The organism is Pseudomonas sp. NPDC078700 (assembly GCF_044542375.1).
Classification (GTDB): Bacteria; Pseudomonadota; Gammaproteobacteria; order Pseudomonadales; family Pseudomonadaceae; genus Aquipseudomonas.
The window spans coordinates 921,316-978,986 of the sequence record NZ_JBITUI010000002.1 but is presented as its reverse complement, the minus strand read 5'-3'; the positions used below and the strand labels follow the sequence as shown (position 1 = coordinate 978,986).

49 protein-coding genes (2 of these 49 only partly in view) are annotated in these 57,671 nt (G+C 54.6%); 28 read left to right on the top strand and 21 right to left on the bottom strand.

Annotated elements, in window-relative coordinates; translation table 11 throughout:
- Positions 1-228, top strand: the 3' end of a protein-coding gene (gene gluQRS, locus ACIGCM_RS10265; protein WP_397501936.1) for a tRNA glutamyl-Q(34) synthetase GluQRS. The gene continues 660 nt to the left of window position 1, outside the view; 228 of the gene's 888 nt are visible here — the last part of the coding sequence; its start codon lies off the left edge, out of view; the stop codon is at positions 226-228.
- A gap of 55 nt (positions 229-283) precedes the next feature.
- Positions 284-817: a hypothetical protein gene (locus ACIGCM_RS10260; RefSeq protein WP_397501935.1), complete on the top strand. Its 534-nt coding sequence runs from the start codon at positions 284-286 to the stop codon at positions 815-817.
- A gap of 40 nt (positions 818-857) precedes the next feature.
- On the opposite strand, the gene ACIGCM_RS10255 is transcribed toward ACIGCM_RS10260, so the two are convergent.
- The 8 genes from ACIGCM_RS10255 to ACIGCM_RS10220 all read right to left on the bottom strand — a co-directional run bounded on the left by ACIGCM_RS10255 (position 858) and on the right by ACIGCM_RS10220 (position 10,087).
- Positions 858-2,027 carry an iron-containing alcohol dehydrogenase gene (locus ACIGCM_RS10255; protein ID WP_397501934.1) on the bottom strand — a complete coding sequence of 390 codons (1,170 nt, stop codon included), beginning with the start codon at positions 2,025-2,027 and terminating at the stop codon, positions 858-860.
- A 7-nt stretch (positions 2,028-2,034) separates the two neighbouring features.
- Positions 2,035-3,423 carry an aldehyde dehydrogenase family protein gene (locus ACIGCM_RS10250; RefSeq protein ID WP_397501933.1) on the bottom strand — a complete coding sequence of 463 codons (1,389 nt, stop codon included), beginning with the start codon at positions 3,421-3,423 and terminating at the stop codon, positions 2,035-2,037.
- A 66-nt stretch (positions 3,424-3,489) separates the two neighbouring features.
- Entirely contained in the window at positions 3,490-4,863 is a 1,374-nt protein-coding gene (locus tag ACIGCM_RS10245) for a glutamine synthetase family protein (protein WP_397501932.1), read from the bottom strand.
- A gap of 149 nt (positions 4,864-5,012) precedes the next feature.
- On the bottom strand, positions 5,013-6,062 hold the full coding sequence (gene dctP / locus ACIGCM_RS10240; RefSeq protein WP_397501931.1) for a TRAP transporter substrate-binding protein DctP: 1,050 nt from the start codon (positions 6,060-6,062) through the stop codon (positions 5,013-5,015).
- 162 nt (positions 6,063-6,224) lie between these two features.
- Positions 6,225-7,550 carry a TRAP transporter large permease subunit gene (locus tag ACIGCM_RS10235; protein WP_397501930.1) on the bottom strand — a complete coding sequence of 442 codons (1,326 nt, stop codon included), beginning with the start codon at positions 7,548-7,550 and terminating at the stop codon, positions 6,225-6,227.
- On the bottom strand, positions 7,550-8,056 hold the full coding sequence (locus tag ACIGCM_RS10230; protein ID WP_397501929.1) for a TRAP transporter small permease subunit: 507 nt from the start codon (positions 8,054-8,056) through the stop codon (positions 7,550-7,552). The genes ACIGCM_RS10235 and ACIGCM_RS10230 overlap by 1 nt, the downstream gene beginning before the upstream one ends.
- 147 nt (positions 8,057-8,203) lie before the next feature.
- The gene (locus ACIGCM_RS10225; protein WP_397501928.1) at positions 8,204-9,148 is read right to left on the bottom strand and encodes an alpha/beta fold hydrolase; all 945 of its coding nucleotides are present in this window, start codon (positions 9,146-9,148) and stop codon (positions 8,204-8,206) included.
- Between the two features lie 48 nt (positions 9,149-9,196).
- Positions 9,197-10,087 (bottom strand): esterase/lipase family protein, encoded by an 891-nt coding sequence (locus tag ACIGCM_RS10220; RefSeq protein ID WP_397501927.1) that lies wholly within the window; start codon positions 10,085-10,087, stop codon positions 9,197-9,199.
- A 229-nt stretch (positions 10,088-10,316) separates the two neighbouring features.
- Between ACIGCM_RS10220 and ACIGCM_RS10215 the strand changes: the two genes are divergently transcribed.
- Positions 10,317-10,547: a hypothetical protein gene (locus ACIGCM_RS10215; RefSeq protein WP_397501926.1), complete on the top strand. Its 231-nt coding sequence runs from the start codon at positions 10,317-10,319 to the stop codon at positions 10,545-10,547.
- Positions 10,548-10,565: 18 nt separating this feature from the next.
- Here the strand turns inward: ACIGCM_RS10215 and ACIGCM_RS10210 are convergent, their stop codons facing one another.
- On the bottom strand, positions 10,566-11,462 hold the full coding sequence (locus tag ACIGCM_RS10210) for an AEC family transporter (protein WP_397501925.1): 897 nt from the start codon (positions 11,460-11,462) through the stop codon (positions 10,566-10,568).
- A gap of 186 nt (positions 11,463-11,648) precedes the next feature.
- Here ACIGCM_RS10210 and osmE point away from each other — a divergent pair, with 186 nt between their 5' ends.
- From osmE to ACIGCM_RS10165, 9 genes are all read left to right on the top strand, one after another.
- Positions 11,649-12,014 (top strand): osmotically-inducible lipoprotein OsmE, encoded by a 366-nt coding sequence (osmE, locus tag ACIGCM_RS10205; RefSeq protein WP_397501924.1) that lies wholly within the window; start codon positions 11,649-11,651, stop codon positions 12,012-12,014.
- 146 nt (positions 12,015-12,160) lie between these two features.
- Positions 12,161-12,829, top strand: a complete 669-nt coding sequence (locus ACIGCM_RS10200) for a TetR family transcriptional regulator (RefSeq protein WP_397501923.1) — start codon at positions 12,161-12,163, stop codon at positions 12,827-12,829.
- A 141-nt stretch (positions 12,830-12,970) separates the two neighbouring features.
- Positions 12,971-13,471, top strand: coding sequence for an urease accessory protein UreE (ureE, locus tag ACIGCM_RS10195; RefSeq protein ID WP_397501922.1), 501 nt, complete (start codon positions 12,971-12,973; stop codon positions 13,469-13,471).
- Positions 13,468-14,142 carry an urease accessory protein UreF gene (locus ACIGCM_RS10190; RefSeq protein WP_397501921.1) on the top strand — a complete coding sequence of 225 codons (675 nt, stop codon included), beginning with the start codon at positions 13,468-13,470 and terminating at the stop codon, positions 14,140-14,142. The genes ureE and ACIGCM_RS10190 overlap by 4 nt, the downstream gene beginning before the upstream one ends.
- A gap of 12 nt (positions 14,143-14,154) precedes the next feature.
- Positions 14,155-14,769, top strand: a complete 615-nt coding sequence (gene ureG / locus ACIGCM_RS10185; protein WP_397501920.1) for an urease accessory protein UreG — start codon at positions 14,155-14,157, stop codon at positions 14,767-14,769.
- A 26-nt stretch (positions 14,770-14,795) separates the two neighbouring features.
- Positions 14,796-15,368 carry a HupE/UreJ family protein gene (locus ACIGCM_RS10180; RefSeq protein ID WP_397501919.1) on the top strand — a complete coding sequence of 191 codons (573 nt, stop codon included), beginning with the start codon at positions 14,796-14,798 and terminating at the stop codon, positions 15,366-15,368.
- Between the two features lie 139 nt (positions 15,369-15,507).
- Positions 15,508-16,419, top strand: coding sequence for a glycerophosphodiester phosphodiesterase (locus tag ACIGCM_RS10175; protein WP_397501918.1), 912 nt, complete (start codon positions 15,508-15,510; stop codon positions 16,417-16,419).
- Between the two features lie 1,435 nt (positions 16,420-17,854).
- Positions 17,855-18,442 carry a TIGR00730 family Rossman fold protein gene (locus ACIGCM_RS10170; RefSeq protein ID WP_397501917.1) on the top strand — a complete coding sequence of 196 codons (588 nt, stop codon included), beginning with the start codon at positions 17,855-17,857 and terminating at the stop codon, positions 18,440-18,442.
- 378 nt (positions 18,443-18,820) lie between these two features.
- On the top strand, positions 18,821-19,768 hold the full coding sequence (locus ACIGCM_RS10165; protein WP_397501916.1) for a DUF808 domain-containing protein: 948 nt from the start codon (positions 18,821-18,823) through the stop codon (positions 19,766-19,768).
- A gap of 132 nt (positions 19,769-19,900) precedes the next feature.
- Here ACIGCM_RS10165 and ACIGCM_RS10160 read toward each other — a convergent pair whose 3' ends face one another.
- The 4 genes from ACIGCM_RS10160 to ACIGCM_RS10145 form a co-directional block, all read right to left on the bottom strand.
- Positions 19,901-20,749 carry a mechanosensitive ion channel family protein gene (locus tag ACIGCM_RS10160; protein WP_397501915.1) on the bottom strand — a complete coding sequence of 283 codons (849 nt, stop codon included), beginning with the start codon at positions 20,747-20,749 and terminating at the stop codon, positions 19,901-19,903.
- A 79-nt stretch (positions 20,750-20,828) separates the two neighbouring features.
- Positions 20,829-21,782: a transglutaminase domain-containing protein gene (locus ACIGCM_RS10155; protein WP_397501914.1), complete on the bottom strand. Its 954-nt coding sequence runs from the start codon at positions 21,780-21,782 to the stop codon at positions 20,829-20,831.
- The gene (locus tag ACIGCM_RS10150; RefSeq protein WP_397501913.1) at positions 21,779-24,277 is read right to left on the bottom strand and encodes a circularly permuted type 2 ATP-grasp protein; all 2,499 of its coding nucleotides are present in this window, start codon (positions 24,275-24,277) and stop codon (positions 21,779-21,781) included. The genes ACIGCM_RS10155 and ACIGCM_RS10150 overlap by 4 nt, the downstream gene beginning before the upstream one ends.
- Before the next feature lie 119 nt (positions 24,278-24,396).
- A complete protein-coding gene (locus ACIGCM_RS10145; protein WP_397501912.1) occupies positions 24,397-27,705 on the bottom strand; it encodes a DUF2126 domain-containing protein in 3,309 nt (1,102 codons plus the stop codon).
- Positions 27,706-28,056: 351 nt separating this feature from the next.
- Between ACIGCM_RS10145 and ACIGCM_RS10140 the strand changes: the two genes are divergently transcribed.
- The 16 genes from ACIGCM_RS10140 to ACIGCM_RS10065 all read left to right on the top strand — a co-directional run bounded on the left by ACIGCM_RS10140 (position 28,057) and on the right by ACIGCM_RS10065 (position 50,131).
- Positions 28,057-28,233, top strand: a complete 177-nt coding sequence (locus ACIGCM_RS10140) for a hypothetical protein (RefSeq protein ID WP_003244646.1) — start codon at positions 28,057-28,059, stop codon at positions 28,231-28,233.
- Entirely contained in the window at positions 28,217-31,171 is a 2,955-nt protein-coding gene (locus tag ACIGCM_RS10135; protein WP_397501911.1) for a sensor histidine kinase, read from the top strand. Before ACIGCM_RS10140 ends, ACIGCM_RS10135 begins: the two co-directional genes overlap by 17 nt.
- A gap of 34 nt (positions 31,172-31,205) precedes the next feature.
- Positions 31,206-32,636 carry a sigma-54-dependent transcriptional regulator gene (locus ACIGCM_RS10130; RefSeq protein WP_397501910.1) on the top strand — a complete coding sequence of 477 codons (1,431 nt, stop codon included), beginning with the start codon at positions 31,206-31,208 and terminating at the stop codon, positions 32,634-32,636.
- A gap of 682 nt (positions 32,637-33,318) precedes the next feature.
- Positions 33,319-34,725, top strand: a complete 1,407-nt coding sequence (locus tag ACIGCM_RS10125; protein WP_397501909.1) for a polynucleotide adenylyltransferase PcnB — start codon at positions 33,319-33,321, stop codon at positions 34,723-34,725.
- Positions 34,726-34,920: 195 nt separating this feature from the next.
- A complete protein-coding gene (gene folK, locus ACIGCM_RS10120) occupies positions 34,921-35,412 on the top strand; it encodes a 2-amino-4-hydroxy-6-hydroxymethyldihydropteridine diphosphokinase (protein ID WP_397501908.1) in 492 nt (163 codons plus the stop codon).
- A gap of 276 nt (positions 35,413-35,688) precedes the next feature.
- Positions 35,689-36,489 (top strand): 3-methyl-2-oxobutanoate hydroxymethyltransferase, encoded by an 801-nt coding sequence (panB, locus tag ACIGCM_RS10115; protein WP_397501907.1) that lies wholly within the window; start codon positions 35,689-35,691, stop codon positions 36,487-36,489.
- Entirely contained in the window at positions 36,486-37,346 is an 861-nt protein-coding gene (panC, locus tag ACIGCM_RS10110) for a pantoate--beta-alanine ligase (protein WP_397501906.1), read from the top strand. Before panB ends, panC begins: the two co-directional genes overlap by 4 nt.
- 251 nt (positions 37,347-37,597) lie before the next feature.
- Positions 37,598-39,262: a glucose-6-phosphate isomerase gene (gene pgi / locus ACIGCM_RS10105; protein ID WP_397501905.1), complete on the top strand. Its 1,665-nt coding sequence runs from the start codon at positions 37,598-37,600 to the stop codon at positions 39,260-39,262.
- 159 nt (positions 39,263-39,421) lie between these two features.
- Positions 39,422-41,359, top strand: a complete 1,938-nt coding sequence (gene acs / locus ACIGCM_RS10100; protein WP_397501904.1) for an acetate--CoA ligase — start codon at positions 39,422-39,424, stop codon at positions 41,357-41,359.
- Positions 41,360-41,482: 123 nt separating this feature from the next.
- Positions 41,483-42,355 (top strand): oxygenase MpaB family protein, encoded by an 873-nt coding sequence (locus ACIGCM_RS10095; RefSeq protein ID WP_397501903.1) that lies wholly within the window; start codon positions 41,483-41,485, stop codon positions 42,353-42,355.
- Between the two features lie 167 nt (positions 42,356-42,522).
- Positions 42,523-43,704 carry an acetyl-CoA C-acetyltransferase gene (locus tag ACIGCM_RS10090; RefSeq protein ID WP_397501902.1) on the top strand — a complete coding sequence of 394 codons (1,182 nt, stop codon included), beginning with the start codon at positions 42,523-42,525 and terminating at the stop codon, positions 43,702-43,704.
- A 90-nt stretch (positions 43,705-43,794) separates the two neighbouring features.
- The gene (locus tag ACIGCM_RS10085) at positions 43,795-44,811 is read left to right on the top strand and encodes a class I SAM-dependent rRNA methyltransferase (RefSeq protein ID WP_397501901.1); all 1,017 of its coding nucleotides are present in this window, start codon (positions 43,795-43,797) and stop codon (positions 44,809-44,811) included.
- A gap of 89 nt (positions 44,812-44,900) precedes the next feature.
- Entirely contained in the window at positions 44,901-48,014 is a 3,114-nt protein-coding gene (locus ACIGCM_RS10080; RefSeq protein ID WP_397501900.1) for a DUF748 domain-containing protein, read from the top strand.
- Positions 48,014-48,304, top strand: coding sequence for a DUF2845 domain-containing protein (locus tag ACIGCM_RS10075; protein WP_397501899.1), 291 nt, complete (start codon positions 48,014-48,016; stop codon positions 48,302-48,304). The genes ACIGCM_RS10080 and ACIGCM_RS10075 overlap by 1 nt, the downstream gene beginning before the upstream one ends.
- On the top strand, positions 48,301-48,615 hold the full coding sequence (locus tag ACIGCM_RS10070; protein ID WP_397501898.1) for a DUF2845 domain-containing protein: 315 nt from the start codon (positions 48,301-48,303) through the stop codon (positions 48,613-48,615). The genes ACIGCM_RS10075 and ACIGCM_RS10070 overlap by 4 nt, the downstream gene beginning before the upstream one ends.
- A 58-nt stretch (positions 48,616-48,673) precedes the next feature.
- Positions 48,674-50,131, top strand: a complete 1,458-nt coding sequence (locus ACIGCM_RS10065) for a rhomboid family intramembrane serine protease (protein WP_397501897.1) — start codon at positions 48,674-48,676, stop codon at positions 50,129-50,131.
- 77 nt (positions 50,132-50,208) lie between these two features.
- On the opposite strand, the gene ACIGCM_RS10060 is transcribed toward ACIGCM_RS10065, so the two are convergent.
- The 8 genes from ACIGCM_RS10060 to infB all read right to left on the bottom strand — a co-directional run.
- Positions 50,209-50,406, bottom strand: a complete 198-nt coding sequence (locus tag ACIGCM_RS10060) for a CsbD family protein (protein WP_397501896.1) — start codon at positions 50,404-50,406, stop codon at positions 50,209-50,211.
- Between the two features lie 132 nt (positions 50,407-50,538).
- Positions 50,539-50,910, bottom strand: a complete 372-nt coding sequence (locus ACIGCM_RS10055; protein ID WP_397501895.1) for a BON domain-containing protein — start codon at positions 50,908-50,910, stop codon at positions 50,539-50,541.
- Between the two features lie 205 nt (positions 50,911-51,115).
- Positions 51,116-52,534, bottom strand: a complete 1,419-nt coding sequence (locus ACIGCM_RS10050; RefSeq protein ID WP_397501894.1) for a tetratricopeptide repeat protein — start codon at positions 52,532-52,534, stop codon at positions 51,116-51,118.
- Positions 52,535-52,877: 343 nt separating this feature from the next.
- On the bottom strand, positions 52,878-54,983 hold the full coding sequence (pnp, locus tag ACIGCM_RS10045) for a polyribonucleotide nucleotidyltransferase (protein WP_397501893.1): 2,106 nt from the start codon (positions 54,981-54,983) through the stop codon (positions 52,878-52,880).
- 267 nt (positions 54,984-55,250) lie between these two features.
- Positions 55,251-55,520: a 30S ribosomal protein S15 gene (gene rpsO / locus ACIGCM_RS10040; RefSeq protein WP_010487557.1), complete on the bottom strand. Its 270-nt coding sequence runs from the start codon at positions 55,518-55,520 to the stop codon at positions 55,251-55,253.
- 222 nt (positions 55,521-55,742) lie between these two features.
- Positions 55,743-56,660, bottom strand: a complete 918-nt coding sequence (gene truB, locus ACIGCM_RS10035; RefSeq protein WP_397501892.1) for a tRNA pseudouridine(55) synthase TruB — start codon at positions 56,658-56,660, stop codon at positions 55,743-55,745.
- Between the two features lie 4 nt (positions 56,661-56,664).
- On the bottom strand, positions 56,665-57,066 hold the full coding sequence (rbfA, locus tag ACIGCM_RS10030) for a 30S ribosome-binding factor RbfA (RefSeq protein ID WP_397501891.1): 402 nt from the start codon (positions 57,064-57,066) through the stop codon (positions 56,665-56,667).
- A gap of 109 nt (positions 57,067-57,175) precedes the next feature.
- Positions 57,176-57,671, bottom strand: the 3' end of a protein-coding gene (gene infB, locus ACIGCM_RS10025) for a translation initiation factor IF-2 (protein ID WP_397501890.1). The gene runs 2,012 nt beyond the window's last position; only the last 496 of its 2,508 coding nucleotides appear in the window; the start codon falls outside the window, past its right edge — the gene reads right to left on this strand; the stop codon is at positions 57,176-57,178.

Here is a 57,671-nt window from a genome sequence, read left to right as displayed (position 1 = left end):
ATTATTCAACCTGATGGGCACAAACTGGGTAAATCCTACCGTTCAGCGCCACTACAAGCCGAGCAAGCGACATCGCAATTGCTTCGCGCTTTGCGTGCCTTGGGCCAAGCCACACCAGCAGATGCCGTTGACTCACGCCCCGATGAGTTACTCAAGTGGGCCATCGAGCACTGGAACAGCAATCTGATTCCACGCACCCTAACCCTTGCCGAAGCCCAGTTGCGCTAGACCGCTAAGGTATACTCCCCTTCGCCATTTCTCAGATCCCTACACAGGTTGCCAAATGAAAGCCCAGCTCGAAGAATTGATCAGTAAAATTAGCTCGGGCTGCATGCTCCCAGAAGAAGTGGCCAAAATCGCTGATGAAGCAGCACAGGCTTATGCCGACCCGCAGGCTTTCCTCGTCGCCAACCCGGACATTAACTATGACGACAGCTTTCCCATCCCTTTAGGCGAATGGGTGGTGGTTGGCAGCTTGCCGGAAACCGTGCTTTTTCAGGCCGACAGCTATGACGTGCTGTTCCAGCAGATTGTCGACTCGTTCGGGCCGCAAGTCAGCTTTGTGCTCAAACCTAAGCAATTGGTAAAAGTTGAGCCGCTAAAAGCGCTTAACCGCATCCAGGTACAACTCAGCAGCCTGAGCCCTGAAACCCAGGGTTATGTGTTGCTAGATTTGAGCGAACCGCTGGATGACGAACTGCAAGCGGTGTTGGTTTACAGCAGCGACCTGGAGCGCGTCATGGCCCTGGCGGTTGAAGCGGGCATCTACGCAGCTCCAGCCTACGAAGCGCTGAAAGCCGCACAAGCCGAAGAGTAAGCAGCGACTGCATAGGCGCAGCCGCTTAGGCAACGTACAGCTAGAGCTTTCCGCCTAACGCACGGAGAAATAACTGGCTGTACTGCGCAGCGCTGAACGCAATAGGGTTAGTGCCTGCTGAAGCGTCGGCCTGAGCCATATTCCCGACGCGTTCAATCTGCATATCGTCGATCCCAATCTCGACCAGACTGTGTGGAATACCCACCTCCTCCCGCAGCGCCAACACCCAGTCGAGCACCCCGTTAAAACTCAGATCCGACAAGTTCAGATAACGCGCCAGCTTGTCCATCTGATCTGTGATTTTGCTCTTATTGGCTTGCAGTACGTAGGGCATCAATACGGCGTTGAGCAAACCATGATGCGCGTCATACAGCGCACCGAGTGGATGCGCCAAGGCATGCATGGCACCCAGCCCACGTTGAAATGCCGTCGCGCCCATGCTTGATGCCACCAGCATTTGCAGGCGCGCCTCGACATCTTCGCCCTGGGCCACCGCACGCGGTAAGAACTGCTGGATCATACGCATGCCTTCAAGCGCGATGCCCTCGGCCATAGGGTGAAACAGCGGCGAGCAATAGGCTTCAAGATTATGCGACAGCGCATCCATACCGGTCGCCGCAGTGATTCTAGGGGGCAACCCAAGCGTTAACTCCGGGTCGAGAATCACCACTGCTGGCAGCATCCGCGCATGGAATATGATGCGTTTGATGTGCGCATCGGCGTCAGTAATCACCGATGCCCGCCCGACTTCGCTACCCGTGCCTGCAGTCGTGGGCACAGCAACCACCGGGGCCATGCCCGCCACATTGACTCGATTGCAGTTGTCGCCAATGTCTTCGAAGTCCCAAAGCGGCCGATCTTGCCCAACCATCAGGGCAATGGCTTTACCGGCATCCAGCGCGGAGCCTCCACCGAAGGCAATCACGCCATCATGCCCACCGGCTTTGAACGCGGCGACGCCAGCCATGACATTGCCCCCCGTCGGGTTACCTTTAATCGCCGAGAACACATTCGCCTTAAGCCCGCTATCACGGCATTGAGCAAGCGCAGCGTCAATCATCGGCAGCGCGGCAAGCCCGGGGTCGGTCACCAGTAAAGGAGCCTGCATGCCCAGACCACTACAGGCTTGCGCTAATTCCGCGATACGCCCAACACCCACACGCATTGCGGTTGGGTAATTCCAGTTCATCCGGTACTGATCAAGATTCATTTCAACCTCACAACTGGGTTTTGAAATGGAAGGATTTCGGACGGGTCAATTGCTCAAAGCCGACACTGGACAACGTACAACCGCGCCCAGAGTTTTTCACCCCAGTCCACGCCAGCGCGGGGTCGAGATAGTCACACCGGTTGAGAAATACCGTGCCTGCTTGCAGTTGATCAGCCAGCGCCATCGCGGCTTCAGCATCGCGACTAAAAATCGCTGCGGTCAGGCCAAACTCACTGTCGTTCATCAGCGCGAGGGCTTCTTCATCATCGCGGACTTTTTGTACCCCCACCACCGGGCCAAAGGACTCTTCAGTCATGACCCGCATGCTGTGATCAACATCTGTTAGCAGTTGCGGGGCCATGTAGGCCGAACCGCGTTGATCCATCTCGAAATCCACAGGGTCAATATGGGCAGTGGCACCTTGGCGTGTAGCCTCTTCGATTTGCCCACGAACAAAATCGGCGGCCTGGGGTTTGACCAAAGGCCCCAAAGTGGTGTCCGGATCATCCGAGCGACCCAGCTTGTAGGTGTTGACGAGCGCCACCGCTTGTTTGACAAAATCTTCGTACACCGCCTCATGCACATAGATGCGTTCGATACCGCAACAGGATTGGCCGGAATTGAAAAATGCTCCATCAATGGTGGTTTCGACCGCATGGGTTACGTCCGCATCTTCGCGAACATAGGCAGGGTCTTTGCCGCCAAGCTCCAAACCAGTACTGATAAAGCGCCCCGCTGCCGCTCGCTCAACCATTGCCCCACCCGGCACAGAACCGGTAAATGCGACATGCTGCACGGCAGGTGCCGCAATCAGTTTTTCAGTGTCCTCGTGGCTTAGGTGCAGGTACTGGAAAACGCCATTGGGCAGCCCGGCCTCACGGAACGCCGCGACCATGCGCTCAGAGCAGAGCGGAGTCTGCGCCGAGTGCTTGAGCAATACCGTATTGCCAGCCAATAGCGCCGGTACAACGGCATTGACCGAAGTAAGATAAGGGTAATTCCACGGGGCAATAACCAGCGCAACACCCAGTGGCTCGCGACGGATAAATCGGGTAAAGCCTGTTTTCTCAGGTAACTGAATATCAGCCAAAGCCTGTTCGGCAATATCGGCCATGTAAGTTGCACGTTCGACAAAACCTTTGATTTCACCCGCCGCGTAGCGAATAGGACGCCCCATCATCCAGCTCAATTCTTGCGCCAACAGGCCTTCTTTGGCACTGAAACCCTCGATGGCTTTACGGACAATGGCAATGCGTTCACTTAAGGCCGTCTGCTTCCAGAGTTGGTGAGCTTTTTGCGCATGGGCCAGCGCGCGTTCTATTTCATGAGAGGATGCTAATTCACGCTCGACGTAGACCGAGCCGTCAATCGGTGAAATACACTTCAACGTTGCCATAAAACACTCCAAACATTTCCCGAGCCTGACCGCCTTGGGGCAGGCGCAAATGTGCTCGCAACAGGGCTAGATAATTTCAAAGTAGCGCTCCAGCTCCCAATCGCTGACGTGTCGACGGTACTCGCGTTCTTCCCACTCACGGCTTGCGGCAAAGTGCTCGACAAATGCATCGCCAAACATTTCCCGGGCAGCCGTGGAGGCTTTCAAGCGCTGCGCGGCGTCCCATAACGTGCGGGGTAGAGCCAAATGCTCAGGGTGCTTTTGCTCATAGGCGTTACCCTCGACAGGGTCCGTCGGTTGCCACTTTTGCATCACCCCATACAAGCCCGATGCCAGGGCCACGGACAATGCCAAATACGGATTGGCATCTGCTGCACCAAGGCGGTATTCCTGGCGCTGTGATTTGTCGCTGCCGGGAATCACGCGCAAGGCAGCCGTACGATTTTCGACGCCCCAAGTGGCATCGGTCGGTGCCCAGAAACCAGGGATCATCCGTCGATAGCTATTAAGGGTGGGTGCAACCATGCACAAGAACTCGGGCATCAAGCGTTGTTGCCCCGCCAGAAACTGGCGTTGCACTTCGCTCATGTTGTGAGCTTGGCTGGAGTCAAAAAATGCCGACTGCCCATCACCCCGATTACGCAGCGACACATGAATATGGCCGCTTTGCCCCGGATACTTACCAGACCACTTGGCCATGAAGGTCGCCATCAAGCCGTTACGTTGCGCCAAGACTTTCATAAAGGTTTTGAACAGCGCGCCTTTGTCGGCAGCGTCGGCGGCGTGATCATAAGCAATCGCGGCTTCCAGCACGCCCGGCCCGGTTTCGGTGTGCAGGCCTTCGATGGGAAAATCCATGATCTCGGACATTTCCAGGATCTGCTGATATAGCTCGGCATGCACTGAGTTGCGAATCATCGAGTAACCGAACCAATCCGGTGTAAACGGCTTGAGGTTGCGATAGCCCTTCTCGCGCACCGACTCGGGCGTTTCATCGAACATGAAAAACTCATATTCAAGCGACGCGAATGGATCAAAGCCCATGTCTTGGCAGCGCTTAATCACCTTACGCAAAGTACCGCGTGGACAAACGGCTTCGGCTTGCTTGTCGAACTCAGCAAGAAACAACAGCATGCCATTTTCAAAAGGAATATCGCGGCAGGTATTGGGCAGGATTCGCACCGGCGCATCGGGGTAACCGCTGTGCCAACCGGTGTAGCTGGCGTTGTCGTAGAGCTGGTCTTTGACATCCCACCCGAGCACAACATCGCAAAATGCAAAACCATGCTCCAGCGACGAATAAAACTTACTACGGCTCATGTACTTACCGCGCATGACACCGTCGTTATCGAACAAACCGACTTTAATGTGACTAAGGTTTCGCTCCTCGATAATGCGCTTGGCATCCTCGATGGTCTTCACATCCCGCGGATTGAGCATGACGCCCCCTGTTTAATTGTTATGGCCGACATCCAGTGTCAGCTTGGCGAACGCATTAACTAGGTACATAACTGGAGCAGCCTGATTGGGCATTAAACGCACAACGCCTGAGCCCGCTAGGCGGCGGACTCAGGCGTTATTTTTCACAGTTACCGGTACGGCGAGCCAGCCTTGGCCATCAGGGCGTTGTACTTTTTGAAGATCTCAACCACCTTGGCGCAGCGCGGGCTGGTCTTGGCGATCTCGTCCCAGAAAACTTGCGCTTCGTCCTCTACTTTTTTCCACTGCTCAGGTGGGATGCTGGTGAGCTGCATTTTGCTGCCCTCAACCCGCAACTGCGCTTCGCCGCCCCAATACCAGTGTTGGCGGTAATAGTTGGAGCTGTCCATGCACAGCTTGAACAAGGTTTTCAGGTGCTCTGGAACCTCTGCCCACTTTTCGGAGTTGGCGAAGTAAGAGCCACACCACGCGCCTGAAATGTTATTGGTCAGGAAGTACTTGGTTACGTTAGCCCAGCCGACGGTGTAGTCCTCGGTAATGCCCGACCAGGCAATGCCGTCAAGCTCACCTGTTTGCACCGCCACCTCGACATCTTCCCAAGGCAGCGTCACGGGAATCACGCCAAAGCGTGACAGGAACTTACCCGCGGTTGGAAAGGTAAAAATGCGCTTACCTTTGAGGTCATCCAGACTCTTAATCGGGTCTACCGTTGCGAAGTTGCACGGGTCCCAAGCACCCGCACCGAGCCAAGTCACGCCCTCGACTTCGCCGTATGCCTCCTCCCAAATTTCATTGAGGCCGTACTGCTCAAACAGCACAGGCACATCCAGGCTGTAGCGCGTGGCAAACGGGAAATAGCCGCCAAACACAGCGACATCAACCGGGGCGGCAATTGAGTCGTCATCACTCTGCACGGCATCAATGGTGCCGCGCTGCATGGCGCGGAACAATTCGCCTGTCGGGACCAACTGATCGGCAAAGTACAACTGGATCTCCATCTGCCCATTAGCGGCTTTGTTGAAGGCATCGATAGAGGGCTTGATTACGTGTTCAGCCAGCGCCGGGCCGGCGTAGGTTTGCAGTCGCCAGGTGATCTTTTTGGGTTCAGCTGCGTAAATATGGGCAGACCCCAGTGCCGTGGCCCCAACCGCGCCGGTAGTCACTGCCGCTGTCTTCAGGAAATCGCGTCTCGTACTCATGCTGTGCTCTCCAAGTGTCAATTCAGATGCAATACAACCGCAGATTGGCGTCCACGCTTCGCAAACTCCTCAGGCGAACGCTCGTTATAAGGCTGGCGAACATTCGCTAACCCCGGTGTGCGCACAACCTGAACAACGCGCACGAGTTTTCTGAAGCAATCCCTAACGCGCGTAATGCCATTGCGGCAGCCACAAGGCTATTTGCGGGAACACCATCACCAACACCAACGCCAGAATCATGATCAGCACGAACGGCGTGACCGACACATAAATGTCGCGCAAGGTGACTTCAGGCGGTGCCATGGCACGCATCAGAAATAAGTTGTAGCCGAACGGAGGCGTCATATAGGCAATCTGGCAGGTGATGGTGTAGAGCACGCCGTACCAAACCAAGTCAAAGCCTAAAGCCCCCACCAATGGCACATATAACGGCGCAACGATCACCAGCATCGCCGTGTCGTCGAGAAACATGCCCATGAGAATAAATGAGACCTGCATCATGATCAGTACCTGCCAAGGGCTCAGATCCATGCGATCAACAAAAAAGGATTCAATCGCCTTGACCGCACCTAAGCCATCAAACACCGCGCCAAAGCACAATGCCGCAAGGATTATCCACATGAACATGCAGCTAATGGCCAAGGTTTTGCGCAGGGTTTCTTCCATCACCACGCGATTTAAACGGCGCTTGAACAATGCCGCCAAGGTCGCTGCAGCAGCCCCCACCGCCGAACTTTCGACCAAGCTGGTGATGCCCATTAGAAACAAACCGGTCATGCTGAAGAAGATGAACAGGGGCACGATCCCGGCTTGCAGCAAACGAATTTTCTCGCCCCAAGTAATGTCCTTGCGTTCCTCCACGCTAAGCGCCGGACCAAGCTCAGGTTGTAAGCGGCAACGAATCGCGATGTACAAGACGAACAGCCCAGCCATCAGCAACCCGGGAAACACTCCGGCCAACCACAGTTGGCCAACAGGCTGGCGGGCGATCATGCCGTAGAGCACCAGCACCACACTGGGCGGTATCAAAATCCCCAGAGAACTGCCGGCCTGGATCACCCCAGTGACCATGATCTTGTCGTAACCCCGACGCAGTAGTTCTGGCAGCGCGATGCTTGCGCCAATGGCCATGCCGGCAACGCTCAAGCCGTTCATTGCCGAAATAGCCACCATCAGCGCGATAGTGCCAATGGCCAAACCGCCGTTCAGTGGCCCCATCCACACGTGGAACATGCGATACAAGTCCTCGGCCAAACCAGACTCGGAGAGCATGTAACCCATAAACACAAACAGTGGCAACGTCAGCAGCGGATACCACTTCATCAGTTTCATGGCGGCGCTAAATGCCACTTCAGAGCCACCGTCCCCCCACAAAAACAACGCCGCGACAACGGCGACAAAGCCGATGGCACCAAATACCCGTTTACCGGTGAGCAAGAGCAACATCATTGAGGAAAACATCAGCAACGCGATGAGTTCATACCCCATTACAAGGTCTCCCCACGCGCGGCTGCAACATCTTTGAAAAAGGTGGCGATTGCCTGCAAAAGCATCAGCAGGATGCCGATGCACATGACTATCTTGATCGGCGCCATTGAGGGTGACCACGCCGAGTAGCTGGTCTCTTTATATTCGAGGGCATACGCCGTTGAGGAAATACCGCCGTACAACAAGAACACCAGATAGAAGATCAGCAACACCACAGTGAATGCATCGACCAATGCGCGAGTGGTCGGCGACCAGCGGCTGTAGATAAGGTCCATGCGCACATGTGCATCCAACTGCATCGAATAAGCCCCCCCAAGCAGAAAGTAGGCGACCATCAAAAACTGCGCGCTCTCAAGCGTCCATGCCGCAGGCTGGAAGAAGGTTTTACTGATAGATGAATACAACAAGACGCCCAACATGGCGAAAATCAAGTACATCGCAAACCGGCCAACGAGCCGATTGATTTTCTCCACTCCCCTGACATAGCCACAGATAAGCCTACGCATGGCGATCCCTGCTTTCTGGTTATTACCCTCTAGACTAGTCGAGGATCAGATAAAGCCAACTCGGGCCACTCAATACGCGAGCAGCCAAGTACATTCTCGGTGCGATTCACCCACCGGGCAGCGCTAATCCACTCAATCAATATAGCCTTATTCCCCAAGAAAGCTGGATAGCGCAGCGCTGGTACGTAGCGGGTCTTCTTCTTGCGGAACGTGGCCGAGGTCTTCAAATATCACCCAGCGACTTCCGGCAATATCCGTGGCAAAGCGCTCTGCATTAGCCACTGGAATCAAACGATCCTCGCCGCCCCATATGATCAGAGTTGGCACCTGTAATTGTTTTATTTGCTCAAAACTATCGTTACCAACCTGTTTGAAACGCTCAACCAACGCCTGACGATTCCCCTCACGCCGGGTCAGTTGGTAATACCGATCAATCAGCTCATCAGTAACCTTGGCCGGGTCCCCATAGACGTTACGCACGCTTGACTCAATCATCTTTCGCGGCAGGATTTTAGCCATCAAAGGTGCCAGAACTGGGTTCTGCGCCAGCCAAAATCCCAGCGGTACAGACTCTGATTGACGCGGATAGCCCGCCGCATCTATCAACACCAAGTGCCCAACCTTTTGTGGCTGCTTCAAGGCAAATAACCAAGCCAACTGGCCACCAAAACTATTACCGACCAAGGTCACCCGTTGCAGTTTTAACTGGGCGAATAGCTGCTCAAGAAAATGCTGGTAATGATCAACACTGTAATCACCGTCTGGAAATGGGCCGGTCAAGCCAAAGCCTGGCAAATCAATACTGATAACGCGGTGCTTGGCCTTAAGCTGCTCAACCCAGCCTTGCCAAGTGTGCAAACTCGCAGAGGTGCCATGCAGCAGTAATAGCGGTTCTGGGTCATCGCGTGGGCCTTGATCACGAAGGTGCACCTGCATGCCATCGATACTGACAAAGGTCGAAGGCGCAGGCGCCCAACGTGCCTTCAGCTCATCAAGTGGTAGGTCAGGCGCCCAGTTAAGCGCGATGAAGCCAACCAGGAATAAGCTGAACATCAGGACAAGACCGCGCAAAACTTTTATCAGTCGGCGCATTATTTATCCTTAGATTGAGCAAGCTCAGGGGCTGTATGGAGAAAGCCATCACAACCCGGCGTCGCGCAAACGCTGCGCATGTTCCACATAAAGTCTCACAGGATCAGCCCCTTTACCGACTAGACCAAAGGTCTGGTTGATAATATCGAAATGATCAAGCGGAAAATCATCGCCAATCACGGTACCTAAGTGCGAGCTAAAACGCCCCACCATCCCATCGCACTGGCCTTTTTCCCGACGAAAAGTTTTGGCAAAGATTCGGCACGCCCGATTTGGGCCATCGAAGCGATTCCCCCCGCGATTAGTGATCCCCGGTTGCAGCGTACCTGACCACGAATAGTAGCGGACGCCATTGACCTCGGCTGCGCCCTGACCACCCCAAACCGGAGGTAAGCCTTGCGGGTATTTGCGATTAAACTCTGCGACACCGGCGCTGGTTAATGAACCATGGGCAGCGCCAATGTCGACCGGTAAAGGCGGCCCTTTATAGCCCTGTTCAAGCCACCCCATCACCCGTACAACGCCACGCAGTAAAAGACGCATGCACCTCTCAGTAAAACTGCCTGCAGCCGCCTTACGGGCCAGATAATCGCCTAATTCAGAGCCATGATTGGGCCCTGCAATTGAGGTCACAGAGGCGACCCACTCAGGATGTAACGCAGCCGCATAGCGTGCGGTTAAAGCCCCTTGGCTATGCCCCAGAAGGTTGACTTTTTCAGCCCCTGTTTTGGCCAGCACATCACGGATATGCGCCAACAACTGCTCGCCTCGCAGCTCGCTTGAGTTGAGTGGTGAAACCTGCACCGCATAGACCTTGGCACCTACCGCACGCAGCGCACGGGGAATCCCATACCAGTAGGGATATCCGAGCAAGCTCACATAGCCCAACATTCCTGGTACCAAGATCAGGGGATAGCGCACAGTCGGAGATTGGCTCATCACCTGACGTCCTTATTCCAATTAAATGAAAAGAATCACGGTGAAAGGCCCGTGTAGCAGGCACGTTTAAATGCCGCACGACAGATGCCGAGTTCTAGCTTAGCTGACCTGGATAAGAACAGTATCAGCACAGTCGATGAATACTATTAAAGCCCTCAAGTTCTTATTTCCAGCCATATCTCTAGTATTGACTCCTGTAAGCATCACACACCCAATCAAGGAGTCAGTCATGAAAAGCAAACTCGCTATCAGCTTGGCCTTGAGCCTATTCGCTGCAAACGCATTCGCACTACCAAGCTTCAGCCCACAACCGCTGTTAAGCGAACAGAAAGACAGCCAGGAAGTAATCACGATTCTGGATCCCTTGGCTGAGAATGGATCATCTCGCACACCTGGGGCTCAGTTTCGGGTCGCTGAGGGTGGAGCCCAGCGCACGCTGGATGCCCGCACCACAGGCTAACCCGACAAGAGTGCCAGTTTATATGACGAACAGAACCCAAACAGGCAGCGTCAGTGCTGCTAAAACGGTGGATAAAAACACCGTGGAACTGACGCTGCGCACATCTTCCTGAGTTTTTGCAAACCCAAGAATATTCACCCCACTCGGGCATGCAGCCATCAACACCAGCACGCTACGTGCGCCATCGCTAAGTTGAGGCAGCAGGCCGCTGAACCACCAGACCAGAGCCGGGAATATCACCAACTTGGTGACTGTCAGCGCCAACACGCTGTTGCTCGGACGTAATCGAAAGCGCGACAAGCTCGCGCCCAATACAATCAACGCACAAGGCAAGGCAGCCTGGCCTAACCAGGTGACCATTTTCCACAATGGCTCTGGAGCAACCCAACCCGACAGATTAAGCAGTGCGCCTAACAGCAGGCCGATAATCATTGGGTTCGCCAAATTTTTCAGCAATGCACCCACATTGACTCGCTCTGGGCTGCCGAACGCGGCATAGAAACTCTGCATCGAGAACAACGTGAGGCTGTGAAACACCAAAACAGCGAACAGGTAGACCAGACCGTCATGCCCCATCAATGTTGTGACGATGGGGATGCCGACCAGTACGTTATTCGAAAAAGCGGCCGCTAGGCCAAGCGGTGACGCGATACCGCGCTGACGATGAACGATAAAGTTGACGGCACCAAACACCACCACCACGGGCAAAAAATAGGCGAGTAGCAGGGTAATCGACAAGCCATCCGCTAGCGGCGCTTTGGCGATCCCGGCAAACAACAGCGTTGGCATAAACAGCTTGAAGGTAATATTGGCCAGCCCAGTGGCAGTTTCGACACTTAACCACTGACGCCAGCCCAACAAGTAACCCAGTACGATCAAGCCAAAGATTGGCAAAATTGCAAGAACAGCAGGCATATTCCCAAGGCTCCTCAACTACTTGATAACTGCATGACGCGCCCTGACGTGCCAGCTAGAGAGCCTTCAAGCATACCTGCGACACATTTATAATTCGATGGTATTCCAATTCCAGCGCACAACTTATAAAGCGATCTAGAGTCATATAACTTGAGCACTTGTTTTGATTTTCGACGGGAGAACAACATGAATAAGAACGTTCTAGGCGTTGCCTGCGTAATCACTGCCCTCGCTGGATTGTCAGGTTGTGCTGGAGACAAGCCGGAAAACCCGGTTGATTACTTCACATTCAATGACCAGCCATTGGTTCGAGATGTGGTTGATGACATGACTAAAACCGAAGTATTGCGGGTAGGCGGCCAGCCCTCAACCGAGATTACCCGTAGCGTTGAGCCAGGTACCTGTAACAATTACGTGCTTAATAACGATGGTCACCAGCAGCCGTACTATGTCAGCTTCAATTCGGCAAACCGGGTAGACAGCAAAGGCTTTATGACCTGTCAGCAAATGGAAGAAAATGCGCGATCTCGTGCACGAGTACTCGGCTACTGATCCAACCTCAAAGGTCGTAAGTCGTTTCTTATTAACGACTTGATCAATGCTGCACCTCATACGCGCAGCAGGCACAATCACGCTAGAATCGACGCCCTGGCGAGCCATTTGCTAAAGTGGCTGCATTCTTCCGGAAGTCTTAGCTGATGCAACCTCGCGCCGAACAAAAACTGCAAACCCGCCACGCCCTGATGGACGCGGCGCGCAGCCTGATGGCGGGTGGCCGGGGCTTTTGCAGCCTGAGCCTACGTGAAGTCGCACGTGCAGCCGGTATTGTGCCGACAGGATTTTATCGCCACTTTCAAGATATGGATTCATTGGGCTTGGCCCTGGTAGCTGAAGTGGGCGAGACCTTTCGCGGCACCATTCGCAAGGTGCGACACAACGAGTTCGAGCTGGGCGGCTTAATCGACGCCTCAGTGCGCATATTTCTTGATGCTGTAGATGCCAACCGACCGCAGTTTATCTTTCTTGCTCGCGAGCAGTTTGGCGGCTCATTGCCGGTGCGCCAAGCCATTGGCACGCTGCGCGGTCGTATCATGGCCGACCTCGCCGCGGACCTTGCGTTAATGCCCAAACACCAGCATCACGGCAAAGAAGAACTGGACCTGCTCGCAGACATGATCGTCAAAACCGTGTTTGCCACCCTGCCTGAACTGATCGATACCCCGCCCAACCCTCTACCCGCTCACCTGCAGCCGGCCGCTAAAATGATTGAGCAACTCCGGGTTATCTTCATCGGCGCAAAATACTGGCACGTCCCCGGATCTCAGCCTTCGGCCAGACACCTGAGGCGCACCAAAGTGGCGCAGTAATTCTTCAGGCGCACCAAATAAAACCTGACTAACGCATCAAAATCACCACGCCCACGCTACAACCCGCACCAATTCAGCGCTATACCGCTTTGGCAAGCCCCTTGCTCTATAACGCTGTATTGTCCTGCTGGAACTTTACACATGCTGGTGATTCATCAACGTATCAAGCCCCAAGAAAAATGGGATGCCGAGCTGCTGCTCACCTTTGAGGCGCGCAGTAAAAGCCGCCTGCGCTGCTTCACCACAACGGGCGAAGACGTCGGCCTGTTTCTTGAGCGCGGCCAACCTCCATTGCACCATGGCGAGTGCCTGCAAGCTCAGGATGGGCGGGTTATTCGCGTCAATGCACGCCCCGAAGAACTGCTGCATGTAACCTGCTCCAGTCCACTTGAGCTAATGCGCGCGGCATATCATCTGGGCAACCGCCACGTCGCCTTGCAACTGGGTGATGGTTGGCTGCGCCTACCCGACGACTACGTCCTCAAAGCCATGCTCGAACAGCTTGGCGCTAAGGTTGAGTTGATTGAAGCCCCTTATCAGCCGGAGCATGGCGCATATGGCGGTGGTCATCATCACTCCCATGCCGGCGAAGCCGAATTCAGCTATGCCCCACGTCTGCACCAGTTTGGTGTGCGCAAGTGAACAAAGCTTGGGCGCTGTTACGCTTGGCTAGCCCACAACTGCCTATTGGCGGCTACAGCTACTCACAAGGTCTGGAAATGGCCGTTGAGCAAGGCCTGGTCAATGATGCCACTAGCGCCCAACGCTGGATCAGCGACCAACTGCTGTGCAACCTCGCACGCTTTGAAGCCCCGCTCTTACTGGCTCACTGCCAAGCAGCAGCACGCGGCGACTGGCAGACCCTGAAGTTACTTTCGGAGCAGCACCGCGCCAGCCGTGAGACCCGTGAGTTACGCCTTGAAAGCCGGCAAATGGGGTACTCACTGCAGCAATTGTTGCAGGGCCTGCCCGAACTCGATCAGCCGGCACGTGAATTGTTTGAACAACAGCAAGAACCTGGCCTGGCGCTGGGCTGGGCCTTGGCTGCGCGAGCATGGCAAATCGACTCGCAAGATGCTTTGGCCGCATGGCTTTGGGGCTGGCTGGAAAACCAATTGGCGGTGCTGATGAAAACACTGCCTCTTGGCCAACAGGCCGCGCAACGCCTTACATCCGCACTCTTACCTGTACTCCAACAAGCACAGCAACAATGCAATCAAACTGAATCCGCTCACTGGGGCAGTGCCGCCTTTGGCTTGGCCCTGGCGAGCATGGCGCATGAGCGCCAATACAGCCGTCTATTTCGCTCTTAAAAGGAAATCCAAATGAATAGCCAACCTTTGCGCGTCGGTATCGGCGGCCCGGTCGGTTCCGGAAAAACCGCCCTGACCTTGGCGCTCTGCCTGGCCTTGCGCGAGCGTTACAACATCGCCGTGGTCACCAATGACATCTATACCCAAGAAGACGCACAGTTTCTGGTGCGCAACGAAGCACTGGCCCCAGAGCGAATCATCGGCGTTGAAACAGGCGGATGCCCGCACACCGCAATTCGCGAAGATGCCTCGATCAACCTTGAGGCAGTTGACCAACTGAATAAACGCTTCCCCGGTCTCGATGTGATTCTGGTGGAGTCTGGCGGTGACAATCTCTCGGCCACCTTCAGTCCCGAGCTTTCCGACCTGACGATCTATGTGATCGACGTCTCCGCTGGCGACAAGCTGCCACGTAAGGGGGGGCCTGGTATCTGCAAGTCTGACTTGTTGGTGATCAACAAGATCGACCTTGCTCCGCTGGTTGGCGCATCACTTGAGGTCATGGACCGTGACACCAAGAAAATGCGCGGTGACAAACCCTTTGTTTTCAGTAACCAAAAAATCGGCCAAGGCCTCGAAGACATCATCGCCTTCATCGAACGCCATGGCATGCTCAACGCTGCCTGACTTGAATACCCACAAGGATGCTTAACATGAACCTGCGTAAATCCCTGTTTGCCGCCGCCCTCTTCCTAACACCTGCGCTGGCATTTGCTCATCCCGGGCATCATGAGTCTGGTCTTATGGCGGGTCTCGCTCACCCAGTGTTTGGCCTTGATCACCTGCTGGCCATGTTGGCCGTCGGTCTCTGGGCTGCTCAACAGCAAGGTGCTGCACGCTGGACATTACCCGTGACCTTCGTCAGCAGCATGCTCATCGGTGGCGTACTAGGGTTCAATGGTGTTCAGATGCCGTTGATGGAAACGGCTATTGCCGGCTCTGTTCTCGCTTTCGGCGTACTGGTCGCCGTTGCTGCACGTCTGCCTGCCGCCTTTGCCCTGAGCCTGACGGCAGTGTTTGGCCTTAGCCACGGCATTGCTCACGGCCTGGAGCTGCCTGCCCTGGCGAGCCCGGCAACATACGCCATCGGCTTTGTTGCGGCCACCGCAGCATTGCATGCCAGTGGTTATGCAATGGTGCGTTTCCTGCCGCAAGCAGCGGCACCATTGATCCGTATTGCCGGTGCAGCTTCGGCACTCACCGGTGCATGGTTGCTGGCCAGCTGAGTCGCGACTGCCATAACAACCTACAGCTACAAGGCTGTAGGTTGCCCCGCTTTAATGTACGCAATTGTGCTCCAGTTCATCAGCCACACCCCCTTCAGTCTGTCATAGTCCGAGAGCACCCGGACTGGACTGAATCCTCATGTTGCGTGTCGCCCGTTTTCTAATCGCTCCTCTACTGCTCGTAGCCATTACCCTTACGGTATTAGTTCTCACCAGCAGGCCTGCACAAACACCGAAAGTACTCACCTCACTTGGCGATCAACCGCTGGTTATCGCCCATCGCGGCGGGCGCGGTTTATGGCCAGAAAACAGCCTGTTTGCCTTTCAGCGCGCCAGTGCGCTGGGGGTGGATATGCTGGAGATGGATGTTCGGCTTTCAAGCGATGGGCAAATCGTAGTGATCCATGACGCCACAGTAGACCGCACGACAAATGGCGAAGGCCCTGTGGACAGTTTCACCCTGGAGCAGTTACAGCAACTGGATGCTGGCTACAACTGGACCGCGGACGGCGGCCAAAGCTATCCGTACCGCAACCAAAGCATAACGATCCCGCAATTTGAGGCAGTGCTACAGGCCGAACCGACAATAGCCAAAGTCATTGAGCTAAAACTGGCCGGCAACGAACTTGTGGATAAGCTCTGCCAGAGCCTAAACGACTATAAGCAGCGCGACCGGGTGGTTATCGCCAGCTACTATGAATCCAGCTTGCAACGCCTACGCGAGCATTGCCCCGGTATAGCCACCTCGGCCAGCCCCAACTCGATACGATTGTTCCTGGCCATGAACTGGCTGGGAATTAGCTCCGCACTGTCACCCTCTTATCAGGTTGTGCAGATACCTCCGCGCCACAGCGGCGTTGAGCTTGCCAGCAGCGCATTGATCACGTCGGCCAAAGCACGTGGCCTCAGCGTGCAACTGTGGACAATTAACGAGCAGCCTGCCATGCGCAAACTCTTGGATGTGGGTGCCCAAGGCTTGATAACCGACTATCCGGACCGGGCGCTGCAATTATTAGGTCGATCAACACGCATTAGCGCACTCAGCGATTAGAGCGGCATCAACTTTGATCAAAAAACGTACAAAGCCTGCCACACCTAGTCCTGCGTAGCCCACAGCGCTTAACCCGCAGGTTATCCACAGAAGCTTACACAGAGAACTGGGATAACTGCATCCACCTAAGCTCCAAGCCCCTGAAATAATTGAATAATTTCTTGACTATTAGGCTCACTCGCAAAGTTTATAAACCTTTCAAATGGCTGTACAAAAAACGATCAACCAGTGAAAAGCCCCGCCATTACTGGGATGCAGGGATGCATACCCTAGTTATCAACAAGACTACCCACAGTTGTCGGGGACAACTGTTGATGAAGCACTGAAAAACATAACTAACTCACTGATTTCATTGCTTAACATGCATTGATCAAAAAACGTACAACAGGCCCTGAACCTAGTCCCACCTGACGCTGATCACTTAGCCCGCAGCTTATCCACAGAACACTGCACAGAGAAACTGGATAACTCTTGATACTTATTCACTGCAATCTTAGTCAGCGGGATAATAGCTTGACTATTGGCCGGAATTAACGTGCTGCAAGGGCCTTACAACAGGTGATCAAAAAACCAACAATCTCGTGTAGTGCTCGTAAATACTGGCCTCAAGCAATGAGCACACTAGTTATCAACAAGGCTACCCACAATAGTCGTGGACAACTTAGCCGGCGGCTAAAACACCCTTGAATAGTCCTGATTATTGATTAATTTACTGACACAGTAATAATTGGTCAAAAAACACACAACACTCTAAAGCCCGCGTATCCAGAGGGTTCTACGTCTTAACCCGCAGGTTATTCACAGCCCCCTCCACAGAGAAACTGAATAACTGCACAGAGAATGATTTTTCCCGGTTAAATAATTAATCATGTTCTAGACGAAGCCCAATATTTTCTCGCCACAAGCCCCTGATCAAAAAACGAACAACTCTCCACACCTGTTGTTTCCAGTGGGCTGTAGCAATACATACAATAGTTATCTACAGGCCTACCCACAGTAGCCGTGGACAACTTAATCGCTTGAGTTTCCCAGTTGATAACTGAACCTGTGGTTGATAAAGCCATTTTTAAAAAATATTGGTCATAAAATAAACAGTAGGCTGCAAGCCCCTAAGTACAGGGTGTGTAGCCTGATACGCCCATGTTACCCACAGTTCATTCCACAGTCTTTGTGCGCAACTACTGGGAAATGCTATTAGCCTGATCAATTGAATTAACAAGCCACCCGCAATGGCCAGGGTTAATCTTGTTTTATCAACAAGGAGCCCATTATGAACACCTCACAAACTCACCTAAGCCAATTACTGCACAGCCTGCTCGCAGCCTATGCGGGTGGTAACAGCGGCGTTTGCCCTGAGTAACAGGACGCGCCGTATACATAGTCTTGCACCCTCAATACCGCTAACCTGAGCAAACTATTTCTCAGGAGTACTGCCATGAGTTTGCGTTCGATCTGTGTTTTCTGCGGCGCGAGTACCGGGGCTAACCCCATTTACCGTGAGGCCGCAGTGAAACTGGGTCAGTACCTTGCCCAACACAATATTCGCCTGGTCTACGGCGGCGGCGCTGTAGGATTGATGGGCGTTGTTGCAGACGCCGCACTCGCCGCTGGCGGTGAAGTGATAGGCATCATTCCACAAAGCCTGAAACGGGCGGAGGTTGGCCACCAGGGCCTTACCCGGCTAGAAGTAGTTGATGGCATGCATGCACGAAAAGCACGCATGGCTGAGCTCAGTGATGCCTTTATCGCCCTTCCGGGCGGTCTGGGTACGCTTGAAGAGTTGTTTGAAGTCTGGACTTGGGCGCAGCTTGGTTACCATAACAAACCACTGGGCTTACTCGACGTTAACGGCTTCTACAGCAAATTAGGCGACTTCCTCGATCACTTGGTGGAGGAGCAATTCGTCCGCGCCAACCACCGCGCCATGCTGCAACTGAGCGAGACGCCTAGTGAGCTGCTTGAACACCTGGCCAACTGGCAACCCCTGGAAGCCCCGCGCTGGCATACCAGCAAGCCGGACTAGGCAAAAGCAAAACCAATAAAACGCCGCGAATCGATTCGCGGCGTTTGTTTCAATGAGCGTTAAAGACTGTCAGTACATTGCACCAAGCCATGACATTGAGCTGGCGAAACATCGACCCCCTGTTAATTGGCATGAACGCTTTAAAAGAAAGCGCCTTACTCGCGAGCGGTCACTTAACATCATTCTTGCGCAGCGCTTCGGCACTATCAGGCTAATGACTCTCGAACTGCACAATGCGCCCATCGCGCAGTCACCCATGCACATCAATAGACCGGCCAAGCTGTAGCTCTGCATCGCTTAAATGCTTATATGCAAGCGCTTGCTGCGCTATCGTAATGCCCAGATACTGACGTTCCACAAACCAAAGGAATCCCTTGCATGGCAGCTAGTAGCCTTTTAGCCCTCCTCGATGACATTGCAACGGTGCTTGACGATGTGTCTTTGATGACCAAAGTCGCCGCCAAGAAAACCGCCGGGGTTTTGGGCGATGATCTGGCGCTCAACGCCCAGCAAGTTACCGGCGTACGTGCTGACCGCGAGCTTCCTGTGGTGTGGGCCGTTACCAAAGGATCCCTGCGCAATAAATTGATTCTAGTGCCAGCTGCGTTGGTCATCAGCGCTGTAGCACCGTGGGCGGTAACCCCGATACTGATGCTCGGCGGCACCTATCTGTGCTTTGAGGGTTTCGAAAAAATCACCCACAAATTTCTCCACCCCAAGGAAGACGACAAACAAGAGAGAACTGAGCTGATCGAAGCTGCGAGTAAATCGCCAGAAGAGATCAAAGCCTTCGAGAAACAAAAGATTGGCGGGGCTATTCGCACCGACTTCATCCTGTCCGCCGAAATTATTGCGATTACCTTGGGCACCGTCGCCGGTGCACCGCTGACTCAACAAATTGTCGTGGTTTCAGGCATTGCCCTGGTAATGACGCTTGGCGTGTACGGCCTTGTCGCTGGTATCGTCAAGCTCGATGATGCTGGCCTCTACTTGAACCAGCTTGAGGGTGAAGGTTTTTTTACCCGGGCTATGCGCAGTTTTGGCCACGGCATCTTGGTTGCCGCGCCTTACATGATGAAAGGTTTGTCGATTATCGGCACCATCGCAATGTTCTTGGTCGGTGGCGGCATCCTTACCCACGGCATTCCAGTAGCCCACCACTGGGTAGAGCAAACGTCAGAGCATCTGGCAGCCAGTTCGGGTATTGAGTTTATGAGCAGTGTGGTGCCTGTGCTGCTTAATGGCGTTGTGGGGATAATCCTGGGCGCAATCGCGCTCGCGGTTGTCACGCTGCTGAGTAAGCTGTGGAAAGCCATCAAAAGGTAATGAAAGATGTTTTTGTGGGTGAACAACGCAAAGCCTGTCCACCCAGTTCCAAGCCAAAAATCAATCATCGCGCTGTAAGCGGTGGATGGGGAAAGCGCCATCCACCCTTGTACGCAGCCTGCCTAAACTCACTCAGCCGGCTTGCTGCATGATCACCGTTTGCGCAGGCATTGGTGCTGGGAAGCCTGCCTCGCCCAAGGCATCCTTGATCATCTTGTTGGTGTCGAAATACACCTGCCAATAGTTATCAGTATGGCAATACGGCCGCACCGCCATCACCGGCCCGACCAAGTTGAACTCCAGTATCTCGACATCAACTGCTGGCTCAGCAAGCACATTATCAATACCGGCAATGCGCTCCCTAAGCAACGCGGCCGCGGCTTTGTAATCTGCTGCGCCAGAAAGCTGGGCTTTGAGATCGACCCGGCGAAAGGTGTTATGGGAAAAGTTCTGGATGTTGTCACTGAAGATTTTGTTGTTGCCCACCAGCGTTAATACATTATCTGGGGTGTTGATAGCGGTGACGAATAAACCAATTTCGGTGACGGTACCGGTCACACCGCCCGCACAGATAAAGTCGCCGACCTTGAATGGGCGCAAGATGATTATGAATCCGCCTGCTGCAAGATTTGCAAGCAACCCTGACCAAGCCATACCAATCGCCAGACCAATAGCCGCGATGAGTGCAGCAAAGGTTGTGGTCTGCACGCCGAAGTAGCCGAGAATGCCGATCACCAGCAAAATATTCAGGGTTACGGTGATGAAGTTACCCACGTAACGCAGCACTGTCGGATCAACATGCTGTCGTCCCAAGCCTTTTTGCACCAAGCCCACGGCAAAGTTAATCAGCCAACGGCCAATGACCCAAAAGGCCACAGCTGAGAGAATTTTTATGGCAAACGCGGCACCGTACTGCGTGACCAAGTTGTACAGCGCGTTCATTTTTTCCGTGCCCACATTTACGATGGTTGTATCGTCCATGGCCTTGCTCCAATAAGGGATAGGTACAGTTACCCTTAAAAAAGCTAGCACGGGGAAAAATATTTGCGAGATTTAGCAGTTAGCCCTGTGCGATGGCACCGTCCTCGGTGAGCGGCAGCACTGTCACTTGCACATCCGGGTCGTGGCCGCCCCCGCCAAGAATAACGCCATGCAGGGGCGATACATCGGCAAAGTCGCGTCCCCAAGCCAAGGTGATGTGCTCGAGCGCCGGGCGGATGTTATTGGTCGGATCAAAGTCGACCCAACCATGATCCGGGCAAAACACCGAGACCCAGGCATGGGAAGCGTCGGCACCGATCAGCCTAGGCTGCCCCGGTGGCGGCTGTGTGAGCAAATAACCGCTGACATAACGTGCAGCCACGCCTTGGGAACGCAAACAAGCCAGCATCAAATGGGCAAAGTCCTGACACACGCCTCGCCGCTCTTCCAGCACCTGCAACAAGGGGGTCGCCACCTGCGTGGCGACTGCGTCAAAGGTGAACTCAGTAAATATCTTGTTCATTAGCGCCTGAGCGGCCAATAACAATGGCTTGCCCGGCACAAAGCAGTCGGCCGAATACGTGGCAAAACTGTGTTTAAGCTGGACATAGGGAGACTGGAAGCGAAACCGACAAGCATCTAACAAATCGGCAGACATTCGCGTCCCGCTGTAACGCATCGCAGCGCAGGCATCTTCCCAAGCGGGCGAGTCTTGCAAGCTGATACTTGGCCGTGCCAACACATCCAAACGCATCTGAGCGCTGACCTTCAGCGAATCATGGGGACGTTCAAAAACCAAGCGCGTTAACGGGTTGCCAAATACATCTAGGCCATCATGGCGCATGCACGGCGTGGGGCTGACTTCAAGCTGGCACTGATGTTTGACCTGCCAAGTGCAATCGCGTGGCACCAGGTGTGCCAATTGTTGCGAAAGTGAAACCGTGGCCGAATAGCTGTAGTGCGTGTCATGGATGATCTGATAGCGCGCCAACTGGAGTTCGGGCACTTCGCTGTGCATCTGCTTAACGCTCATGACGACTGTGTCCGCTGACTGGCATCCACGTGCACGAAGAAGCGCAGCGCCAGTTGGTCTGAAGTTTCTGCGCTAGCCTGCGCAATTGTTTCAAGCAGCTGCGCCAACCCATTCAATACCGCCCGCACACTGCTTGGCCCGAACAGGGAGTTTTCCAACGTGGCAAGACTGAAGCCGCTGAGCTGCCGCTCCAAGCTGGCCAGGCGTGATGAGCCAGGCAGGTCGAAACGTTCTACCAACCTCGCATGAGAGCTAACCAGGGTGCGCAATTGAAATAGCACCGCGTGGGGGTTTTGATCGTCTAGCAACAGCAGGTCCAAAACCGGTATCAACTGGGCGGTTGCAAGGTAACGAGTGCGGTAAGTGATGCTGCTGTTACCCAGCTCCAGTAACCACTCCAGCGCAGATTGGTCATCGGCCATTGGGCTGCGAATAAAGCTGGCGATACTTTCGCTCATAAACTGCAGGCGCTCGATACAGCGCCCAATCATCAAAAAGCGCCAGCCATCGTCACGGGTCATGTCGTCCAGAGCAAAGCCGGAGAGTGCTGCCAGCGACATCACCAAGCCATTTAAGAAATCCAGCGCCTCACCAAAGTCCGCCTGCTGAACTTCAAGTTCTTGCGCCTCAATCTGTAATTCCAACAAAGCCTGCCAGTTGGCCTGCGAAAGTTTGCCGCGCACACTTCCGGCGGTCCAAATCAGACGCTGCAAATTGGTCCGCAGACTGGCGGGCCAGTCATCACCGAGCAAGGCCTGCTCAAGTCGCTGCTCTAACGTTTCGCCATCTTCTGCATCTGGCAATAGGCCCAGGCGCTCACCCAGGTTCAATGCGGCTTCAAGGGCATTCGGATCGTCGTCATCATCAACATAACGTGACAGCATGATGCGCAACAGACGAGCATTGTCCTCGCTGCGTGAGCTGTAACGCCCAAACCAAAACAGATTTTCAACCACCCGCGAGGGCAAGTAAGGGTCACTGCGAACTAAATCGGCGACGCCTAAAGGACGCGTGCCCTGCCAGGATTCGCCACCACTGCTGCGACTGCCCAGCACCCAGGTATCTTTACTGGCACCGCCGCGCTGCATCGACACCACTTCTGCATCCGCTTGACCGGCAACGCGCGTCAGCCCGCCAGGCATTACTCGATAGCCCTTGGGCCCGGCAACTGCAAATACGCGCATGCCAATTGCCCGCGGTTGCAAGCTGCGCTGCTCACTCTGCCAAATCGGTGCCTGTGACAGCTGCGCAATTTCTTGGGCGACATAGGCGTAAGGTCTGCTTTTTAGACGCTCCGCCAGCGCATCGCGCTGCTTCTCGTCAAGCTCATGGCCAAATACAGGGGCAAAATTTTGTGAGGGAAAACTCGGCCGAATCAATAACTCAGAAAGCTTATCAAGCGCCTCTTCCAATACCGGCGGCTCTCCGCACCACCAGCTGGCAATGCTCGGCAGCAGCAAAGATTCACCCAGTAGCTTTTCACTGATGGCGGGCAGAAAACCCGAAAAACCAGGCGACTCAAGGACACCACTGCCGAGTGCGTTGGTGACCAGCACTCGCCCCTGCCGTACCGCGTCAAGCAAACCGGGCACGCCGAGTGCCGAATCAATACGCAGTTCCAGAGGGTCGCAAAAATCATCATCCAATCGGCGTAAAATCGCATGAACCCGACGCAAGCCGGCCAATGTCTTCAGGTACACCGTGGCATCGCGTACGGTTAAGTCCGTACCTTCAACCAAGGGATAACCCAGTTGCCGGGCGAGATACAGGTGTTCGAAGTAACTTTCATTGAGACGCCCTGCTGTTAGCACCACAACCAGCGGCGTTTCACCGTCAGCCGCAGGCGCTTGTCTGGCGATGGTTTCTTGCAAGGTGCGGAAAAACCCTGCCAGATACTGAACACGCATATCACGGAACAGATCAGGGAAGGCGCGCGATACTATTTGGCGGTTTTCCAGTGCATAACCTGCACCTGACGGGGCTTGGGTTCTATCTGCGGTGACCCACCAACGCCCATCAGGGGCGCGAGCGAGATCAACCGCATAGATATGCAAATAGGTTGCATCAGGTACTTCTATGCCTTGGCATGGCCAAAGAAAGTTGTTGTGGCCAAATACCAGTTCTGCGGGAAGCAAGCCGTCAGCCAGCAAGCTTTGTGGGCCATAAATGTCAGCCAATACCTGATTAAGCAGGTCCGCTCGCTGAGCGACACCTTTGGCGATTACCTGCCATTCATCTGCGGTGACCACGTGGGGCAGCAGATCCAGCTCCCAAGGTCGATCCGCACCTTCGGGGTCTGCATACACGTTGTATGTGATGCCGTTTTCTTGAATTTGCCGCGCCAGTAGGTCCTGACGCTGTTGCAACTGAAACGGTGTGCTACGCCGCAGTTGCTCAACGATTCGCCGCCAATGAGGTCGCACTTGCCCGTCAGCATCTAGCAGTTCATGGTAAGCCGCATCATTGAGCGGGTAGTCGGCAAGCAGATCAGCCATCAAAATCTCGGACAGTCATTTACACAGGCAAATTTTAGCATTTGCGCTCGCCCAAATACTCAGGTCAGGGTAGCTGACCTGAGTATTTTTGGGCATTTGTTGAGCGCCCTAACTAAAGACTAGTCTTTGCGACTTGCTGGACCAAGCCGAAGATCGAGGGTCATCGGCAACTCAGTGTTTGCAATCACGGGCATTGGCGAGCGCTTGCCAGGACTATGGCCAAGCCTGAAGAAACGTGCCAAGCGCCTGCTTTCAGCCTCGTACGCATTAACCGGCAGCGTTTCGTAATTGCGGCCACCTGGGTGTGCAACGTGATACTGGCAGCCACCCAAGGAGCGATTCATCCAGGTATCGAACACATCGAACACCAAGGGCGCATGCACACCAATGGTTGGTTGCAAACAGTTGGCGGGCTGCCAGGCACGATAACGAACACCGGCCACAAACTCACCGACCTTGCCCGTGGCGTGCAAAGGTACAGGCACGCCGTTACAGGTAATCACATAGCGATCCGGGGTCATGCCGCGTACTTTGATTTGCATGCGCTCAAGGGATGAATCGACATACCGTACAGTCCCGCCTGCGGTGCCCTCCTCGCCCAGCACATGCCAAGGCTCAAGCGCTTGGCGCAACTCCAAGTCGATGCCTTTGACATTGAAGTCGCCAGCTTTAGGAAAGCGGAACTCAAAGTGTGGCGCAAACCACTCTGCTCGGAATTTATAGCCCTCTGCGTTTAAATCCTGAATTACATCATTGAAGTCCTGTTCAACATAGTGCGACAGCAAGAAGCGGTCATGCAGTTCAGTGCCCCAGCGCACCAGCCTTGCGGGTTGATAAGGCTGTTTCCAGAACCGCGCTACCAAGGCGCGCAGTAATAACTGTTGAGCCAAACTCATTTGCGCATGGGGCGGCATTTCAAAAGCACGCAGTTCCAGCAGACCAAGACGCCCCGAGGCGGAATCTGGCGAGTAGAGCTTGTCGATACAGAACTCAGCGCGGTGGGTGTTACCCGTTACATCAACCAACAGGTTACGCAGCAACCGGTCGACCAACCAAGGGGCACACTCTTTACCCGGTTCTGGCATCTGCGCAAAGGCAACCTCCAACTCGTACAGCGCGTCATTGCGCGCTTCATCCACACGCGGTGCTTGCGATGTCGGGCCAATAAACAAACCGGAAAACAGGTACGAAAGCGAAGGGTGATTGTGCCAATAGCTGATCAAGCTTCTCAATAAGTCAGGCCGGCGTAAGAACGGTGAATCCGGCGGTGTCGCACCGCCTAAAACAAAGTGATTACCGCCACCCGTACCGGTATGGCGGCCATCGATCATGAATTTTTCGCTGCTTAGACGGCACTGACGGGCAGTCTCATAGAGAAACTCAGTGCGCTCGACCAACTCATCCCAGCTTGCAGCGGGATGAATATTGACCTCAATCACACCCGGATCCGGGGTCACCCGAAAGAACTGCAAGCGCGGATCAACTGGCGGCTCATACCCTTCAAGTATCACTGGGCAATCAAGTTCGCCAGCCGTGGCCTCAATGGCCGCAACCAGTTCGAGATAATCTTCCAGCCGCACCAATGGCGGCATAAACAGGTACAAGCGGCCTTCACGGGGCTCTGCACACAGCGCGGTACGCACAATATCGTCGGCCGATTTATTCAGCTGCGGACGCTTTGTCGATGCCTTTTGACTGCCTTGCCATACGCCACGTAGTTGACTCTGCACCTGTGCTGCGCCCGGAAGTGGCGCCAACCGCTGTGAAGGATCAGGCGGATTCACATAGGGGTAATCGGCCTTGCTGACCCAGGGCTGTGACTCCAGCGGCAAGCGATACCCCAGCGGCGAGTCACCGGGAATCAGCCAGCAGTGCTCCTCACGCAAGTACCAACTGCCTGTCAGCCACTGGGTCTCAGCGGCGTTACGTGCCAAAGGCAAGACATGCCCGATGACTTTATCCAACCCCTGCTGAAAAACCTTGCGCAAGCGTTCTCGGTCCAATGGGTCAGCCAGGCGTGGATCACTTGGCGTGACGTTGCTCGGCAACTTGCGCTCACGCCATAAGAAATAGAAACCATCTTCATAGGCAGGGAATCGGTGCTCAGCCGAAATACCCAAGCGTCCGGCAAGGGTTTTCAAGAAGGTCGCAGCAAGGGCCTCATCAGCACCATAGTCATTGTGCTCATCAGCATACAACTTGGCGTCACGCCAGACGGGCTGGCCATCACGGCGCCAGAAACAGTTCAAGGACCAGCGCGGCAATTGCTCGCCCGGGTACCACTTGCCCTGCCCATAATGCACCAGCGCGTTCGGCGCATAGTGCTCGCGCAAACGATGAAACAGATCCGCCGCCAGCAGCCGCTTGTTAGGCCCCAGCGCCGCAGTATTCCACTCAGCGTCGTCCGGGTAATCAAGCGCCACGAAGGTCGGCTCTCCACCCATGGTCAAGCGAACATCCCTGTCTTTGAGCTCGGCGTCTATTTGCTTTCCAAGGCTATTGATCGCCAGCCACTGCGCTTCGCTGTAGGGTTTGGTTACGCGCGGTGCCTCCCAAATACGCTCAACACGCATCTCATGGGAGAACTCGCACTCACATTCATCAACAGCGCCACTGATTGGCGCAGCGGATGAAGGCTCTGGACTGCAGGCCAGAGGAATATGGCCCTCGCCCGCAAATAATCCACTTGTAGGGTCCAAGCCAACCCAGCCCGCTCCCGGTAAGTAAACCTCGCACCAAGCGTGCAGATCGGTGAAGTCGACATCCGTACCCGAAGGCCCATCTAGCGACTTGACGTCAGCGGTTAGCTGAATCAGGTACCCCGAGGCAAAGCGTGCTGCCAGGCCCAATTGACGCAATAGCTGCACCATCAGCCACGCGGTGTCACGGCATGAGCCCGAGGCGTTTTTCAGGGTCTGCTCGGGCGTCTGCACGCCGGGTTCCATGCGGATCAGGTACTTAATATCAGCCGCCAAGCGCTGATTGATCGCCACTAGGAAGTCGATACTCGGCAGCGGATCACGGGAGATACCCGCAAGATACTTGGCAAAGAGCGGCGTGCTCGGCAAGGTCACCAAATACGGTGCAAGCTCGCGCTGCTCACTTTCTGTGTAGGTGAACGGGATTTTTTCAGCGTAGGGTTCTAAAAAGAAATCGAAGGGGTTGAAGACCGCCATCTCAGCAACCAGATCAACCTCAACCTTTAATTCATTGGTTTTCTCTGGGAATACCAAGCGCGCCAGGTAGTTGCCCTGCGGGTCTTGCTGCCAGTTGATGAAGTGCTCGCCCGGCTCAACGTTCAGCGCATAGGACAGCACCCGCGTGCGACTATGGGGCGCTGGACGCAAACGCACAATCTGCGGGCCTAGAGTGACTGCCCGGTCATACCGGTAATGGCTAACGTGATGTAATGCGATATGTATCGACACAGCGGGCCTCCTGCTTGCCTGGGCGACAACGATGCTGCGCAAAACTTATGCCAGAGCCCATTCACTGCGACTTTCACTCTGGGATGGCGCTGGAGGTCACGTAAATGAGCACCAGAATCGCGCAGCAGCACATCGGTTAATGATCATACGCACAAATGTGGGTCTAACACCTGCCAGACGCTTTCAATTAAAAGATTGCCTTGAAGACATTACAGCTCAATGCGTCGCGGGGCAGCGAACTGCCCGCAATAAATGTGTGCGCCTTGGCGATGCGAACAACCAGGCACCAGCAAACTACGCAGCCGTCCACGCATCCGGTAACATCAGCACACTCACGAAAAGAGATGCGGCATGTATATCTATCGACTCGTGCTAATTCTGGTGGTGGGGATTTATCTGTTCTCCCCGGCCATCATGGATTGGTGGATTGACCCAAATGGTGCGTGGTACCGGCCTTATCTGCTTTGGCTGATTCTGATCGTGGTGACATTTATTCTGCAGAGTCAACGAGATGCCGATGAGCTTTAGTCTTGGCCAACTGATTCTTATCAGTGCGGCTTACCTGCTTATGCTGTTTGGTGTGGCCTGGGCCAGTGAACACGGGTTGATTCCCCGAAAGATCATCCGTCACCCCCTGACCTACACCCTTTCATTGGGGGTCTACGCCAGTGCTTGGGCTTTCTACGGCACTGTTGGCTTGGCCTACCAATATGGTTACGGTTTTTTAGCCAGCTATTTAGGCGTATCGGGCGCATTCCTGCTGGCACCGGTACTGCTTTATCCGATTTTACGCATCACCCGAACCTATCAGTTGTCATCGCTGGCTGACTTATTTGCCTTTCGCTTTCGCAGCACCTGGGCCGGCGCGCTGACCACTATTTTCATGTTTATTGGCGTGTTACCCCTGCTGGCACTGCAGATCCAGTCTGTTGCAGACACCATCAGCATTCTCACTCATGAGCCCATGCAGGCACGTGTAGCAATCAGCTTCTGCGTGCTGATGATTCTCTTCACCATCCTGTTCGGCGCACGCCATATCGCTACACGTGAAAAACATGAAGGTTTGGTTTTCGCGATAGCCTTTGAGTCAATCGTTAAACTGGCGTCGATCAGCGCCATCGGCCTCTATGCACTGTATGCCGTGTTTAACGGCCCCCACGACCTCGAACAGTGGCTGGTGCAAAATCAGGCGGCGCTAACCAGCCTGCACACACCGTTGCAAGAGGGACCATGGCGCACCCTGCTGTTGGTGTTTTTCGCGTCTGCGATTGTGATGCCGCACATGTACCACATGACCTTCACGGAAAATATCAACCCAAGGGCAATGGTTAGCGCCAGTTGGGGCTTACCGCTATTTCTATTGTTAATGAGCTTGGCTGTACCGCTCATTCTCTGGGCCGGTCTCAAACTTGGCGCAACCACTAACCCGGAATACTTCACGCTGGGTTTGGGCATGGCAGTTAACAGCCCGACACTGGTGTTGATTGCCTATGTCGGCGGGTTATCCGCCTCCAGCGGGTTAATTATTGTGACCACCCTGGCGCTCTCGGGCATGCTGCTCAACCATGTGGTGTTACCGCTGTACCAGCCGCCAGCTGAGGGTAATATCTACCGCTGGCTGAAATGGACCCGGCGCGCACTAATCGTCTTGGTTATTATGACCGGCTATGGCTTTTATGCCTTGTTGCGTGCCGAGCAAGACCTTGCCAACTTGGGCATTGTCGCCTTCGTTGCCACCTTACAGTTTCTTCCGGGCGTGCTTTCGGTTCTGTATTGGCCAACGGCCAACCGGCGTGGCTTTATTGCCGGATTGCTGGCGGGTATTTCGGTCTGGGCAGTCAGCATGTTGATGCCACTGCTAGGCAACTTGCAGAACATTTACCTGCCTGTCGTCGACATGGTGTATGTGCTCAATGACAGCAGCTGGCACCTGGCTGCAACTGGCTCTCTGGCCGCCAACGTCCTGATATTCACCTTGGTGTCGTTGTTTAGCGAAGCCAGCGAAGAAGAAAAAAGTGCCGCAGAAGCCTGCGCGGTTGATAACGTGCGGCGTCCGCAGCGGCGCGAACTGTTGGCTTCATCCCCCCAGGAGTTCGCCACTCAACTTGCCAAGCCACTGGGTGCCAAAACGGCACAACGTGAGATTGAGCAAGCGTTACGTGACCTGCATTTACCCTTCGATGAAAGTCGCCCTTATGCCTTGCGTCGCCTGCGGGACCGCATTGAAGCCAATTTATCCGGATTGATGGGCCCAAGCGTGTCGCAGGATATCGTTGAAACCTTTCTACCCTTTAAAAGTGGCAGCGAAGCGTACGTAACCGAAGACATACACTTTATAGAGAGCCGGCTGGAAGACTACCACTCACGCCTCACCGGTCTTGCCGCAGAGCTGGATGCGCTGCGCCGTTATCACCGGCAAACCTTGCAAGAACTGCCGATGGGCGTCTGTTCGCTGGCTAAAGACCAAGAAATCCTGATGTGGAACAAAGCCATGGAGGAACTCACGGATATCCCGGCGCAGCGTGTGGTCGGTTCACGCCTGGGTACATTGAGTGAACCTTGGCGCGGCCTGCTGACCAATTTTGTCGAACTGCCCGACCAACATCTGCACAAGCACCCTTTAACTGAAGAGGGCATGATCCGTTGGCTAAGCCTGCACAAGGCCGCGATCATTGAACCGCTCGCCCCCGGCAATAGCGGCTTGGTGATTCTGCTTGAAGACATGACCGACACCCAGGTGCTCGAAGACAAACTGGTGCATTCCGAACGACTGGCCAGCATTGGCCGATTGGCAGCCGGGGTGGCCCATGAGATTGGCAACCCAATTACCGGCATTGCCTGCTTGGCGCAAAATCTGCGTGAGGAGCGCGAAGAGGATGGCGAGCTGACTGAAATCAGCCAGCAGATCATCGAGCAGACCAAACGGGTTTCAAGAATTGTCCAGTCATTGATGAGCTTTGCCCACTCAGGCTCCCATCAACATGCCGATGAACCGGTATGTTTAGCTGAAGTGGCGCAAGATGCCATTGGCCTGCTCTCATTAAACCGGCAAAGTATTGAAGTACATTTTTATAATTTGTGTGATTCCGATCATTGGGTCATGGGTGATCCGCAACGACTGGCACAGGTGTTAATCAACCTGTTGTCCAACGCTCGTGACGCCTCCTCTGCCGATACCGCTATTCGCGTCAAGACTGAGGCTTTCGAGCATACAGTGGACCTTATTGTCGAAGACGAAGGCAGCGGCATACCCAAGGCGATCATGGACCGGTTATTCGAACCCTTTTTCACCACCAAAGATCCTGGTAGTGGAACCGGACTTGGCCTTGCGCTGGTCTATTCCATCGTGGAAGAGCATTATGGACAAATAACAATCGACAGCCCGGCTGATACCGAACTGCAACGGGGCACCCGAATCAGGGTGACGCTGCCGCGGCATGTTGAAGCGACGTCAATAGCGACTTAAACCAGCGACCTGAGACCGTCGAGAGACCGAATTAATGCCTCATATTTTGATCGTCGAAGACGAAACTATTATCCGCTCTGCCCTGCGCCGCCTACTGGAGCGCAATCAATACGAAGTCAGCGAGGCCGGATCAGTACAAGAAGCGCAAGAGCGTTTCAGTATTCCCAGCTTTGACCTGATTGTCAGTGACCTGCGCCTGCCTGGTGCGCCCGGCACCGAGTTGATAAAACTCGGTGAAGGCACCCCTGTACTCATCATGACCAGCTACGCGAGTCTGCGCTCAGCTGTCGATTCGATGAAAATGGGCGCAGTCGACTACATTGCCAAGCCGTTCGACCATGACGAAATGCTCCAGGCCGTCGCACGCATCCTGCGTGATCATCAGGCACTTAAGAGCAACCTGAGCGCGCCCCCCGAACGTAACACTGGGTCAGTGGCCGAAAAGGCAACCAACAACAGTAATGGCGAGATCGGCATCATTGGCTCATCGCCATCAATGCTTGAGCTCTACAGCAAAATTCGTAAAGTCGCGCCGACAGACTCCAATGTCTTGGTCCAAGGCGAGTCTGGCACTGGTAAAGAGCTGGTCGCCCGCGCCCTGCACAACCTGTCCAGGCGTGCGAAAGCGCCACTGATCTCAGTTAACTGTGCAGCGATCCCCGAAACCCTGATTGAGTCCGAACTCTTTGGTCACGAAAAAGGTGCCTTTACTGGTGCCAGCGCGGCACGGGCGGGCTTGGTTGAGGCGGCAGATGGCGGCACTCTGTTTCTCGATGAGATCGGCGAGTTACCCCTCGAAGCTCAAGCGCGGCTGTTACGTGTGCTGCAAGAGGGCGAAATCCGCCGAGTCGGCTCTGTGCAGTCACAAAAGGTCGATGTGCGCCTGATAGCCGCGACCCACCGCGATTTAAAAACCCTGGCCAAAACCGGGCAGTTTCGTGAAGACCTTTATTACCGCCTGCATGTCATTGCCCTAAAGCTTCCCGCACTGCGCGAACGCGGCAAGGACGTATTAGAAATCGCCCAGGCATTTCTTCAGCGTCAATCTGCCCGTATCGGCCGCGACGACCTGCACTTTGCTGCAAGCGCTGAACACGCAATACGCCAATACCCGTGGCCCGGTAACGTTCGCGAACTTGAAAATGCTATCGAGCGTGCGGTGATTCTGTGCGAAAGCCCACTGATTACTGCTGAACTGCTTGGTATTGATGTTGAGCTCGATGACATGGAGGACGATGACTTTGACAGCAGCATGTCGAGCAGCGCCCAAACCAGCAGCAATAGCCATGAGCCGACTGAAGACCTATCGCTTGAAGACTACTTCCAGCACTTCGTCCTTGAGCATCAGGACCACATGACCGAAACCGAGTTGGCGCGTAAATTAGGCATAAGCCGCAAATGCTTGTGGGAGCGTCGTCAGCGCTTGGGCATTCCACGGCGCAAATCAGGTGCGGTGAGCGGGTAACAACAGGACACGGACGCAGCAAAAGGGTTCCGCAGACTGTTACCGTTTCAATACTTAGTAACAAAAGCCGGGAGTTACGGTAACGTCACCCGGCTTTTTTCTAGCTACCGAATCTGACTGAAATCGCTAAAGCGTTGATTTTAAAGGGTTTTAAAAAGTTGGCACGACGAATGCTTTATCTATTGCACAACAACAATAACAAGCAGCAAACAAGATAATAAAAATAAAACGTAACGACTCCAGTACAACAAAAACAACAGGACAGGAGGCGCAGAAAACTGATTCTTTTGGAGAGGATATGCTTTTGGGGCTTGCCCCGCGACCAGGTAGAGAACAATAAAACTGCTTATAAGCAGCACCTGAACTGGTTGGATCACGGAATGATCATTGCAATGTCAGCATCCAAAGAAATCCGTTTGCTATTAACTCCCAACTTGGGAGGTTTTCCTGAGGTCTTAGGCCAAAAGGAACGGGCAACTCAACAAAAACAACAAGCCCGAAATAATAATAAAAATAAAGCACGCAACAACTTAAGGGGGAGCTTCGGCTCCCTCAGTGCTTTCCACAGTTCAACATTGATTCACCTCCCTCCTACACCATATCCCCGCATAATGCTAGAATCCGCGCCAATCCTGCGGTCAACATCAAATCTGGCCGGCCATTTCGCTATACAGTGCATCCCATGCTGAAAAAGCTGTTCAAGTCGTTACGTCCCCCTGTGCGCCATGCCAAGCAAGCGCATAGCACCCCTGTTGTGCTTAATAGCAACCAACACCCCATCCAGCGCGGGCAAATCAGCCGCTACGCTATCAGCGTGGTAGAGCGCCTTCAGAATGCTGGTTATCAAGCATTCTTGGTAGGTGGTTGTGTTCGCGATTTGTTGCTTGATGTCGTCCCCAAAGACTTCGACGTCTCAACCAGTGCCACACCTGAACAGGTGCGCGCCGAATTTCGAAACGCCCGCGTTATTGGTCGGCGCTTTAAACTGGTGCACGTCCACTTTGGCCGCGAGATCATCGAAGTTGCGACCTTCCGGGCTAACCACCCTCAGGGCGACGAGGAAGAAAATAGCAACCTGTCTTCACGCAATGAAAACGGCCGAATTTTGCGCGACAACGTGTATGGCAATCTTGAAGACGATGCCCAACGCCGTGACTTCACCATAAATGCACTCTACTACGACCCATCAAACGAGCGCATTCTTGATTATGCCAACGGTGCGCACGATATCCGCAACAACCTGGTCCGCCTGATTGGTGACCCAACCCAACGCTACCAAGAAGACCCCGTGCGCATGCTGCGGGCGATTCGTTTCGCGGCCAAACTGGACTTCGATATTGAGAAGCACAGCGCTGCGCCGATCTACAAACTGGCACCGCTGCTGAACGAAATCCCTTCCGCCCGCCTGTTTGATGAAGTGCTGAAGCTATTTCTCGCGGGCTACGGGGTTTATACCTACGAACTGCTGGTGGATTACGGCCTGTTCGGTCAACTGTTCCCAGCGGCGGCTGCCGCACTGAAACAAAACCCGGACTACACCGATAACCTGATCCACAATGCTCTGGTCAACACTGACCTGCGCATTAAGCAGGGCAAAACGGTTACGCCGGCATTTATATTTGCGGCACTGCTTTGGCCTGCCCTGCCAGCTCGCGTTCTGCGCTTACAAGAGCGCGGTATGCCGCCGATTCCAGCCATGCAAGAAGCCGCTCACGAGCTAATAGCCGAGCAGTGCCAACGCATCGCCATTCCTAAACGTTTCACCATGCCTATCCGCGAAATATGGGATATGCAGGAACGCTTACCACGCCGCACTGGTAAACGTGCCGATGCGCTCTTGGAAAACCCACGGTTCCGCGCCGGCTATGACTTCTTGCTGTTACGCGAAAGCGCAGGCGAGCAGACCAACGGTCTTGGTGATTGGTGGACCACATACCAGGATGCAAGTGACAGCGAGCGGCGCAATATGATTCGCGACCTCAGTAGCAAAGATGAGAGCGCAGGTGCCCCACGCAAACGCCGCCGCAATAACAATCGCCGCAAGCGCAATCCTGCAGGCGAAGGCTCCTCAAACCCAAGCCAAGACTGAAGTGCCAAGCAGCGAGCCCCGGAAGTGCAAGGCCGGGCTCGCACACGACTTTAGCTGCCTTCGCTGAATATTAGATTGCAGCCACCGTTTCGAGGCCACAGCACGGGCAGTTCCAGCACGGACTGCCCCAGCATGGGCTGCCCCAGCACGGACTGCCCCAGCTATTCCTAGCACACGAGTTTTCGAGGTTCTCTAATGGAGCGGGTTTACATTGGTCTTGGCAGCAACCTGGCAACGCCGCAACAGCAGCTAGTTGCAGCGCTTGCGGCGCTAGGCGAAATAGAACAAACGCGCTTGGTTGCGCAATCAAGCTTCTATGCCAGCGACCCTCTCGGCCCAGCTGACCAGCCCCGCTACCTTAATGCGGTTGCAGCGCTCGACACTCAACTGACCCCTTTGCAGTTACTCGATGCCCTGCAAGCCATTGAGTTAGGGCAAGGCCGTGAGCGCAAAGAACAACGCTGGGGCCCGCGCACACTGGACCTGGATATCTTGCTGTTCGGCCAGCAGTTGCTCAATGAACCGCGCTTGGTTGTTCCGCACTACCACATGCATGCGCGGGCATTTGTGCTCTACCCGCTCGCCGAAATCGCACCAGCACTGCAACTTCCTGATGGCAGGATCTTGCAAGACTTGCTTGCTGCTTGCCCATTCGAAGGCCTCGAACGACTTCCCAGCGGCCACTAGGGAAGTGTTTGATGTCACCCGGTAACACAGCGTTGATCGCGGCTGAATACGGGCCGTCCAGGACGTTTTACTGCCCACAAAAGCCACTAAAAACCAGCCAAACTGACGGGTTTTAACACCGCCTAGGTAACAAGACGGTAACACCTGCAATTGACTTAACGCCTCGTCATCAGGACTATAGGCGTCCCGTTGCCCAGCACCGGTGCAAACCGAGGCCAATGCAGGCCAAATTAGAGCAGATTTCTGCTTAATAATGCCTGAGTGAGGACAATCTAAATGCCTGATATAACCCTGACTACTCTGCAAAGCCTCAAGCAAAGCGGCGAAAAAATCGCCATGCTGACCAGTTACGACGCGACCTTCGCTCACGCTGCCTGCCAAGCCGGGGTTGATGTGCTGCTGGTTGGTGACTCGCTGGGAATGGTTCTGCAAGGACATGACAGCACACTGCCTGTGAACACAGCTGAAATGGCTTACCACGTCGCCAGTGTTAAGCGCGGTAACCAAGGCGCGCTTATCGTCGCTGACCTGCCGTTTATGGCCTATGCCACCATCGAGCAGACCCTGAGCAATGCTGCAACGCTGATGCAAGCGGGTGCCCATATGGTCAAGCTCGAAGGCGCAGTGTGGCTGGCTGAGCCTATCCGCCTGTTGGCTGAACGCGGCATTCCGGTGTGCGCCCACTTGGGGCTGACCCCACAAGCGGTCCACGTTCTTGGCGGTTATAAAGTACAAGGTCGCCAAGAAGCCCAAGCGCGACAGATGCGTGCTGACGCCATGGCCTTAGAGCAAGCAGGCGCAGCCATGCTGGTGCTCGAATGCGTACCCAGTGAACTGGCGACTGAAATCACCCAAGCGGTCAACATTCCAGTGATCGGCATTGGCGCCGGCAGCGGTACAGACGGCCAAGTGCTGGTTGTACATGACATGCTGGGCCTTTCGCTCACGGGTCGCACGCCAAAGTTCGTGAAGAACTTCATGGTTGGGCAAAACTCTATTCAAGGTGCGCTGACCGCCTACGTCAGGGCCGTAAAAGACCAAAGCTTCCCAGCTCCTGAACATGGATTCTCTGCATGAACACGGTTAAAACCGTTCGCGAATTACGCGCTGCTGTTGCGGCGGCGCGTGCCGAAGGTAAACACATCAGCCTGGTTCCAACCATGGGCAACCTGCATGCAGGCCACGCCGCCCTGGTTGAGAAAGCCGCTCAGCGTAGCGACTTTGTGGTCGCCAGCATTTTCGTAAACCCGCTGCAGTTCGGTGCCAACGAAGACCTCGATAAATACCCCCGAACCTTGGTTGACGACCAACAAAAGCTGGTCAAGGCCGGTTGCAACTTACTCTTCACCCCATCTGTGGAAGAGATGTACCCCAATGGCATGAACGGTCAAACCCGGGTCAGTGTTCTTGGTGTATCCGAAGGGCTCTGTGGTGCCAGCCGTCCAGGCCATTTCGATGGTGTGGCGACCGTTGTCAGCAAGCTGTTCAATATTGTGCAGCCTGATTTGGCTATTTTCGGCCAAAAGGATTATCAACAGTTGGCGGTAATCCGCACACTGGTCAATGACCTGAACATGCCGATCCAGATCATTGGCGAGCCGACGGTACGCTCAGCAGATGGGCTGGCCCTCTCATCACGCAACGGTTACCTCACGGATGAGCAGCGCAGCGCTGCATCAGTGCTATACAAATCACTGCAAGAGATCGCAGCTGGGCTTAAAGCCGGCGAGCACGATCGAGCTCAGTTGATTGCCCGCGCCCAAAGCCAACATGCAGCAGCAGGCTTTAGCCCTGATTACCTTGAAATACGTGACGCAAGCAGCCTGCGCCCAGCCACTGAACAAGACCGTCAATTGGTTATTCTGGTGGCCGCATTTATCGGTAACACTCGACTAATCGACAACCTGTTGGTCGATCTGGATAAGCCTGCTTAAGTAGTCGCTTAGCTCACACACGAGCGGGCAGATCAGTTGTGGACAGGCTTATTGCAGCCAAACCCAGCGAAAAAGCGGCAAAGCCGGGTATGCTGTATGGAGCTCCTGGTAACAGACCAGGCCTGCACCTACCCTTGCTGGCCCGATTCCTGCCTGACCACTTGAGCCGGTTTATCGAGACAGCTAGGGTTATCTAGCGTCCGTTTCGAACAAACCTTGTGATACCTATCAATAAAAGGAAGCCCGCGAACATGCCGTATTACCAGCAACCTCTCGATGTTACTGCCCAGCCCATCTGGCAAGCACTTAAAGAACATCGAGCCAGCTTGCAGAGTTTCAGCATGCGCGATGCCTTTGCCAATGACCCGAAGCGATTTGATGACTTCAGCCTGAGCGGCTGCGGCCTGTTCCTCGATTACTCGAAGAACCTGATGACCACCGAAACTCGCGACCTGCTGGTTAAGCTGGCACGTGACGTTGACCTGCAAGCTGCCATTGATTCGATGTTTTCCGGTGAGCACCTAAATGCCTCGGAAGGCCGCCCAGCACTGCATACAGCGCTACGCCGTCCAATCGGCGACAAAGTGATGGTTGATGGCGTTGATGTAATGCCGCACGTGCAGCAAGTCCTGAACAAGATGACAGCGCTGGTCGGCAGTGTGCATGACGGCTTGTGGCGCGGTTACACAGACAAACCTATCACTGACGTGGTTAACATTGGTATCGGCGGCTCCTTCCTCGGCCCGCAGTTGGTTTCCGAAGCCCTGTTACCCTTCGCCCAACGCGGCGTGCGCTGCCATTACCTGGCCAATATAGATGGCAGTTCGTTTCACGATTTGGCCGCCAAACTGCGCGCTGAAACCACGCTTTTTATCGTGTCATCAAAATCGTTCAGCACCCTTGAGACGTTGAAAAATGCGCAGGCTTCGCGCGCGTGGTATCTCGCTCAAGGCGGCAGCGAAGCTGAGCTGTATCGGCACTTTATTGCAGTCTCCAGTAACACAACCGCCGCCGTGGCCTTTGGGATACGAGAAGAAAACATCTTCCCAATGTGGGATTGGGTCGGTGGTCGCTACTCCCTGTGGTCGGCAATTGGTTTACCCATTGCCATGACCATCGGCATGTCCAACTTCAAAGAGTTACTGTCCGGCGCTTACAGCATGGACCGGCACTTCCAGACTGCCCCCTTTGAACAAAACATGCCCGTGCTGATGGCGCTGCTAGGCGTCTGGTATGGCAATTTCTGGGACGCCCAGAGCCAAGCTATCCTGCCGTATGACCACTACCTGCGAAACATCACCAAGCACCTGCAGCAACTCGACATGGAGTCCAACGGCAAGTCAGTGATGCAAGATGGCAGCCCGGTTAACTGCGCGACAGGCCCGGTGATTTGGGGGGGCGTTGGTTGCAACGGCCAACATGCCTATCACCAGTTGCTGCACCAAGGCACGCAGCTGATTCCAGCCGACTTTATTGTGCCGGTGGTCAGCTATAACCCTGTTGCCGACCATCACCAATGGCTGTACGCCAACTGCCTGTCGCAAAGCCAAGCGCTGATGCTCGGCAAGAGTTATGCAGAAGCTCAAGCCGAACTGCGCGAACAAGGCCTGAATGAAGAACAAATTGCCGAACTTGCCCCGCACAAGGTGATTCCAGGTAACCGGCCAAGTAACACGCTGGTTTTAGAGCGCATCAGCCCACGCCGTCTTGGCGCATTGGTTGCTTTGTATGAGCACAAGGTATTCACCCAGAGCGTAATCTGGGGCACTAACGCCTTTGATCAGTGGGGGGTTGAGCTGGGCAAAGAACTCGGCAAAGGCGTTTACTCACGCCTGACTGGCACAGAATCCGACGCAGCTGAAGACCCGTCAACCCAGGGCTTGATCAACTTCTTCCGCGCCCGCCATCGCGGTTAAAAGCTCCCATAGCGTCAACCCAAGCCCTGGCAATTGTCGGGGCTTGGCATTTCTGAGCAAGCCCTTACCGCTTAGCGAGAAGCGCGGCGACCACCCCCAATCACTTGCCATGGGGTGCTAACCTAAAGCTGTCGCGGATAAAAAAATAAGGGACCCGCCATGTTTGAAGTTACTCGCCATCCTGTCGCTGACGATGTTCGCCAACGTGCACACATCAATAACGACGATTACCTGCGCCTGTACAAACAGTCAATCGAGCAGCCAGAAACCTTCTGGGCTGAGCAGGCCAACACATTTCTCGACTGGTTCGAGCCATGGCAAAGCGTGCATAAGGTCGATATGCGCAAAGGCCATGCGAGCTGGTTTAAGGGCGGAAAACTTAATGTCAGTTATAACTGCATTGATCGCCATCTGGCCGAGCATGGCGAGCAAATTGCGCTGATATGGGAAGGCGACAACCCAGCAGAGTCGGCCAATATCACCTTCAACAAATTGCACCACAACGTCTGTCGCCTGGCCAACGTACTGAAAAGCCGGGGCGTGGAAAAAGGTGACCGGGTGTGTATCTACATGCCGATGATCCCGGAAGCCGCCTACGCCATGCTGGCGTGCACACGTATTGGTGCAGTGCATTCGGTTGTGTTCGGCGGCTTTAGCCCGGACGCGCTGCGCGACCGCATTCTAGATGCCGACTGCCGCACCGTAATAACTGCCGATGAAGGCGTGCGTGGCGGTAAATATGTACCGCTCAAGGCCAATGTCGACAAAGCCCTGCAAAGCTGCCCGAACGTCTCAACCGTGATCGTCGCCCAACGCACTGAAGGTGATGTGCAATGGGTCAAGAACCGAGACATTTGGTACCACGAGGCAATGCACAATGCGAGCGCCGATTGCCCGCCGGAACCGATGGATGCAGAAGACCCACTCTTCATCCTCTACACCTCTGGCAGCACTGGCAAACCCAAAGGCGTACTGCACACCACCGGCGGCTACCTGTTACAAGCTGCAATGACCCACAAATATGTGTTTGATTATCACCCTGGCGATATTTACTGGTGCACCGCAGATGTTGGCTGGGTTACCGGCCACAGTTATATCGTCTACGGGCCACTGGCCAATGCGGCAACCAGCCTGATATTTGAAGGCGTGCCCAACTATCCAGATGCCTCACGCTTCTGGCAGGTAATCGACAAGCACCAAGTCAATATCTTCTACACAGCCCCTACGGCGTTACGCGCACTGATGCGCGAAGGTAACGACTTGGTCAAAAGTACCTCGCGCAGCAGTTTACGATTGCTCGGTAGCGTTGGTGAGCCCATCAACCCAGAAGCATGGGAATGGTATTTCAATGTGGTCGGTGACAAGCGCTGCCCGGTTGTTGATACCTGGTGGCAAACCGAGACCGGCGGCATCATGATCACCCCATTGCCCGGGGCGACTGACCTCAAGCCCGGCTCAGCCACTCGCCCCTTCTTTGGCGTGCAACCGGCGCTGCTGGATGAACAAGGCAAAGAGATCGAGGGGGCAGGCTCCGGCGTTCTGGCGATCAAAGCCAGCTGGCCAGGTCAAATTCGCAGTATCTACGGCGATCACCAACGCATGATCGATACCTATTTCTCAGCCTACCCCGGCTATTACTTCAGTGGCGACGGTGCCCGTCGTGACGAAGACGGTTACTACTGGATCACCGGCCGTATCGATGACGTGATCAATGTCTCCGGCCACCGTATTGGCACAGCAGAAGTCGAAAGCGCACTGGTGCTTCACGACGCGGTTGCTGAAGCCGCTGTCGTCGGTTATCCACACGACCTCAAGGGCCAGGGCATCTATGCCTTTGTCACGCTGATGAATGGCGTCGAGGTTAGCGAGGCTCTGCAACAAGAGCTGCTCGCGTTGGTCAGCAAGGAAATTGGCAGCTTTGCCAAGCCTGAATTAATGCAGTGGGCACCCGGCCTACCCAAAACCCGTTCAGGGAAAATCATGCGGCGGATCTTGCGCAAAATCGCCTGCAATGAACTCGACACCTTAGGTGACACCTCAACCCTGGCTGACCCGTCGGTAGTCGATGACTTGATCGATAAACGCCTCAACCGCTAAGCACCGCTTCGCGCCCTTGAATACTGTTGTTCAGGGGCGCGCAATGCCTTGGGCGTGGCGAAAGCTTGTGCATTCATTTGTCCCCAGCTTGTAGCGCCAACGGATTAACCGCACACTTGGTGCATGGAATATATTCGCCGAAAAATCGAACATCAGGTCCTTGGGCTCAGCGGTATTGCGCTGGGGCAGATCGACTTTGAAAACCCCAAAGGCGACCCTGGCCTGTTTGGCCCAGACTCCATCAGCTGGCAGGTTCACGGCGACTTCACCAGCATGCTGGTTGGCGGCATCAGCGCCCTGCTCATGCAGGCGCTGCATCCATTGGCGCTGGCCGGGGTGTGGGATCATTCAAATTTTCGTGAAGACTTGCTTGGCCGCTTACGGCGCACCGGGCAGTTTATCTCCGGCACCACTTTTGGTGCCAAAGCCGATGCTGACTGGCTGATCGAAAAGGTCAAAACCATTCACGTGCAAGTGACCGGCGTTGCCCCGGACGGACGCCCCTACGCGGCCAGTGATCCAGAGCTGCTGACATGGGTGCATGTCGCCGAAGTACACAATTTTTTGCAATCACATCTGCGCTATCGCAACCCGGATTTACCCGGCTCAGATCAAGACCGTTACTACAGCGAAATTGCAGTGATTGCTGAGCGCTTGGGCGCGACCAATGTACCGCGCTCCAGGGCGGAGATCGCGCTCTACCTCGAGCGCATGCGCCCACAACTGCTGTGCGATGAGCGTTCACTTGAAATCCTGCGGATTTTACTCAACGCCCCCGCACCCAGCCTGCTTGCAGGCGTTGCCGGAACGCTATTTATGCAAGGCGCAATTGACCTCTTGCCCGATTGGGCGCAAAGCATGCTAGGCCAACCTGTTAGTCCAGCGCGCAGCCGCTGGATTCGCCTGCGCATTAACCGCCTCGCCCCCCTGTTACGCTGGGCTGTGCGCAGCGGGGCTATTCACCGAGCGCGCCGTCGCCTCGGCATTATCCAATAAGGTTAAGACTGGTCGTCACTTACGCCCCTGTGCCAACATATGGCCCATTCGCGCAGAAACGCCCAAATCACCGGGGTGGACACGTCCAAACCAACGCTTGAGCCTAATGCTAAACCACGGTGGACTCGTTTGACGTTGTTCACCTTAAGAGGACTGAGGACACAATCATGCAAGAAGTCGTTATTGTCGCCGCCACACGTACCGCTATTGGTAGCTTTCAGGGAGCCTTGTCGAGCATTCCAGCACCCGAGTTGGGCGCTGCGGTTATCTGCCGTCTACTTGAGCAAACAGGTCTTGATGCGGCTGAAGTTGATGAAGTTATCCTCGGCCAGGTACTGACCGCAGCATCGGGACAAAACCCGGCCCGTCAGGCTTCAATCCTAGCCGGTCTGCCAACGGCAGTTCCTGCGATGACCTTGAACAAGGTCTGCGGCTCAGGCCTCAAAGCGCTGCACTTGGGCGCACAAGCGATTCGCTGCGGCGATGCCGATGTCATCATTGCTGGCGGCATGGAAAACATGAGCCTGGCACCCTACGTGATGCCGGGAGCACGCACGGGCCTGCGCATGGGCCACGCGAAAGTCATCGACAGCATGATTACCGACGGCCTGTGGGATGCATTCAATGATTACCACATGGGCATCACCGCAGAGAATCTGGTCGAGAAATATGACATCAGCCGTGAGCAGCAAGATGCTTTCGCCGCTGCCTCACAGCTAAAGGCCGTGACGGCCGCTGAAGCTGGCCGCTTTGATGACGAAATCACCCCGATCATGATTCCTCAACGCAAAGGTGATCCGATTGCTTTTGCCAAAGATGAAGGCCCACGCGCAGGCGTGACGGCTGAATCACTGGGCAAACTCAAGCCAGCGTTCAAAAAGGACGGCACCGTCACCGCGGGTAACGCCTCCAGCCTCAACGATGGCGCTGCGGCGGTACTGTTGATGAGTGCAGAAAAAGCCAAAACCCTGGGATTACCCGTTCTAGCGCGTATCGCCAGCTATGCGAACGCCGGTGTGGACCCCGCGATCATGGGCATTGGCCCGGTTTCAGCTACGCGTCGCTGCTTGGAAAAAGCCGACTGGAAAATTGAAGACCTCGACCTGATCGAAGCCAACGAAGCCTTTGCTGCCCAGGCCCTGTCGGTGAACAAGGACCTGGGCTGGGATACTCAGAAGATCAACGTTAACGGTGGCGCTATTGCCCTTGGTCACCCCATTGGCGCATCCGGCTGCCGGGTACTGGTCACACTGCTCCACGAAATGATCAAACGTGATGCGAAAAAGGGCCTGGCCACTCTGTGCATTGGTGGCGGTCAAGGCGTTGCCCTGGCTATTGAGCGTAATTAAGCACGCACAACCTAAATGGCGGTGCTGACGCTCAGCACCGCCATTTTTATTGATAAACTAGCCTGACTTATCCCTCTTGAGTCGTCGCGCATGTCCGCTCTCATATTGGCGCTGCGCGCCGCACTAGCCACCCGTAAACCGCTAATCGATCAACTGCACAGTCAGGGCACCGATTGCTATCGCCTGTTTCATGGCAGCCAGGAAGGTGCTGGCGGCCTGACCATCGACCGGTACGGTCCGCAACTCTTGGTTCAGAGCTTTCATCAAAGCCTGACCACTGATGAACTGTTGCAACTCGCTGACAACTGCAATGAGTTCCTCGACCAGTCGCTACTGCTGGTCTACAACGACCGCTCCAAGGGCAACTCGCGAATAGACCGCCAAGACCCTGTCTACACGCCGCAAGATGCCGCTTTGGAGGATATGGTCGGCCACGAATGGGGCCTTAATTACCGAGTACGCGGCCGTCATGCAGGCCAAGACCCGCTGCTGTTCCTTGATTTACGCAACGCTCGCGGCTGGGTCAAACAGCACAGCGCCGGCAAAAGCGTGCTTAACCTGTTTGCCTATACCTGTGGCGTGGGTTTAGCCGCAGCGGCAGGCGGCGCTAAAGCCGTGACCAATCTGGATTTCGCCGAAGGCAACCTGGCCGTGGGCCGCGAAAATGGCGCACTCAACCCAGAGTTGCTGCCCATGCAGTTTATTCAGTCAGACTATTTCCCAGCCATCCGCCAACTCGCCGGCCTGCCTATTGCTCAACGGCGCGGGCAGAAACTACCGAGTTACCCAAGGCTCAGTCCGGCACAATTTGACTTGGTTCTACTTGATCCTCCGGCATGGGCGAAAAGTGCGTTCGGCACGGTCGATTTGCTGCGTGACTACCAAAGCCTGCTAAAGCCTGCCATTTTGGCCACCGCTGACGACGGCGTATTGATTTGCTGTAACAACTTGGCCAAAGTTGCAATCAGCGACTGGCGCGAACAAGTACTGCGTTGCGCTGACAAATTGGGCCGCCCCGTGCGCGACTGCCAGGTTTTGAGCCCGGCCAATGACTTCCCATCGAGTGATGGTCAACCGCCTCTGAAAACCTTGATTTTGCAGTTCTGACAGCAATCGCTTTGCTACTGATTTCATTGAACCCATTCAAGCGTGCCATACTCAAAAGCATTTCTTATCGGGATAGATGACGCTTAGCTATGTACAAAGGACTGAAATACACCGCTGGCACCCTGATTTTTGGCCTTGGCCTGTACGCCCTGCTGGGTTTTCTGATCATCCCTGGCGTGGGCCTGCGTGTGATCAATCAACAGCTTGCGCAATACGCCACGCAACCGGCCAAGCTTGAGCGCATGCAGTTCAACCCCTTCAGCCTGGAGCTGAAACTCTGGGGCATGAGTGTCGGTGAAGGTGAAACCAAGCACATCGCCTTCGAGTATCTTTATACCAACGTCCAAGCCGATAGCGCATGGACCAAAGCGCTGCACTTGGCTGACATTGAACTGGTTAAAGCGCACAGTGAAATCCTCTTCGACAAGCAGGGAGGACTGAATCTAACCCAGTTATTCAAACTGCCCGAAAGTACTGAGCCCAAAGCCGAAGAGCCGCCTAGCGACCCATTCCCAGTGCGCATCGACCGTATCAAACTGGTCGATGGCTACATGCATTTCCAGGACCTTCGCCCCAGCGAACCGATCAACTTCGTCTATGACGCACTCAATCTTGAGCTTAAAAACCTCAGCACCCTGCCCGAAGACAACGCCGCGATGACCTTGGCGGCTACCGGCCCACAAGGCGGACGTATCGACTGGACAGGCAAGGTGAGCCTGGTACCGATCACTGCAACCGGCAGCCTTAAAGTTACCGATGCCAAGCTCAAAGGCTTCTGGCCCTATGTGCGCGATGCCGTGCCAATTGATATTGATAAAGGCATACTCAGCCTCTCAAGCGACTACACCCTTGATTTGTCCAAAAGCACTGAGCTGCGCCTGAACAACATCAAACTCAAGCTTTCACCCTTCGCCATCAAAGCACCCGATGGTCGCCCGCTGGTCAACCTTGAGAACCTTGAAGTCAGCGACACGACCTTGGATCTGGCTAAGCAAGAGGTTGTGGTGGGTAAGATTCGCAGTCAAAAACTCGAAACTTGGGCCACTCGCGAAGCCGATGGTGAGTTGGACTGGCAAAAGCTGTTTGCCAGTCAGCCTGCGCCGAAAAAAGCTCAAGAAAAACCAGCAGCCGCTCCAACCGCACCCGCTGCTGACGCACCGACCGATAAGACTACTGCCAATAAGGCCGATACCGCACCAGCCGTAGCCGCGGCACCCGCCGAAAAACCAGCAAGCGAACAATCGACTGCCAGCAGTGATGCGGCAAAACCCGCCAACCCACCGGCTGGCGCGGATAAACAACAGCAAGCTGTAGCCAAGCAAACCCCAGACACTAAGCCCACAGCTAAAGCCGCCACACAACCGGCGGACAACAAACCCTGGGTCGTGCTGCTCAAAGATGTGCAACTGCGTGATTATCAGGTGCACCTGGCCGACAAAGTACCGGAAAAAGACTTAGCCCTTGAGCTGGGCCCGTTGAACCTAGACATCAAGAACTTCAACAGCCAAGGCAACACGCCCTTCGACCTCAAGCTTGATACCGGCCTTGGCAAGCAAGGCAAGGTTCAGGCTGAAGGCCAAGTTCAGCTGACGCCAACCACAGCCAAGCTCAAAGTCACCACCAGTAATATTGACCTGCGTGTAGCGCAAGCCTACATGGACCCTTTTGTACGCTTGGAATTGCGCAGCGGCATGTTGGGTAGCCAATTAAATGTTGCGCTGACCAGCACTGATCCATTGCAACTGAGCGTTACCGGCAATGCCCAAGTCAGCCAAGTGCACACCTTGGATACCCTCAAGCAGCGCGATTTTGTGCGCTGGAAGACCCTTGATCTGAGCGGAGTGAATTATCAGCACGGCGACAGCCTGAGCATCGATAAAGTCAGCCTGGACAATCCCTATGCTCGCTTCCTGATCAACGAAGATTTGACCACCAACGTCAGTGAGCTGATGATTCCGCAGCCTGCCGACCCCACTGCCAAAGCCGAGCCCGCAGGCAAGCCGCTGGGTATCCACATTGGCGAAATCAATATTGCCGACGGCTCCGCTAACTTCGCCGACTTTAGCCTGACGCCCAACTTTGCCACGGCAATTCAACAGCTTAATGGCCAGATTGGCACCATCGACAGCCGTGCGCCTAAACCTGCGAAAATCAATATTGCCGGCAAGGTTGATAAGTACGCACCGGTTAGCATTAAAGGTAGCCTGAACCCCTTCGACCCACTGGCCAGCCTGGATATCGCCACCCAGTTCAAGCGCGTGGAACTCACTACGCTGACGCCCTACTCCGGCAAATTTGCCGGTTATCGCATCCGCAAGGGCAGGCTCAACCTCGACCTGCATTACAAGATCACAAACGGCAAGCTAAACGCCGAAAACAGCGTGGTGGTTGAACAACTGCAACTCGGGGAAAAAGTTGATAGCCCAAGCGCCGTGGACCTGCCCATCAAGCTAGCAGTGGCACTGCTCAAAGACAGCGACGGCAAAATCTCCCTGACGCTCCCCGTTCAGGGCGACCTCAATAACCCGCAGTTCAGCGTTATGCCCATCGTCTGGCAGACCCTGCGTAACTTGGTGGTGCGCGCCGCAACGGCACCCTTCAAGTTTATTGGCAGCCTGGTTTCAGGCGGCAATGATGTTGACCTGAGCAATGTGCAGTTTGCCGCTGGCAGCAGTGAGCTGGATAAGTCTGCGCAAAGCTCACTCGACACCTTGATCAAAGCCCTTGGCGAACGTCCGGCGCTACGCCTTGAGGTTGAAGGTATGAGTGCTCAAACCGCTGATGGCCCATTACTCGCTCAGCAGCGTTTACAGCGCGAATATCAAACCACCTACTACAAAATGCTCCAGCGCCGAGGCGATACGGTCCCCGCCGATGCTGATGAGCTTGAAGTGCCGGATGACATCAAAGGGCCAATGCTCGAAGGTATTTACCGCGCCCGCTTGAAAAAACAGCCACCCGCTGAATGGGCCGAGCTGGATGATGAACAGCGCAACAAAAACCTCAGCGACGCGGTGGTTGCCAACTGGGGCACCAGCGAGTTACTGCTGCGCAAACTGGCTCAAGAGCGCGCAGCAACTATCAAGGATTACCTTGCCCAGAACGGTTTGAGTGATGAGCGTATATACCTGCTGGATGTCAGCCTAGGCTCGGCCGAAGCCGACGGTCGAGTGGCCACCCCGCTACAACTCGGCAGCGAATAATGCAGCGGTTATTAGCATTGCTCTGTCTCACGCTCAGTGTAGGTGTCGCTCAAGCTGACGACACCATGCGCTGCGGCAGCCAACTGATCAGCATCGGTGACCGCGCATTTGAGGTTGAAGACAAATGCGGGGCGCCTGCCTTTCGCGATGTCGTGGGCTATACACTTGGGCCTTATGAACGCCGTGAAATGAAAATTGAAGAATGGGTCTATGGCCCTGATAACGGCGTCAATAGCATCCTCACTTTCGAAGGCAGCCGGCTCAAGCAAATTGAGCGCAAGCGTCGATGATCAAATCCGCAATGAAGCTACTTTGGTTAGCACCACTTGTGTTTAGCTGCTCCAGCCTGGCGTGGGCCGATAGCCTGCGCTGTGGCAGTGCCTTGGTCACGACTGATGACTCAACCGGTGAAGTTTTTGACAAGTGCGGCGAGCCCATCAGCCGTGATTTTCTGGGCTATAAGCAAATTGTCGATTCCTTCGGCTACACCAATGAAGTGGCTATTGAGGAGTGGGCCTACGGCCCGCGCAGTGGCATGTATCACTTCATTCGCTTCGAAGGCAACCGCCTCAAACGTATCACCAGCAAACGCGGCAACTGACAGCAAACACCACCAGTGCTAGGCTCCTCGGCAAAATGCCACCACGGATCGGTTGTCGATGCTCATTCTCCCCGCTGAACACCCGCTGGACTGGAAAAAACCACCAGTCATGACCTTGCTGCTGATCGCCCTCAATGTGCTGATCTACTTCGGCTATCAGGGTGGCGACAGCGCACGCGAAGCCAAAGCAGTCGACAGTTACCTGCAAGCAGGTTTGCTTAGCCGTGAACGGCCGCTATTTATCCAATCCTTCAGCGCCCGGCATGCGCTAACAGCCGGAGCAATCGAACAACTCGAACAAGTGCGCCGCAGTCAAATGGCGCGCATGGTGCTGTATGACCTGCAGTTTGAAAACTCGATTCACAATAACTCAGACTATTTGGCAGACCCCGACTGGCAAGCCCAGCGCAGCAAGGTTGAACACCTGCGCGACCAAATCAGCAGTATGCGTTTCGGCTTCATTCCAGCACGGTTTAGCATTGAGGGCTTGGTGGGTGCCATGTTCCTCCATGGCAGCTTTAGCCACCTAGCTGGCAACATGCTGTTCCTGTTCATCTTCGGTTTTGCCTTGGAAATTGCCCTGGGTCGCTGGCTCTACCTTGGGCTGTACCTAACCTGCGGTATTGCCTCCCATCTACTCTGGTGGATCATGGATCCCGCATGGATCACCGGCGTTGGTGCCTCAGGAGCAATTTCTGGATTGATGGGCATGTACCTAGCACTCTACGGCCTGCGTAGAATCAATTTTTTCTACTGGCTGGGGCCATTATTCGGCTATTTCCGTGCACCGGCGTTGTGGATTTTACCGGTGTGGATGGGCAAAGAACTTTATGGGCTGATAATGGCCAATGACAACACCAACTATTATGCGCACCTGGGGGGGCTGGGCGCGGGCTTTCTGGCGATCTATCTGGCCCAACTCGGTAACACACTAAGGGTTGATCAAGACTACTTAAATAAAACCGACCCAGACGCCGAGTTCAAACGAGAATTAACCGCTCTCGACAAACAAATCGCCAGGTTCGAGCTTGAAAACGCCAGCGCTCGCGGCTTAGCAATGCTTGAGCGTTATCCGGGCCGTCCTGAACTGCTGGAAAAGCTGTATTCACTGGCACTAAACCGCCAAGACAAAGCCCTACTCAGCGCCGTGTTGAAACAATTGTTCAAACTGCATGACTCTGCGCAGAGCCTGGCGCTTTTTAAACGACTGGCGAGTGACAGCATGGCCTCGCAACAATCTTTACTCCGGCACCCAAGCGTCCAGTTGCACCTCTTGCAGCGCCTGCTTCGTGTCGATCAAGGTGCCTATGGGCTAAATGCGTGGCGCTTGCTCTGCCAAGCCAAACAACGGCCTCCCATGCTGCCTGCCATGACCCTGCAGTTGGCCAAGCAAGTCGGCCGCCAACAGAATTTAAAGGCTGTGGCCGAACTTTCGCAGTTTCTTAACAGGGTTTATCCGGATGCCGAACAGACGGCGCAGGTGCACATTTATCGCCAACACCTGAAGAGCGTCTGATCCCGCAAAATTATCACGCCGCCAATACGCAAAAGGCCCACAGCGTTAACTGCGGGCCTTTTGCGGTGTTACGCGTCTTACAGCTTATCGCTGAAGTCACGCAGCTCGTCCTGAGCTTTTTCCTTGGTCCAGCCATAACGCTCTTGCAGCTTCCCTGCGAGGTATTCGCTGTGACCTTCTGCAACATCCACATCGTCGTCGGTCAGCTTGCCCCAACGCTCTTTGATGCTGCCATTGAGCTGCTTCCACTTACCTTTGATTACATCAGAATTCATGGTGTGCTCCTATTTGAAACCTCTGAAAAAACGGCTGCATTCCATGTAGCTTTCAAAGGTTTCTAAATTACGGACATTAAATTGCGTTGAAGACGCCAGATGCAATTGCACCTGGCAAACTAACAAACTGGATTAGTCAGCTGCTTTCAGGCCATCAGCCGAAACGTCTTTAACGCCATTCACTTCTTTAGCTTTGGCTACAGCCAAGTCACGCTCTGCATCGCTGGCAACGACACCCGACAGCGATACCACACCTTTGTTGGTTTCAACTTTGATGTCCAAAGCGCTCAGGCTGTCATCAGCAAGGAAAGTCGATTTCACTTTGCTGGTGATCCAAGTATCGGTCACAACTTCACCGGCTTGGTCCATGGTGTCATTAGCGGCCAGCATGGTTGGCTGCTGCATAGTGCTTGAAGTATCGGCAAATGCGGTACCCGCCACCGACAAGCTCAAGGCGGTCGCGGTGATAGCGGCAAAGGCGAACTTATTAATTGGCGTTTTCATGGGTATCGCTCCTGTACATTTGATTATTCTGCAAACCAGATCCTAGCTGCAGTGTCACAAGTACTATTGCAGGCCCTGTGCCAACTTTTTAAATAACAATAAATCCTTATAAATCATATAGTTACACTGATCACTATTTCTCGTATTTCGTGCAATGCGCATGTTCGATCAAAATGTACCGGGCATATTGCACGATACATTCGATTCAACTTGGCATATTCGATAATTTAGCCAATGTCGCTTCAAGGCTTGCCACTTCAGCCAGCAAAGGTGATTGCGGATAGCGCGCACGAACAAACTGCAATAACTTCTGCGCTTGCTCTACCTGCCCAAGCCCTTCAGCAAAGATCCGGGCTGCCAACAGATAAGCCCGCGGGATATGTGGGTAGTCCGGTGCACGCTGATGCAGGTTACGCAGCAAGCTCAAGGCTTCACGATTTTTGTGGCGCTTAGCTAACGCCTGCGCAATCGGCTCACATACAGCAGGGTCTTCAGGCAGGTAATCAGGCTTGAACCTGCGTGCATTGAGCAACCCTGTAGCAGCTAGCGCCGGATTAAGCCGGGCGGCTAGCGGTAGATAGTGCGCCAGATGGCGCAAGCAGCGATCCGCTGCATTGAGGTTAAACAGCAATTGGTGAAACCGCTCATTGAGCTTGAGATCGTCTGGAGTCCTCTCAAGTGCCGCGGTTAGCGTTTCGAGGGCATTATCACTTTGCCCTTCCTTGAGCCGGATCTCAGCTTCTGCCAAGGCCTTGCGGCGCTGATACTCGTCCGCAGGGAACGCTGCATGGCTGTCTTCATCGACGATCACATAACCCAGCGCCCCTTGGTACTGGAATACGACGTACCCCATCATCGCGCACATCACCACCCCGAAATAGGCGAATGCAAAAGCCATCACCGGTAACAGAATCACCCGTGGCAGGCCATGGGAAAGCATATACGCGACCCAGCTCGGCGACTGCCAGAGGATAAACAGGAACGCGCAAAGAATTAGATAACGCCAGCCCATTGCACGAATGACCTGCCCCACTTGATCTGGGCTTAGTGCCGAGGAGAGTTCCTTATCCAGCGCCAAACGAATGATGCTGGCGGGCATGACGAGCAACAGACCGATATTCACACACCAATATAGGGCTTCACTGTTGAAATCAGCCGCCAGCCATAGCGCCGCAAAGGCGATCAAGAATACGGCTAGCTGTTTAAAAAAAAGGCTGAAACCTTCCCCCGTAAACGCGCTGGCTAGACTCGGCGCAGACTTTTCAGCCAGGCTATTGGACTCAATGACGCTGTAAAAATACTTGGTGGCAATACTGAACAGAATCACCCACAAAATAATTGAGCGCGGCATAAAGATGCTAGCAACCGCCAATAAGCCAGCAAATGCCAAGGGGCCTGACTGCATCGCGTAAAGAAAAAAGGCGGGAATACGTTGCCAAAATGGCTGGGCAGTATTGGCAGCACCTAGAAACTCAAGCTGGCTGCTGCACATTGCGCAGCGCGGCGCATCATCAGGGGCGTCCATATTCAGGGGTACACAACAATCACCGTAGCTGCGCTCGCACGAGCGGCACAGCCAAGTCGAAGGCTGCGCAGGGTGGTAACGGCAAGCGGTCTTGTCCATAAGTAGGTATTCCTGATTGCTCTGCGGCTGCAGCAGATAGCCTAATGCCAGCGTGCTCGCTATGCACGCAGAAAACAGTCAAGTCTTGCAGCACATCACGCAACCTGGTCGAACAGGATTCCAGACAACAACGAACGTCGGCAACGCACCGAGCGGTGCGTCAAAACTAACCTGCGCTCTCACGGTAGGTTATGCATAGCCACTCTACTGGCCCGCCCTTGCCCGCCACGGATCTAGCCTTGTACGCGAACGGTGGCCGAGTGACTGCAACCATACCGCCCGACCAATTGGTATAAAAAAAGGGCCCCTAAGGGCCCTTTCTTACGCAACGAAGTGCTTGCGATTAAACGCCCGATGCTTTCGCAGCGGCAACGTCTTTGATCGACAGTTTGATACGACCGCGGTTGTCCACGTCCAGTACCAATACTTCAACTTCCTCACCTTCTTTGAGAATGTCGGTGACTTTCTCAACGCGAGCATCGCTCAACATCGAGATGTGCACCAGACCGTCTTTGCCCGGCAGGATGTTTACGAAGGCACCGAAATCAACAATGCGCTCAACTTTACCGACGTAGATCTTGCCGATTTCAGCTTCTGCAGTGATGCCCAGAACGCGCTGACGAGCCGCTTCTGCTGCTTCTTTGGTTTCGCCGAAGATCTTGATCGAACCGTCGTCTTCGATATCAATCGAAGCTTTGGTTTCTTCACAGATTGCACGAATGGTCGCGCCGCCTTTACCGATCACATCGCGGATTTTGTCCTGATCGATCTTCATCGCGATCATGGTTGGGGCGTTAGCCGACAACTCAGTACGCGACTGGGCGATTACCTGGTTCATCTGGCCGAGAATGTTCAGGCGCGCTTCCAGGGCTTGGCCCAGGGCGATTTCCATGATTTCTTCGGTGATGCCCTGGATCTTGATGTCCATCTGCAGCGCGGTAACACCTTTATCGGTACCCGCTACTTTGAAGTCCATGTCGCCAAGGTGGTCTTCGTCACCAAGGATGTCGGTCAGAACAGCGAATTTCTCGCCTTCCTTAACCAGACCCATGGCGATACCCGCAACCGGGGCCTTCATCGGCACACCAGCGTCCATCAGTGCCAGCGAAGCACCACAGACCGAAGCCATGGAGCTGGAACCGTTGGATTCAGTGATTTCCGAAACCACACGAATGGTGTACGGGAACTGATCAGCACTTGGCAGCATAGCGGCAACAGAACGGCGAGCCAGACGGCCGTGACCGATTTCGCGACGACCAGTAGCGCCCATACGACCACACTCACCAACCGAGTACGGTGGGAAGTTGTAGTGCAGCATGAACGGGTCTTTACGCTCGCCTTCAAGGGTGTCGAGCAGCTGTGCATCACGGGCAGTACCCAGAGTGGCAACAACCAGCGCCTGCGTTTCGCCACGGGTGAACAGTGCCGAACCGTGGGTTTTGTCCAGAACACCAACTTCGATGTTCAGGCCACGTACAGTGCGAGTGTCACGGCCGTCGATACGCGGTTGACCGTTAACGATGTTTTCACGAACGGTGCGGTACTCGATCTCACCGAAGATTTCTTTGACTTCGCCGGCAGTCGGCTGGTCTTCTGCACCGGAGAACTTAGCAACGACTTCATTGCGCAGCTCGCCCAAACGCGCATAGCGCTCGTGCTTAACGGTGATGGTGTAAGCCTCAGAGATAGCTGGGCCGAACTCGCCACGAATAGCGTTGAGCAGCGCAGTGTTCTCAGCTTTTGGCTGCCAGTCCCACGTTGGCTTAGCGGCTTCAGCAGCCAGCTCAGCAACAGCGTTGATTACAACCTGGAATTCGTCGTGGGCGAACAATACAGCGCCCAGCATCTGGTCTTCGGTCAGCTCTTTGGCTTCCGATTCAACCATCAGTACGGCGTCTTTAGTACCGGCTACAACCATGTCCAGGCTCGACGCCTGAAGCTGTTCGTAGTTAGGGTTCAGCAGGTAGCCAGTTTCTGGGTGGAAAGCTACGCGCGCAGCACCGATTGGGCCGTTGAACGGGATGCCAGAGATCGCCAAAGCAGCCGAAGTACCGATCATCGCAGCGATGTCCGGATCAGTCTTCTTGCTGGTGGAGATAACAGTACAGATCACCTGAACTTCGTTCTGGAAACCTTCTGGAAACAGTGGACGGATCGGACGGTCGATCAGACGCGAGGTCAGGGTTTCTTTCTCGGAAGGACGTGCTTCACGCTTGAAGAAACCACCTGGGATTTTACCGGCAGCGTAGGTTTTTTCCTGGTAGTGCACAGACAGCGGGAAAAAGCCTTTGCTTGGGTCTGCAGTCTTGGCGCCGGTTACGGCAACCAATACAGCAACGTCGTCATCGACGGTGACCAGCACAGCGCCGGAAGCTTGACGGGCGATACGGCCAGTCTCGAGGGTTACGGTCGATTGACCGAATTGAAACTTCTTAATTACCGGGTTCACGGTGTTTTCCTTCTCTATATTGCCTTGGGGGAAACCTGCTGAAGTCTTCGCAAAACCTGTGCGCTTGCCCCTTTGAGGCTGTTCCTGCGCTTGCTGCTTTGTGCGAAAACTGCAAATTTGTTACCTGTGCAACAGGGGTAAATCAATTCGTGGGCAGCTGCGGGAATCGGCCCGAGACTGTCCAAAATGCAGGTGGCTGAAACACAAAAGCTGGAAGTGGGATAAACCCACTTCCAGCTTCAGCATTCAGCTACGCGCAAGCATCGCTTAGCGACGCAGACCCAGGCGACCGATCAGGGCGCTGTAACGGCTAACATCTTTACCCTTCAGGTAATCCAGCAGCTTACGACGCTGGTTAACCATACGGATCAGACCACGACGGGAGTGGTGATCTTTACCGTTGGCCTTGAAGTGGCCTTGCAGCTTGTTGATGTTGGCAGACAGCAGTGCAACTTGCACTTCTGGGCTACCAGTATCAGTTTCAGCTTGCTTGTAGTCGTTTACGATTTGGGCTTTTTCTTCAACGCTGAGTGCCATGGTGGCTTCCTCTCATTCAGGCGACCGCAGAACGATCGCAATAGGCTGGGAACTGCTTCCCATGTTTTAAAGTGAGGTGTGACCGTGCCTATTAACAGCCACCCTCTGGTAAGAACCTCTTAATACAGCGTATCAAGAGGTTCTTAAATTCTGCTTAAACCTAAGCGTGAAACGCTTTAACCATCACAGCTTTCGCTGGCCGCGCATTCTACTACGGTTTGATCACTCAGAGCGAATCAACCGACGTGGTGCAATTCGGCCATCTTCGCTCACTTCACCGATACCGATAAAGCGGCCGTTGTGATCCTGCACGCGAACCATGCCAAACTTGGGTGCATCCGGTGCACGTACGGCTTGGCCTTGAAGCCAGTAGAACGAGCTGTGCTCGGAAAACTGCAACAGTGGCCAATGCTCTAAACCGCTGTCTACTGGTTGCAGGAAGCGATCAACCGCTTCGTTACCGCCTTCTGCATGCACTGCTTCGAGCTCTTCCAAGGTGACGGTTTGAGTCAGATTGAACGGGCCCGCCTTGGTTCTGCGCAGCTCTGCAACGTGAGCGCCACAGCCCAGCAGGTTGCCGATATCTTCAACCAGCGTGCGGATGTAAGTGCCCTTGGTGCAATCGACAGCCAGGCGTGCAACTTCACCCTCGCAGGACAACAACTCCAAACGATTAATGGTCACAGCACGCGCTTCGCGCTCAACCACTTCACCGGCGCGGGCAAGCTTGTACAGCGGCTGACCATCACGCTTCAACGCCGAATACATGGGCGGAATCTGGCTTATATCACCACGAAATTGTGGCAGTACGGCTTCAATGTCCGTGCCCACAACAGTCACAGGCTTACGCTCGATGACTTCACCCTCGGCATCAGCCGTGGTGGTGGTAACACCTAACTGCATCAGGGTTTCATAGCCCTTGTCAGCATCTAGCAAGTACTGCGAGAACTTGGTCGCCTCACCAAAGCACAAGGGCAACACACCCGTGGCCAATGGATCAAGGCTACCGGTGTGCCCAGCCTTTTCGGCATTGAGCAACCAACGCACTTTTTGCAGTGCTGCATTGGAGCTAAAGCCCTTGGGCTTGTCCAGCAGGATGATGCCGTTAACCTTGCGACGAATACGCTTTACCTGAGCCACGCACTTACTCCTTGGCGTCAGTTGCTTCGTCGTCGTGCTGACGGTCTTCGGTCACTGCGCGCTCAATCAACGCCGACAACTGGGCACCACGAATGACGCTTTCGTCATAGTGGAAACGCAGGTTTGGCACGCTACGCAATTTCATCGCCTTACCTAACTGCATACGCAGAAAGCCACTGGCATCGTTAAGCACTTTAACGCTTTGACGAATGCTCTCGGCATCAATCTCAGAGCCCATCACGGTGATAAACACCTTGGCGTGGCTTGCATCGCGACTCACCTCAACGGCGGTCACAGTGACCAAGCCGCTGACGCGTGGATCTTTAACGTCGCGAAGAATTAACTGCGCCAGCTCACGTTGCATCTGGTCGCCGATACGCTGGGCACGGCTGTATTCTTTTGCCATTTTTACTACCTAATTACCCGCCTGAGGCCTCAAAAGCATCAGACTCAAAAGCGGCAAACGCCCGGCCGTGCTTAAGCAGGGCCGGGCGTTGCATGTTGCGGCAGGTGCCTTACAGGCTACGAGCCACCTGGACTTTCTCGTACACTTCGATCTTGTCGCCGACCTTGACGTCGTTGTAGCTCTTAACGCCAATACCGCACTCCATGCCGTTACGCACTTCAGCCATATCGTCTTTGAAGCGGCGCAGCGACTCGAGTTCGCCTTCGTAGATCACCACGTCGTCGCGCAGTACACGGATCGGACGGTTACGGTGCACAACACCTTCAATAACCATACAACCGGCAATAGCGCCGAACTTAGGTGAACGGAACACGTCACGCACTTCAGCAGTACCCAGAATGTTCTCGCGAACATCGCTGCCGAGCATGCCGGTCAGGGCCTTCTTAACGTCTTCGATGATGTCGTAGATGACGTTGTAATAACGCATATCTAGCGACTCTTGCTCGACGATCTTACGGGCACCCGCATCAGCACGAACGTTGAAGCCGAACAATACCGCGTTGGAAGCCAGTGCCAAGTTAGCATCGCTCTCGGTGATACCACCG

Coding starts and splice junctions, on each gene's coding strand:
- ACIGCM_RS10215 (WP_397501926.1), top strand. CDS start 10,317: ATGAAAAGCAAACTCGCTATCAGCTTGGCCTTGAGCCTATTCGCTGCA.
- ACIGCM_RS10160 (WP_397501915.1), bottom strand. CDS start 20,749: ATGGACGATACAACCATCGTAAATGTGGGCACGGAAAAAATGAACGCG.
- ACIGCM_RS10260 (WP_397501935.1), top strand. CDS start 284: ATGAAAGCCCAGCTCGAAGAATTGATCAGTAAAATTAGCTCGGGCTGC.
- osmE (WP_397501924.1), top strand. CDS start 11,649: ATGAATAAGAACGTTCTAGGCGTTGCCTGCGTAATCACTGCCCTCGCT.
- ACIGCM_RS10080 (WP_397501900.1), top strand. CDS start 44,901: ATGTACAAAGGACTGAAATACACCGCTGGCACCCTGATTTTTGGCCTT.
- ureG (WP_397501920.1), top strand. CDS start 14,155: ATGAATAGCCAACCTTTGCGCGTCGGTATCGGCGGCCCGGTCGGTTCC.
- ACIGCM_RS10070 (WP_397501898.1), top strand. CDS start 48,301: ATGATCAAATCCGCAATGAAGCTACTTTGGTTAGCACCACTTGTGTTT.
- ACIGCM_RS10175 (WP_397501918.1), top strand. CDS start 15,508: ATGTTGCGTGTCGCCCGTTTTCTAATCGCTCCTCTACTGCTCGTAGCC.
- folK (WP_397501908.1), top strand. CDS start 34,921: ATGGAGCGGGTTTACATTGGTCTTGGCAGCAACCTGGCAACGCCGCAA.
- ACIGCM_RS10130 (WP_397501910.1), top strand. CDS start 31,206: ATGCCTCATATTTTGATCGTCGAAGACGAAACTATTATCCGCTCTGCC.
- ACIGCM_RS10155 (WP_397501914.1), bottom strand. CDS start 21,782: ATGAGCGTTAAGCAGATGCACAGCGAAGTGCCCGAACTCCAGTTGGCG.
- ACIGCM_RS10095 (WP_397501903.1), top strand. CDS start 41,483: ATGGAATATATTCGCCGAAAAATCGAACATCAGGTCCTTGGGCTCAGC.
- panC (WP_397501906.1), top strand. CDS start 36,486: ATGAACACGGTTAAAACCGTTCGCGAATTACGCGCTGCTGTTGCGGCG.
- ACIGCM_RS10225 (WP_397501928.1), bottom strand. CDS start 9,148: ATGCGCCGACTGATAAAAGTTTTGCGCGGTCTTGTCCTGATGTTCAGC.
- ACIGCM_RS10235 (WP_397501930.1), bottom strand. CDS start 7,550: ATGGGGTATGAACTCATCGCGTTGCTGATGTTTTCCTCAATGATGTTG.
- rpsO (WP_010487557.1), bottom strand. CDS start 55,520: ATGGCACTCAGCGTTGAAGAAAAAGCCCAAATCGTAAACGACTACAAG.
- ACIGCM_RS10210 (WP_397501925.1), bottom strand. CDS start 11,462: ATGCCTGCTGTTCTTGCAATTTTGCCAATCTTTGGCTTGATCGTACTG.
- ACIGCM_RS10125 (WP_397501909.1), top strand. CDS start 33,319: ATGCTGAAAAAGCTGTTCAAGTCGTTACGTCCCCCTGTGCGCCATGCC.
- acs (WP_397501904.1), top strand. CDS start 39,422: ATGTTTGAAGTTACTCGCCATCCTGTCGCTGACGATGTTCGCCAACGT.
- ACIGCM_RS10170 (WP_397501917.1), top strand. CDS start 17,855: ATGAGTTTGCGTTCGATCTGTGTTTTCTGCGGCGCGAGTACCGGGGCT.
- ureE (WP_397501922.1), top strand. CDS start 12,971: ATGCTGGTGATTCATCAACGTATCAAGCCCCAAGAAAAATGGGATGCC.
- dctP (WP_397501931.1), bottom strand. CDS start 6,062: ATGAGTACGAGACGCGATTTCCTGAAGACAGCGGCAGTGACTACCGGC.
- ACIGCM_RS10055 (WP_397501895.1), bottom strand. CDS start 50,910: ATGAAAACGCCAATTAATAAGTTCGCCTTTGCCGCTATCACCGCGACC.
- rbfA (WP_397501891.1), bottom strand. CDS start 57,066: ATGGCAAAAGAATACAGCCGTGCCCAGCGTATCGGCGACCAGATGCAA.
- ACIGCM_RS10255 (WP_397501934.1), bottom strand. CDS start 2,027: ATGAATCTTGATCAGTACCGGATGAACTGGAATTACCCAACCGCAATG.
- ACIGCM_RS10075 (WP_397501899.1), top strand. CDS start 48,014: ATGCAGCGGTTATTAGCATTGCTCTGTCTCACGCTCAGTGTAGGTGTC.
- ACIGCM_RS10230 (WP_397501929.1), bottom strand. CDS start 8,056: ATGCGTAGGCTTATCTGTGGCTATGTCAGGGGAGTGGAGAAAATCAAT.
- ACIGCM_RS10085 (WP_397501901.1), top strand. CDS start 43,795: ATGTCCGCTCTCATATTGGCGCTGCGCGCCGCACTAGCCACCCGTAAA.
- ACIGCM_RS10090 (WP_397501902.1), top strand. CDS start 42,523: ATGCAAGAAGTCGTTATTGTCGCCGCCACACGTACCGCTATTGGTAGC.
- ACIGCM_RS10220 (WP_397501927.1), bottom strand. CDS start 10,087: ATGAGCCAATCTCCGACTGTGCGCTATCCCCTGATCTTGGTACCAGGA.
- ACIGCM_RS10250 (WP_397501933.1), bottom strand. CDS start 3,423: ATGGCAACGTTGAAGTGTATTTCACCGATTGACGGCTCGGTCTACGTC.
- ACIGCM_RS10135 (WP_397501911.1), top strand. CDS start 28,217: ATGCCGATGAGCTTTAGTCTTGGCCAACTGATTCTTATCAGTGCGGCT.
- panB (WP_397501907.1), top strand. CDS start 35,689: ATGCCTGATATAACCCTGACTACTCTGCAAAGCCTCAAGCAAAGCGGC.
- ACIGCM_RS10060 (WP_397501896.1), bottom strand. CDS start 50,406: ATGAATTCTGATGTAATCAAAGGTAAGTGGAAGCAGCTCAATGGCAGC.
- ACIGCM_RS10140 (WP_003244646.1), top strand. CDS start 28,057: ATGTATATCTATCGACTCGTGCTAATTCTGGTGGTGGGGATTTATCTG.
- pgi (WP_397501905.1), top strand. CDS start 37,598: ATGCCGTATTACCAGCAACCTCTCGATGTTACTGCCCAGCCCATCTGG.
- ACIGCM_RS10050 (WP_397501894.1), bottom strand. CDS start 52,534: ATGGACAAGACCGCTTGCCGTTACCACCCTGCGCAGCCTTCGACTTGG.
- ACIGCM_RS10245 (WP_397501932.1), bottom strand. CDS start 4,863: ATGCTCAATCCGCGGGATGTGAAGACCATCGAGGATGCCAAGCGCATT.
- ACIGCM_RS10165 (WP_397501916.1), top strand. CDS start 18,821: ATGGCAGCTAGTAGCCTTTTAGCCCTCCTCGATGACATTGCAACGGTG.
- ACIGCM_RS10200 (WP_397501923.1), top strand. CDS start 12,161: ATGCAACCTCGCGCCGAACAAAAACTGCAAACCCGCCACGCCCTGATG.
- ACIGCM_RS10150 (WP_397501913.1), bottom strand. CDS start 24,277: ATGGCTGATCTGCTTGCCGACTACCCGCTCAATGATGCGGCTTACCAT.
- ACIGCM_RS10065 (WP_397501897.1), top strand. CDS start 48,674: ATGCTCATTCTCCCCGCTGAACACCCGCTGGACTGGAAAAAACCACCA.
- ACIGCM_RS10180 (WP_397501919.1), top strand. CDS start 14,796: ATGAACCTGCGTAAATCCCTGTTTGCCGCCGCCCTCTTCCTAACACCT.